We start from the raw sequence: 46,963 nt of genomic DNA, 5'->3' as shown, positions 1-46,963 counted from the left end.
AATATATATTATCATTCTTAAGGCAAGGCATGCGATACGGCTCCCCTAGCAACCCGGAAACCGAACAAATCCGTCGATTGCAGGATATCATGGCACGCCTGCGCGATCCGGCACGTGGATGCGAATGGGATCTGGCGCAGGACTTCTCAAGTATTGCCCCTTATACCATTGAAGAAGCTTACGAAGTTGCCGATGCAATCGAGCGCGGCGATATGCACGACCTGAAGGATGAGCTTGGCGATCTGTTGCTTCAGGTCATCTTTCACGCCCGCATGGCCGAGGAAGCCGGTGCGTTTGCATTCGACGATGTTGCACGATCGATTAGCGACAAGATGCAAAGCAGGCATCCGCATATCTTTGGCGACGAAGGCGGACAGATGGAAGACACGCGCTGGGAAGCACTCAAGGAAGCCGAACGTGCCGAGAGAGGCGCGACTAGCGCGCTAGACGGTGTTGCATTAGCCCTCCCGGCATTGATGCGCGCTCAAAAGTTGCAAAAACGTGCGGCACGGACGGGCTTCGACTGGCCCGATCCATCAGGCTCAGAATCAAAGATTACCGAAGAAATAGAAGAAATTAAAGCTGCGACCTCAGATCACGACAGGATCGAGGAAGCGGGCGATCTTCTGTTCGCAGTAGTCAACTACGTGCGCGCCCACGGTGTTAGCGCCGAAGATGCGTTGCGCGCTGCCAATGCGAAGTTTGAGCGCCGTTTTCGTGCGATGGAGGATATGGCGAACGGAACCTTTCCCGAGCTAGATCTAGCCGCCCAAGAACGTCTGTGGCAGGCGGTGAAGCAAGCGGAAACGTAAACGAATTCAATCGGCTATCGTTGTATACTGACCCAATTCCTTTGGATTGAGGCGGACGGTCAAACGCCGAAGCGGGCCGCGCTCTCCCTCCCCTGCATCAGCATCTTCTATGACATCGCCGTGAGCATGCAGCCACGCCATGCGGCGCCCGTCGCTTACCGGAATTGTCACTGTTACTTCCGTGGCCTTTTTTGTCAGCATTTCAGCGATTTTGGCATTGAGTGCATCGATGCCGGCGCCGCTAAGTGCAGAGATGACCGCTGCGCCTTGAGCGCTTGCCAGCTCCTGTAATTCGGCGCGCTCCTCAGAGCCGAGAAGGTCGACCTTGTTCCATACCTCCAGAATAGGAATCTCGCTTTCACCGGTGTCGGGATCGACGACATCGAGATCGGCCAGGACTTCCATCACCTGCTTTTTCTGAGCCGCGTTCGCGGGGTTCGCCATATCCCGCACATGGCAAATGATATCAGCTCCCGTCACTTCTTCGAGCGTTGCACGAAAAGCGGCGACCAGCTGGGTTGGAAGATCGGAAATAAAGCCAACCGTGTCGGAAAGGATCGCCTTTTCCACGCCGGGCAGGCTTATCGCGCGCATGGTCGGGTCGAGCGTCGCAAACAGCAGGTCCTCCGCCATGACTTCAGCGCCAGTCAGCAGGTTGAACAGCGTCGATTTCCCGGCATTGGTATATCCGACCAACGCGATAACCGGCCAAGGTGCCCTTCCCCGCCGTTCACGGTGTAAGGTGCGGGTCTTGCGGACTTGTTCAAGTTCTCGTCTGAGCCTGCTCATCCGTTGACGGATCATGCGCCGGTCGGCCTCGATCTGTGTCTCACCCGGACCGCCGAGGAAGCCAAAGCCGCCGCGCTGCCGCTCGAGATGGGTCCAGCTGCGCACGAGCCGGCTTTGCTGGTAGTCGAGATGTGCCAGCTCGACCTGTAGCCGGCCTTCGGCTGTGGCTGCCCTCTCGCCAAAGATCTCGAGGATGAGGCCGGTTCGATCGATGACCTTGCGCTTGAGCTTTTCTTCGAGATTACGCTGCTGGATCGGAGACAGCGCGCCATCGACGATGACCAGCTCGCATTCGTATTGCTCACACCACGCGGCGATGTTCTGGACCTGCCCAGACCCGAAAAGTGTGTTCGGCTGCATCTGCCTGATCGGCAGGATCTCGGAATGGCCGATCACCACGCCGATCGCGAGGGCAAGTCCCTGCGCCTCTGCTAGGCGCTCAGGCGCATCGAGGTCATAACGCAGGCTGCGGATGTCCGGACACAGCACAAGGGCCCGCGCACCGCGGGTCACCTCGTCCATCAGATCGTCATCGAAACTCAGTCGCCTGCCCCATATTCATCGCCAAAATCGGCGTCATCGTCATCACTCAGATCGACAGGACTGGCAGGCTGGATTGTCGAGACCGCATGTTTGTATGCGAGTTGCACCGCGCCGTCTCGTTCGAGCAGCATGCAGAACAGGTCATACGCCGCGAGGCGTCCCTGCAACATGACCCCGTTTACAAGGAACATCGTGACCTGAACGTTGCTCTCACTGACACGGTTTAGGAAAACATCCTGCAGCAACCGCTGCTTCTTGTTCCCCGCACGCGTCTGAAACTGCTCTGCGTCGAGCGATTGGCCTGGCATAATTGTGGAAATGGCATGCTTGTAGACAAGCTGTGACTGTCCGTCGCGGCGGAGCAGGATCGAAAAATTGTCGAACCACGTCACGATGCCCTGAAGCTTCACGCCCTTGACGAGAAACATCGTCACCGGCGTCTTGTTCTTGCGCAGCAAATTAAGGAATGCGTCCTGCAGGTTGCCCTGCCCGGCCCCGTTACCGCCTGTTTGCCTGCCACCCTGACGGGTAGGCGTGGCAGTGTCTTCAGTGCTTGATACTGGACGTGGAGAGAGAGTCCGTCCATTCGACATGTTTCATGCTCCTGTTTTATTGGCGGCCGCTTTTACGGTCCGCAGAAAAGGCAAATGCCAGCAACCCTCCTGCTTGAATGTCTTTTTTCTTATAATGGGGAATATTCCAGCGGGCGGCAACACTTCAATTTTCTGTGCCATCAAGCGGTGTAAAGAAAGCGCTATTCTTTACGCGCATTTTCCCGTCGTTCTGCCATGCCGAGCAGCTTAAGTTTGCGGTGGAGCGCAGAACGCTCCATGCCGATAAAGGTAGCGGTTTTCGAGATATTCCCCGAGAACCGCCTGATCTGGATCGTGAGGTACTCGCGCTCGAAACTTTCCCGCGCCTCGCGCAGAGGAACACCCATCATGGCCGAAAAGCCTTGCCCCGACGCAGCGAGGCGCCCGCCGGTGACCTCGGCGGGTAGCATATCGGTTTCAACCTCGGTGAGACGATCGCGCGGGGTCATGATGATGGTCCGCTCGATAACGTTGCGCAGTTGGCGGACATTGCCAGGCCAATCATAGGCCTGCAGAGCGGCCATCGCTTCTTCGGAAATCCTGGGAGGAGTCAGACCTTGATCATTCGAATACCGTGTGAAAAAGTGTTCCGCCAATGCCGGGATATCGTCGCGTCGCTCGCTCAATGAAGGAATCGCGACGGGCACGACATTGAGGCGATAGAACAGGTCTTCGCGGAAACGATTTTCCTCCATTTCAACCGCCAGATCGCGGGTCGTGGACGACACCACCCTGACATCCACTCCGATCTGGCGTGTTCCGCCGACGCGCACAAAGCTTTGCTCCGTGAGCACACGGAGAATGCGCGCCTGCGTCGAGAGGGGCATGTCCGCCACCTCATCGAGATAGAGCGTGCCCCCATCCGCCAGCTCCAGCAGCCCTGGCCGGACCTGCTTGCCGTCAGCCTCTTCCCCGAACAATTCCTGTTCGAACCTCTCGGGCGTGATCCGGGCTGAATTGACAAGCACGAACGCGGCTTCAGACCGGCCGCTCCAGGTATGGAGCAAGCGCGCTGCCACTTCCTTGCCCGCACCCGCAGGCCCTGAAATCAAAACGCGGCTGCCCGTATTGGCAACCCGTTTCAGGGTCGCACGGACTGCGTTGATCGCAGAGGAATTGCCGGTGAATTCGGCTTCGCTCCAGCTGCTGTCCCGGAGACGATTGTTCTCGCGCCGCAGCCGCTCGGTTTCGGTTGCGCGCTCGACGAGCAGCAACAGCCTTTCCGCTTCGAAAGGTTTCTCGATAAAGTCCATCGCGCCGCGGCTCACGGCTGAAACCGCGGTGTCGATATTCCCGTGACCAGAGAAGATAATGACCGGCAGATCCGGTTCCCGCGTCTTGATCGCATCGAGAAGCTCCAGCCCGTCCATCTCGCTGCCATGCAGCCAGACATCGAGCAGGACGAGACTGGGGCGGCGCTCGTCGATGGCGGCGAGCGCGCTCGTGCTTTCCGCTGCAGTGCGGCACTCGTAGCCTTCGTCTCCCAGAACTCCGGCAACAAGATCGCGGATATCGCGTTCATCGTCGACAATCAGGATTTCGAGCGCCATGCGAGGCTCCTTAGGGGTCTTGAGGCTGAGGGGGGCCGGCGACGCTTCATGCGAGCTCTCCGGCTGAAACTTGAGGATCGCGGGCGAATTGCAAAGTGACGCGCGAACCGCCTGTGTCTGTGCTGGCGAAGCTCATCTCGCCGCCATGCTCATCGACGATCTTGTTGACGATGGCCAGGCCAAGACCGGTACCTTTCTCGCGCGTGGTCATATAGGGTTCGGTCAGGCGGTCGCGGTCCTGCGGCAGGCCGATACCATTGTCCTCGACCTGAACAGCGATCATTTCGTCGTCGCCGGTAATGACGACCGATATCTGTCCAGCGTATACATCGTCAGCTTCAGCAGCGCGTGCCTCGATCGCCTCGACCGCATTCTTGAGAACGTTGGTCATCGCCTGACCCATCTGGTGCCGGTCGCAGCTGATACTCCGCTGGTCGAGCTGGCCCGCCGATACGCTGAATTCGATACCGGGATGTGCGACCTCCTGGAGAAATACCGCTTGCCGCACCAGATCGACCGCATCCTCTGCGCGGAAAACCGGTTTCGGCAGCCGCGCGAACGACGAAAATTCATCCACCATCTTGCGCAAGTCACCGACCTGGCGAACGATGGTGCTGGTCAGCTCATCAAACAGTTCTCCATCGGCCTCTTCGACCTGCTTGCGATAACGTCGCTTCAGCCGCTCGGTCGCGAGTTGGATCGGTGTAAGCGGGTTCTTGATTTCGTGTGCAATGCGGCGGGCGACATCGGACCAGGCAGCTTGCCTCTGATCGAGCAATTGCCGCGTGATATCTTCAAACGTGATCACATGCCCGCGGCTTCCCGGTGCGACTTTGACCGCAAGCGTGAGAAATTCGCTCCCCTTGGCATGGCTGACAATGGCGCGTTGCTGTCCCGCTTGAACCATCTGGCATATTTCGGGAGAGAGTGTGTCAAGCGACTGGCCAACGAGATCGTCTGCTCCTTCCTCTCCGAGCAACACCTGCGCAGATTCGTTCATGAGCATGACGTTGCTGTTTTCATCGACCGAAATGACACCAGCGCTGACCGATTCGAGCACAGCCTCCATGAACGCCCTGCGGTCGTCGATCTGGCGGTTCGCGCTCACAAGCGCTTCGGTTTGTTTCTCCAACTGCGCGGTCATCCGGTTGAACGCGCGGTTCAGGAGACCGATCTCATCGGCTCCCGTCCTGCCCTCTACCCTGAGAGCGAAGTTGCCTTGCCCGACTTTCCGCGCCGCCCCGACCAAATCGGTGAGCGGTTCTACCTGCCGGTCGGCAAATCGAAGGGCAAACCAAACTGCAATGCAAACCAACAACAGGCTCACCACGACAAGCGCCGCGTTGAACCGTAACTGCAGGGTACTCGATTCATCGGTCAGAGTTTCGTAAGCCGATGCGACCGCCTGTGCGCGCGTCCATGAATTGAACATGGTCGCCTCAGTATTTCGCGCATTGTAGAGATAGATCCCGCTATCGCGGTCGATCGCGGCGAGCGCAGCGATCCGATCCGGGCTGCCTCGCACGACCACAAATTCCCCGTCATCCAGTTGGGGCAGGACCTCTTCACTGAACTCGATCGGGCGATTGTCTGCGAGCAGTTCGTATGTCGCGGCGGTACGAAGGCTGCCGTCTGCGAGGCGCTGCAGGATAACGCTTTCGGAGATGTCCCGTGACTGCGCCTGAAACGCGTAAAAATCGGCAAAGTCCTGCTCGGTGATCGGCACCCGTTCAAGAATCACGCGCATGTCGCTCGCCATAGTGATGGTTTCATCTTGCACGTCACGCTGGTTCGCGTCGTAATAGCTTTGCGCCAGTTCGTTGGCGTTTTCCATCAATCCGCGAGATTCATCCGAATACCAAAAATCGACCCCGGTCTGGAACAGGAACGCCGCAAATCCCGACACCAACAAGGTCGGGACGGCGGCAACCATCGAGAAGAAGAAGACAAGACGTACGTGAAGCCTGGCAGTGCTGCCGGCCGCCCTTTTGAGTGCGAGCCGGCGACCGCTTAGAATGAGAAGCCCCATCGCCGGGACCAGAACCGACATCAGCAACAAGGTCACTTCCATCGGTGAGGCGAGCTCGCCCTGCTGCGCATCGCCCGAATAGGCGAAGTAATTGGCGATGATGGCCATGATCAGCGAGGCCACTGCCAGAACTTCGAACAGACGGTAAACATTGGCGCGCCGCGACGACACGACAAACTGCCTCCACCACCGGGGTAACTGTCGCGGTGATTGGGACTGGGATGGTGACGCGGTACTGGCCATCGTTGCTGAGTTACAACGCGAGTGTTGCAATTATGCAAGAGGTATTCGTTAGTTAGACCCGGATTGTGCGTTAAAGCGGTCGTGCGAAGCGATCAGGTTCGATCCCGAGTTCACCAATCCTCTTCCTCAGCGTGTTCCGATTGATGCCGAGCAATTTCGCCGCGCGAAGCTGATTGCCGCTCGTGCGACCCAGTGCATGCTCGATGAGCGGCTTTTCAAAGGCGGCGATGGCTTGCGCATAAACCGCACCCGCTGGAGGATTCTCCGCGTCGAGCCACACGTCGAGCGCTTGCGCGATTCCGCTTTCCGATCGATCCTCTCCCTGACCGATAGGGAGCTGCTCATTGCCCAAGATGTCCGAGAGACTGCTGGGATCGATCACATCATCCCTGGCCATTAGGACGAGCCGGTAGACCACGTTGCGCAACTCCCGAACATTGCCGCGCCAATTGCGCGCCCTGAGCAATTCGAGAGCGTCGCTGGATAACTGGCGGCGCGGCAGCCCTTCTTCGACCGCTTGCGACAGGAAGTGCTGGCACAGCACGTCAATGTCTTCCCTGCGGTCGCGAAGTGGCGGCAGCTCGATGGGAACGACATTGAGCCGGTAATATAGATCTTCCCGGAAGGTACCCGCGGAGATCATGGGGATGAGGTCGCGATTGGTCGCGGCAACGATGCGGACGTCGACCGCGATTTCCTGCCGCCCTCCGACCCGCCTGATCCGGCCCGATTGGAGCGCGCGGAGAAGCCTGGTCTGGGCCTCCGCCGGCATGTCACCGATTTCGTCAAGAAACAGCGTTCCGCCATTAGCCTGCTCGAACTTCCCGATGGCCTGGGCAACCGCACCAGTAAACGCGCCTTTTTCGTGGCCGAACAATTCACTTTCGATGAGATCGCCAGGAATGGCTGCGGTGTTTACAGCCACAAAGGGTCCCGACCGGCGGCTCCCGAGCTGATGGATCGCTTCGGCCACCAGCTCTTTCCCCGTCCCGCTTTCTCCAGTGACCAAGACGGTGAGATCGTTCCGCAGGACCCGCGTAATCATCCGGTATACACTCTGCATCGCCTGGCTGCGGCCGACCAGCGGCATCCCGTCGTCTTCGGGATGATCGGGCATGCTCGCGCCGCTTGCAGTCTCGCCGCATGCCTGCTGCACTGCCTGAACCAGCTCGTCGAGATCGAACGGCTTTGGAAAGTATTCAAACGCGTCACTGTCACTCGCCCTGACAGCCGTATCGAGCGTGTTCTGCGCCGAAAGCACAATCACAGGCATGTTCGGCGCGGCTTTGCGAACCCTGTCGAGGCTGGCCAATCCGTCGCCATCTTCGAGCATGACGTCGGTCAACATTACGTCGAACGGATGCCCTCGCAGCCACCCATCACGCGCGGCAATACTGGTACAATGCTCGATCCGGAAACCTTCATCCTCCAATGCGGCAGTGATGACTGTCGCGATTGCGGAGTCGTCCTCAACGAGCAGCACGTTTCCACCGCTGGCTCGACGCATCAGGACTTCCTCTCGGTGTGCGAAGCCTGCGGAAGGTGGAGGCGGAAATGGGTCCGCCCTGCCCGAACATCCCGTTCGTGGCTAACGCTGCCATTCATGTCCCTCACCAGTTTTCTGACCAGAGCAAGCCCCAAGCCCTGTCCTGACTTCTTCGAAGAGACAAACGGTTCAAACACATGATCGCGCAAAGCCTTATCGATACCGCCGCCGTTGTCCGTGACGGTAATCTCGATCGGCAATCTCACCGCCCGGCCGAGACGGATTGCGCTGAACGCTAGCCCGCTGACAAACCGGGTCTGCACTGTAATTTGTGGGGTATCCTCGGCGCCAGCAGCTGCATCGCGCGCATTCGAAATGAGGTTGATGATAACTTGCTCCAGCGCGTCGCGATTGGCCAGAACCGGGGGAAGAGAGGGATCAAACTCCTCAAGGATCTCGACCTGCCTCGCTCCGGCGGCGCGTACCGTTGCGATCGCGCTCCGGATGGCTTCGTGGGGATTGACCGGTGCTACGGGCTCGGTCTGAGTGCTGCCCAATTGTTGCATCCGGTCGATTAGCCGCGCGATCCGATCGACTTCGTCGGTGATCATCCGGGCTAGCTTCTTGTCTTTCTGGGGAAGCTTTCGCGCAACGAGCTGCCCTGCCCCGCGAATGGCCGAGAGCGGGTTCTTGATCTCGTGCGCGAGGATCGAAGGCGCGCCGATGGTCGCGCTGAGTTCTGCCTCTCTCGCGGTGTCTTCGTGGGAGACCTCCGAGATGGTAACAACCCTCCACCCAGGAAAGCCGCCAAGCGGAGAAACGGTCAGGTTAACCCGCGTTTCCGCATCTCTCGCCTCGATCCGAATGTCGCGTGCGACCAACGCCGCATCGTTAACCGAGAGCTTTTGCACCACCCGCTCTTCTAAGCCGGTGAGAACCTCCGAAACACTTCGTCCGGTCAGGCGTTTAGAGCTCTGGCCGAGGAGATTTTCCGCAGCATGATTTGCTTCTGCAATGCAGCCGTCGGGGTCGATCAGAACCATCGCAAAGATCAGTCCCCCGATTTGCGCATCAGCTGATGGCTTTTCCATCATGTGTGCGTGCACGTTTGAAATGTTCGCAGCCGGCCCATTCGCGACCTCGTCTGAAGCCACTTCAAGCGGCCCGGCGATGCAGGAACGGTTCGTAAAAGCGCGCGATCTCGCCGAGCACTTCATCGGGATCATCGATGAAATTCGCCTTGTTCCTAAACTCAGCCGAACCATGCATACCCTTGGTATACCAACCGAGATGTTTGCGAGCGATCTTGGTACCGACATCGCGCCCGTAATGATCGAGCATCCGGTTATAATGTTCGATGAGTACGCGGTATTGCTCGTCGAAACTGGGTGTGGCTATCGTCTCACCTGTGCGCCACCAGTGCATGACTTGGCCCAGCAACCAGGGTTTACCGTAGGCGCCGCGACCAATCATCAAACCGTCTGCCCCCGATTGTTCGAGCGCTTTTGCCGCGTCGTCGATCGTGCAAATATCACCGTTTACGATCACCGGGATCGAAACGGCGTCCTTTACCTTCCGGATGAAAGACCAGTCGGCGCTGCCTTTATACATCTGGTTGCGGGTGCGGCCGTGAACCGTAATCATCTTGACGCCGAGATCCTCGGCGATACGCGCCATTTCGGGGGCATTCAGGCTCGAATGATCCCAGCCCATCCGCATCTTCACCGTCACCGGCACGTCGACGGCCTTGACCGTCGCTTCCATCAGTTTCGTCGCAAGCGGAACTTCCCGCATAAGTGCAGAGCCGGCGAACTGGCCAACCACTTTGCGCACCGGGCAGCCGAAGTTGATGTCTATGATCGCGGCGCCGTTTCCCTCCTGCAGCTTGGCAGCTTCCGCCATGCTGCCGGGGTCGCAGCCGACAAGCTGCATGGATACCGGCTCTTCGATCTGGTCCCAGGCCGTTTTCTGGATGGATTGGCGTGTCTCACGGATGGCCGCTTCGCTAGCGACCATCTCGGTCACATTCAGACCGGAGCCATAGCGCCGGACAAGCGTGCGGAACGGCATATCGGTCACGCCGGTCATGGGCGCGAGCAGAACGGGCTCCGCGATCTCGACCGGGCCGATATGGATCGGCTTGATCGCCGGAGGAATGGGGAGCGCAGTCATTTCATCAGTGCCTAAATTATGGGCAGCGCATAGTGGATTGCGCATTGGGCGTCCAGACCCTAAGCGCGGGGCCGCAATGGCCAGTGAGACCCCCCTTCCCGCATTTTCCGCGATCATCGTCGCTGCTGGAAAGGGTTTGCGAGCCGGGGGCGATACACCGAAACAATTTCGCAAATGGCGGGGAAAGCCCGTTGTCATGCACTCCGTCGATGCGCTCAACGCCGCTGGATGCGGTTCGATCGTCATCGTCGCGCCGCCTGGATTGCATGCGGAGGCGCTCGCTGCGGCGGGTGAGCCGGCGAATGCGGTGACCGTAGACGGCGGCGTCACCCGGCAGGAATCGGTCCGCGCAGGACTTGAGCGAATCGGAGAGAAAAAGCCTGAGCGCGTGCTGATCCACGATGCGGCGCGACCCGATTTGCCAATGGCAGTGATCGAGCGGTTGCTTGCAGCACTCGAAACACATGCCGGAGCAATTCCCGCCCTTCCCGTAGTGGACAGCCTCGCGGTTTCAGACAGCAACAGTACAATGACGGGCAAAGCCGACCGCGAGATCTTGCGCCGGGTCCAGACCCCTCAGGCGTTCCGTTATGCCGATATCGTTGCAGCGCACCGATCATGGACGGGAGCGCTCGATGCCGGCGACGATGCGCAGGTTCTTATGGCAGGCGGGGGTTCGGTCGCTCTCGTGCAAGGTGACGAGAGGCTGAAGAAGATGACCTTTGCACAGGATTTTGCTGACGGCAGGACGGTTGCCCAATTCCGCGTTGGACAGGGTTACGATGTGCACCGCCTGCAGGCTGGTGAAGAATTGTGGCTGTGCGGGATCAAGCTCGAATATGACATGGGATTGGCCGGACACTCCGATGCCGATGTCGCGCTGCACGCCATCACCGATGCGGTGCTAGGGGCGATCGGCGCGGGCGATATCGGAACGCATTTTCCGCCGAGCGATCCGCAATGGTCGGGTGCCGCGTCGGGCCAGTTTCTCGAGCATGCCGTGAAGCTTGCCAATGATGCAGGATATACGCTTGGCAATCTGGACGTCACCATTATCTGCGAAGCGCCCAAGATCGGACCGCATCGGCCCGCAATGCGCACTGAAGTCGCACGCCTGACGGGCCTGGCAGAAGACGCCGTAAGTATAAAAGCAACCACAACCGAAAGGCTCGGCTTTACCGGGCGCGCCGAAGGTATAGCTGCGCAGGCCATAGTCGGGCTGTGCAAGCTCGGCTGAAGGGATCACCATGACCAAACAACTCCTCCCCGACGATATTGACGAGCTGGCGGCGCGCGTCGTCGCCGAAAACGAGGCCGCAGGCCGCAAGATTGCCTTGGCTGAAAGCTGCACCGGCGGGCTGGTCGCTGCCGCGATCACCGAAATAGCCGGCTCCTCATCCGTGCTCGACCGCGGCTTCGTAACCTATTCCAACGAGGCCAAGATGGAGTCGCTTGGCGTGTCGCAGGACATCATCGAAACCTTCGGTGCTGTTTCGATCGCGTGCGTCTGGGCGATGGCGACCGGGGCGTTGAGAAACTCCAACGCCGACGTCGCAGTAGCGATCAGCGGCGTTGCCGGACCGGGCGGCGGAACGCAGTTGAAGCCGGTGGGAACGGTCGTTTTCGCGCGGGCCTATCGCAATCAGGATGGCGAGCCCGAGGGCGAACTCAAACATTTCGACGGACAGGGCGATGCAGTAAATGGGCTGAGCGAGCGCGCGTCAATTCGGCGTCAGGCGACGCTCTGTGCACTCGAGCTGCTGCTGCCGTAAAGTTCGTGCGCGCGCTGTTCGAAAGCAGCGACCATTTTGCGGAAGGCCCGTTCGAAATATTGTCCGGCGAGCGCCTGGAACACGCGGTTCTTGAATTCGAAATCGACGAAAAAATCGATCTCGCACGTGCTTTCATCGACCGGACGGAAGGTCCAGATGTTGTCTAGGTCCGAAAGCGGCCCGTCGACATAGTGTACGTCGATTTCGCGAGGACGATCTTTCGAAACCCGCGATGTGAACTTTTCCCGGATCGACTTGAACCCGACGACCATGTCGGCGACCATTTCGGTTTCGCTATCCGAGCGCACACGGGTCGCGATGACCCAAGGAAGGAACTCGTTATATCGCTTAACATCTGCCACCAGATCGAACATCTGCGTGGCGCTGTAGGGCAGCCGCCGAGTTTCTCGAATACCTACCATCAGGGGTCCAGGCGATCCCTCTTGCGGTGTTTCTCTTCGCGCGCAGCCTTCATGACGGCGAAGTCGTCACCCGCATGGTAGCTTGACCGGGTGAGCGGGCTTGATGCAACCTGAAGGAAGCCTTTTGCGCGCGCGATGGAACCGTAGGCATTGAAGGCTTTCGGGGTGACGAACTCCTCAACCGCCGCGTGCTTCGGCGTGGGCTGGAGGTACTGGCCCATCGTGATGAAATCGACCTCTGCGCTGCGCATGTCATCCATCACCTGGTGTACTTCGAGCCGCTGTTCGCCAAGGCCCAGCATGATGCCGGACTTCGTGAAGATCAGAGGATTGTGCGCCTTGACCTCTTCAAGCAGGCGTAGCGACGCATAGTAGCGCGCTCCCGGCCGGATCGTAGGATAAAGACGGGGCACGGTTTCAAGGTTGTGGTTGTAAACATCGGGCCCGGCTGCGCAGATCGCCTCGACTGCGGCACGCATCTTGCCTCGGAAATCGGGTGTGAGAATTTCGATCGTCGTATCGGGGGTGTTGCGGCGCAGCGCCTCGATCACCTTTACGAATTGCCCTGCCCCGCCGTCGGGCAGATCATCACGGTCGACGCTCGTGATGACGATGTGCTTCAGCCCCATCTTGGCCGCCGCAATTGCGGTGTTTTCCGGCTCCATCGGATCGACGGCGCGGGGCATCCCGGTCTTCACATTGCAGAAGGCGCAGGCCCTCGTGCACACGTCGCCAAGGATCATCACGGTCGCGTGCTTTTGGGTCCAGCACTCACCGATATTAGGGCACGCCGCCTCTTCGCAAACAGTGTTCAGATTGAGCTCGCGCATCAATCGGCGCGTCTCGTGATACCCCTCGCTTACAGGCGCACGCACGCGGATCCAGTCCGGTTTACGTTGCCGCGGCGGACGTCCGTTTTCGGGCTTCGGCGAGTTCGCGAGATCGTTCATCCGCGATCATTTAGGCGGCCTCAGCCTTCGCCGCAAGCCGATCTGCTAGTCTGCAGGGTCTATTCGGTGGCAGTCTCGGAAATATCGATGGGAATGCGTTCCCCGGTGATGGGCTCGGCTGGGGCAAGCAGATCTTCCTCACCGTCTTCCAAAGGCCGCATCTCGATCACGAAATCGCGCTCGTCGAGCGACATTACCCCACCCTTACCATCCGCGAGCTGGGCTGCGGCAGTCAGAAGGATGCTGACCGGATCCGGATCAATCGCCTCGACGGCGTTTGAGGCCGCTCGCCGTGCGATCCGTGCATCGGATACGCTGCTCGTTACGGTGAATCGTTCGGTATGATGGCCATCCATCGCGACCGTCACCTCACCGCCTTTGGCGCGCAGGAGCGGCAAGTAGCAGGGCGTTGTACAACTTTGTCCGTAATTCGTGCTCGCGGTCGCGCCTGTCGGGGCCGTAACAATGTAAACTGTTTCAGAGGGGGCCAGGCCGTGCCCTTTCACGAATTGCTTCTGCGCGCATCCCGAAAGCGCGACACTGACGAAACTCAAAACTGCAAGCGACCGATAGTTCATGTAAAGCTCCCCTTTTCAACAGGATACAAAAGCGTCCGCTTGTTTGAACGAGAAATGAACCCCGGAAATACTCTCAATTGTTGACGAGGACCGGTAAGCTCCGTTTAAAGGCCGCGTCCGGATGCGGTCGTATCTGAGTGCGATCTACGCCGGGTTTGCTAAGGGGACAGCCTTGTTCGAAACTGCGATCCAGACTTTCACTTCGCCTGTCGTGCTGTTTTTTGTCCTTGGATTGCTTGCAGCCTTTGCCAGGTCCGATCTCGCCATCCCCGAGTCGATTGCGAAAGCGATGTCTCTTTATCTTATGGCAGCCATCGGCATTAAAGGCGGCGTCGCAGTAGCCAAGTCGGGCATCGACGCGACGGTCATGTCGGCATTGGGTGCAGGTATCCTTGCAGGATTTCTGCTGCCTTTCTTTGCCTACGCCGTCCTCAAGACTTTCGGAAAGCTCGACCGCATCAATTCGGGAGCGGTTGCTGCACACTACGGCTCCATCAGTGTCGTCACCTTCGTGACCGCGGTTGAAATCCTCACGGGCCAAGCGCGTGAGCCGGGTGGTTACATGGTTGCTGTTATGGCGGCGATGGAAGCGCCTGCAATCCTATCCGGTCTGTTGCTCGCCCGTGGGCTGGGCAGCAAGGATGAGGGAAGCCAGAGCACTGGCGAGATGTTCCATGAAGTTTTCACCAATTCTTCAATCGTCCTGCTGCTCGGCGCATTCGCCATCGGCATGATCGGCGGAGCCGAAGGCTTCGCGCCGGTCAGCCCGTTCTTCGAGGCAGGTTTCAAAGGCGTGCTGTGCATCTTCCTGCTGGATATGGGACTGATTGCGGCGCGCAGGGTGATGGATTCGCGTTCGATTACCTGGCGCCTCACCGCGATCGCGATTTTTCTGCCGCTGGTGAACGGCGTTGTCGGAACCGCACTCGGGGTAGGTATCGGCCTCGACGCCGGCTCTGCCGCTGCGCTCGGAGTGCTGTGCGCTAGCGCCAGTTATATCGCAGTGCCCGCGGCAATGCGTCTGGCGCTGCCCGAGGCCGATCCTGGCATCTATCTGACGATGTCGCTGAGCATCACTTTCCCGTTCAACGTGCTCATCAATATTGGCATAATCAGCGCGTTCGCAGCTTATCTGACAGGCAATGGAGGGATCGCGCCATGATCGAAACTGTTATTCGCAAACGGATCGAGATCCTCGCCGACACACAGCTGCAAAAGCGGGTTACTTCCGCCATTGATAAAGCCGGCATCACAGGCTGGACGATCGTGCCGGTTACGAGCGGCAAAGGCCGCGAAGGTCCATGGCGCGAGGAACGCGTTATGGGAACAGACAAAGTGCTGATCCTGACAATTGCTGCGGAAGGCAAGGCCTTGGCTCTTGCCGAAGATCTTGCTCCCATGCTTACCAAGTACGGCTTTATTCTCAGCATGTGGAACGTTGAGGTAATCCGGGGAGAGCGCTTCTAGCATCAGGCGCGCTCACCGACAGGAGGGGAAACCAGATGCCGGAATTTGCTGAGCTGCTTAAAGGTTATCGCCGCTTTCGCGAAGAGACCTATCCGCGTCAAAGAGCGCGCTTCGAAGAAACGATTGCCGAAGGACAGCATCCCAAGCTGATGATAATCGGGTGTTCGGATAGCCGTGTCGATCCGGCCCAGATTTTTGACGTCGATCCTGGCGAAATCTTCGTCGTGCGAAATGTCGCCGCGCTGGTGCCTCCCTTTGAGCAGAAGCCAGGGCTGCACGGCGTTTCTGCGGCTGTCGAATTTGCCGTACAAATGCTCGAGGTGAGGCAGATCCTGGTCATGGGCCATGGCCGCTGCGGTGGCTGCAAGGCAGCGCTGACCGGCAGTTTCCTTGAGAAAAATCCCGGCGAAGGCGGCTTTATCGCGAACTGGATCGAGTTGCTGAGTGAGGCGCGGGAGCCTGTCGCGCGCAAGCATGGGACCTCCGGCCGAAAGGCCGAGCTGGCGATGGAGTTCGCCGCGATCCGCCAGAGCCTTTCCAACCTGCGGACCTTCCCGTGGGTGCTGGAGAAGGAAGCCGTCGGCGAATTGAAACTGCGCGGCGCGCATTTCTCGATCAAGGAAGGCGTGCTGTATTCGCTTGATGAGGAAACCGGCGAGTTCCTGCCCGAAGATTGAGCGGCGATCCTGAGGCTTGGCGTGATCCAGGTGCTGCGCGCCTTGCAAACGCGAGACTAGAGCTTCATTGAGCTTCGATGTCGACAACCGAACTCAAAAACATCGCCCTTCTTATCGACGCTGACAACACGTCACCGCAGGGTATCGACCCCGTGCTGACGGTCATGGCCGAGCTGGGCCAGGTGAACATTCGCCGTGCTTATGGAAATTTTGCCAAGGACAATCTTTCTCGATGGGACAAGATCACGAACAAGTTCGGTATCCGTCCGCAGCAGCAATTCGACGTGTCGAAAGGCAAGAATGCGACCGACATGGCGATGACGATCGACGCAATCGACCTGCTTTATCAGGGCAAGGTTGACGGCTTCGGCATTATGACCTCGGACAGTGATTTCACGCCGCTCGTTACGCGCCTCAGACAGGACGGGATTCTGGTTTATGGCTTTGGCGAGAAGAAGACTCCGCCTGCCTTTCAGGCGGTCTGCACCCGGTTTCTGTACATCGACGAACTGATTGCCACGACTTCGGACGATAACGGAAAACCGAATACGAAACGCGGATCGAAAGCGGAAATGGTCGATCTCAACGATCTCGTGCTTGCCGCCTACCGCGAGGCGAAGCGCGACGATGCGGGTTATGCGAAACTCCAACAGGTCGGACAGATCGCCGGTAACCGTTCAAGCTTCGATGTCCGCAATTATGGATTCAAGAGTCTCTCTGAACTCTTTGGTTCACTTGAAAATTTCAAGCTCGAACGCCGAGATGACAACCAGGTCTATGTGAAGCGGTTACATTAACCCGCTGCCGCATTGGTGATATGAAAAAGGGGCACCGAGATTTGATCTCAATGCCCCTGATTTTTTCAAGAAGTGGCCTGGATTAGTTCGTAGCGTCGGCTACCTCGCCGATGCTGGCAGTCGCGCTCGGCGCGCTCATTTGATCGGCATACGCAATCCACAGCTGCGCAATCGGAGCGCGGAGACCTTCGACCTTTGCAAGCGTCGTGCGAGCCGCATCGTATTGACCCAGACCAACCTGAGCCATGCCAAGCCTCGTCAGCGCTTCGCCGTTGTCGACCCCCGGCATTGTCAGTGCTTTCTCATAAAACTTGGCCGCTTTGGCATATTCGCCATAGCTGTAGAACGCGTCGGCTGCGGCTGTTACCGTCCGCAACTGTGCGCCCGCCGCATCCGCGTCGGTTTCCAACGCCGGCAAATCGGCGCGATCGGTAGCGATACGGCCATTGGCTGTCGTGAGAGCGTCAGCGACGAAGATATCGTCACGGCTCACAGCGTCGGCCGAATAAGCTTCCTCGATCACATCCTTCACTTCCTTGGGAAGGCGCCGGGGATCGGCTGACTCCACGTAGTAGATATAGTCCTGCTTATCCTTGAGTGCGTCGACAGTTCGCGACAGACGCAGCAGATCGAGCATCTGCGGAGCTTCATAGGAATTCAGGTTACGTGTCAGGTTGATCGCATCGCGCCAATTGTCCGAAGACGGGAACTCTGCAATCCAAAGGGTCGCAAAATCATAGACCTGCGGAACGATCTCTTCATTGTAAGCGACAGTCAAACCGCGGCGATACCATTGTTCTGGCACGTCGAGGCCCTGACCGGCTCGTGCAGCGATCGCTTGTTCGAGGAAGCTTAGCCCCTCGACATTTTGCCCGGCTGCGAAAAAGTTCTCAGCCATGGCGATCTGCAAATCGGCGTCGGAGATGTCGGCGGTCGCGAAGTTGTTATCGATCGCGCCCTGCAGATAGGTCCGGGCTTTGCCAAAATCTTCCATCGCGTTGGAAAGCTGGTACGCGATGAAGTTATAGCGTCCTACCTGCTCTGCGGGCACCTTACCGCTCGCGAGCATCAATTCCATACCTTGAAGCTGGAGCGGGCGATCGCTCAGCTTGATGCCCGAATTGAAGATCAGGCCGCCTGCGGCGATCTTCTCGTCATTCGTGTTCGAGAGCGGAACGAGCCCCTCGAGCTGTGATTTGTACGGAGCGACATCGGCACCCTCGGCCTGAAGAGCTTCGTTCAAAGGTTGGTAGGCAGCGCGAAACTCATCTGAGTAACCGCCCCCGTCGCCTTCCTTATCTTTCTTCTTGCGCTGTGCCTGCGCTTCAGCGGGATAGACAGCGGTGGCGATAACGGCGGAGCCGGTTGCCAAGGCGATGGCCAAGGCGAGATTCGAGCTACGCTTGCGCACGTTGAAAAGTGTCATTCGAAATGTCTCCTGCGGTATTTTTTTGCCGCGCCTGTTTCACTCTACGGTTCGCGGTCAGATTAAAGCCTCATGCGCTTTGAACGTCTGCGCACAGATTTGCAATTCCGCCTAGGTGAACCGGGCTGAACGGCCTTTGAATGGTTTTCTGAAAACGGATCGAGCGCCTGCTGGTTCCGGTATTGCTATCGCTTCAACGATTATCGGCGGCAAATGTGGAAAAGATCGCTTTGTGCGCCGTTTGTTCCGCATCGCGCGTGGCGGTTTGCGATCCAAAACCCTACATTGGGTTTTAATCCAAATGACAATCAGAAACGGCCCGCACCTTGAGCGACGATAACGATATTATCGACACCCCGAATCCATCCCCGATGGGCGATTACGAACGCATCGACATCGTCGACGAGATGAAGACCAGCTACCTCGATTACGCGATGAGCGTGATCGTGGCTCGCGCCCTGCCCGATGTCCGCGACGGGCTGAAACCGGTGCACCGCCGTATTCTCTACGCCAGTCAGGAAGGCGGCTTTGTTGCCGGTCGTCCTTACCGCAAGAGTGCGAAGATCGTCGGCGACGTGATGGGTAACTATCACCCGCACGGCGATTCCGCGATTTACGATGCTCTTGCGCGGATGACGCAAGATTGGTCGCTGCGGGTGCCGCTGATCGATGGTCAGGGGAACTTCGGTTCGATGGACCCGGATCCGCCCGCGTCCATGCGTTATACCGAAGCCCGTCTTGCCCGCGTCGCGAACACGCTGCTGGAGGATCTCGACAAAGATACGGTCGATTTCGCCGAAAACTACGATAATAGCAGGCAGGAGCCGACGGTTCTCCCGGCGCGCTTCCCTAATCTGCTGGTCAATGGCGCAGGCGGCATTGCGGTCGGCATGGCGACCAATGTACCCCCGCATAATCTTGGCGAGGTGATCGATGGCTGTCTCGCATTTATCGAAGATCCTGCGATCACCACCGAACAATTGTTCGAGATTATCCCGGGTCCAGATTTCCCGACCGCCCCGCTGATCCTGGGGTCGAGCGGTGCGAAAGCCGCCTATACCACCGGGCGCGGATCGATCCTGATGCGGTGCCGTCACAAGATCGAGGAGAAGCGCGGAGATCGCCAGTCGATCGTCTTGACCTCTATCCCGTTCCAAGTGGGCAAGTCCGGCCTCGTCGAAAAGATCGCCGATGCCGCCAAGGAAAAGCGGATCGAAGGCATTTCGGACATCCGCGACGAAAGCTCGCGCGAGGGCGTACGCGTCGTCGTGGATCTGAAACGCGATGCTTCGCCCGAAGTCGTGCTCAACCAGATATGGCGCTACACCCCGGCACAATCGAGCTTCCCGGCAAACATGCTCGCCATTCGAGGTGGTCGCCCGGAGACGCTTTCGCTGCGCGATATTATTCAAAGCTTTATCGCATTCCGCGAAGAGGTCATCACGCGCCGGACCAAGTTCGAGCTGAACAAGGCGCGCGAACGGGCGCATCTCTTGCTCGGTCTGGTGGTTGCAGTATCCAATCTCGACGAAGTAGTCGCGATGATCCGTGGTGCATCCAATCCGGCCGAAGCCCGCGCCAAGCTGCTCGCGAAGCAATGGCCGATAGGCAATATCGCGCAATATATCAGGCTGGTCGAAGCCATCGAGCCTAATGCCGAGGAAGCCGGCGGGACCTACACCTTGTCCGAACGGCAGGTGAAGGCCATCCTTGAACTGCGTCTCCACCGGCTCACCGCGCTCGGGCGCGACGAGATCGGTGATGAGCTGAAAGAGCTCGCAGTGGAAATCGAGGAATTGCTCTCGATCCTAGGGGACCGCGTGAAGCTGTATGGGCTGATGCGCGGCGAGCTTGAGGAAATCAAGGCCACCTATGCAACGCCGCGTGTGTCGGAGATCGCACCTGCGTGGGACGGCCTGGAAGATGAAGACCTGATTGAACGGGACGACATGGTCGTCACCGTGACCCTCGATGGGTATATCAAGCGGACGCCGCTCTCGACGTTTCGCGCGCAGAATCGCGGCGGAAAAGGCCGTGCTGGCATGTCGACGAAGGACGCCGATGCAATTTCGGAAATGTTCGTCACCTCGACGCACAATCCGGTACTGTTCTTCTCGACGGCAGGTAAGGTCTACCGGATCAAAGTCTGGAAGCTGCCAGAAGGTGGCCCGACCACCCGCGGACGGCCAATCGTCAACATGCTGCCCGCGCTCGATGATGGCGAGACAATTCGAACCGTCCTTCCTCTGCCCGAAGATGAGGACGAATGGGGCGCGCTCTCGGTCGTGTTCGCCACGGCGAAAGGCAACACCCGTCGCAACAGCATGGACTCCTTCACGAACATCCCGTCGAATGGCAAGTTCGCGATGAAGTTCGACGACGACAGCGACGATCAGCTCATTGGTGTTCGTCTTGTCGCGGCTGGCGACGATGTGCTGCTCGCATCGCGTCAGGGCAAGGCGATCCGTTTCGCAGCCGAAGACGTGCGAGAGTTCACATCTCGCACATCGACAGGCGTCCGCGGTATGAAGCTGGCCGAGGGAGATGAAGTCGTCTCGCTATCCACTCTCGGCGCGACCGGCACCACGCCGGACGAACGTGAGCAATATCTCAAATTCGCGCCGTGGAAGGGCGAGAAGGAAGGCGAGCCAGACCTCGCCCCCGAGCGATACGAAACGCTCAAGGAGAAGGAACAGTTCATCCTCACCGTCTGCTCGAACGGGTACGGCAAGGTTTCCAGCGCATACGAATATCGCCGCATCGGACGCGGTGGTCAGGGTCTTATCAACATCGACAACATCGCCCGCAACGGACCGGTCGTCGCGAGCTTTCCGGTCACGACTGGCGATCAATTGATGCTCGTGACCGATCAGGCCAAGCTGATCCGTATCGGTCTTGAGAGCCTACGCGTAATCGGACGCAACTCCGCAGGCGTGCGCTTGTTCGATGTCGGCAAGGGCGAAACCATCGTTAGTGCGGTGAAGATCGACGAAACCGAAGAGCCCGAGAATGAGGCCGAAGAGTTGATCGCCGAGGAAATGGTCGAGCGGCGCGGTGGCGGCGATGAAACCACGCCCGACACGACCGCGCATTCGGACAAGAACATTGATGGTGAACAGGAAGAGTAAATTCCGGCGCAGAGCTTCCCGTTGCTACCTCGCGGGGAGCTCGCCGCGCAATGTCTGTACCACCCCCGTCGCGATCATCAGCTGGCCGGCATAATAGAGCGGCCAGACCAACATGTCTGGCAAGACGCCAAGATCGAGAGATCCCAATCGGCTGAAGATGAGCCAGTCGCTGATGACGAACAAGACAGCGCCCAGCCCCACCCGATAGCGAGGGAAACGGCTCATCCACGCGGCTGCCGCCATCGCGCCAAGTCCTGCGGCATACACCGCGATCATCGCATCGCCGCTGAGTGCATATGAAATTGCGGGCACCCCTACGAAAAGGCTCAGCGCGAGCAGTTTCTGGCTTGGGGTGGTCTTTTTCCGGCGATTGCGCAGGTAAAGGACGATCGCGGTCAGATGCGAAGCAAAGAAAAGCACCCCGCCCGCCTCGAACGACAGCTCCAGCACGGTGTCAGCTGCGGCGGATAAAGCGAGCGCCAGTACCAGAATCCCGCCATCGAGGCCCTTTGTCCGTTTGAATGCATAGGCCGCGAGCAGCCCAACCCCTGCACCCTTCAACAGAAACAGCCACAATTCGCCGATCGAGTTGTTCCAGAGGAAGTAGTAGGCGCACGCAGCGACCACACTGGCGAGCAGCCAGGGCCGGTGTTCGATCAATGCACGTTTGGACATCCCACTTCCCTCATTGCCTGATGACTTGCCCAATTTGGCTTGCGGTGCGGCTACCACGCAATTACCTCGCGCTCCATGAGCAACTCCAAAACTACCCACGATGTTCACATCATCGGTGGCGGTCTCGCAGGATCCGAAGCTGCCTGGCAGCTTGCACGTCGCGGTGTGAAGGTTCGCCTTTCCGAGATGCGGGGCAGTGGAGAGATGACGCCTGCTCATCAAACGGATGGCCTGGCTGAACTCGTCTGCTCGAATTCGTTTCGTTCTGATGACGACACAAAGAATGCGGTCGGACTGCTCCATCACGAAATGCGCGAGCTCGACAGCATCGTAATGCGCGCCGGCGAAACCGCCCGCGTCCCCGCTGGCAGCGCGATGGCGGTTGACCGGGACGTCTTCAGCGCTGAGGTCGAAAAAACACTGTCGGAACATCCCAACATCACCGTCGTACGCGAGAGAGTTGATGCCTTACCCGGTGCAGGTCTGACCATCGTCGCAACCGGTCCTCTGACGGCACAGGCGCTCGCTCAAAGCATTGTCGGCGCGACGGGCGAAGAGCGGCTCGCCTTTTTCGATGCCATTGCACCCATCATTCATCGCGACAGCATCGACATGTCGAAATGCTGGATCCAGTCGCGTTGGAACAAGCGTACCGAAGCGTCAAACGAGGACGGCGACTACATCAATTGCCCGATGACGAAAGAGCAGTACCTTGCATTTCACCAAGGTCTGATCGACGCCGAGAAGACCGATTTCAAGGAATGGGAAAAGGACACGCCCTATTTCGACGGATGCATGCCGATCGAAGTCATGGCATTGCGCGGCGTCGAAACCCTGCGCTATGGCCCGATGAAAGGTGTCGGGCTCGATAATCCGTACGACACGAATGAGGAACACCCACAGGGCCGCTGGCCGTATGCGGTCGTGCAGCTTCGCCAGGATAACAAGCTTGGTACGCTGTGGAACATGGTCGGGTTTCAGACCAAGATGAAGTATGGCGCGCAGGTCGAACTTTTCCGCACAATACCGGGTCTGGAGAATGCCGAATTTGCGCGCTTGGGCGGCCTGCACCGGAACACTTTCCTCAACTCGCCGCAGGTGCTCGACCGCCAGCTTCGCTTGAAAGCCGCGCCGCATATCCGTTTTGCCGGACAGGTCACCGGTTGCGAGGGATACGTGGAAAGCGCGGCTATCGGGCTTGTTGCCGGAATCATGGCCGCTGATCAGCTGGCAGGGCGAGATTGGAAGCCCCTGCCCGCCACGACCGCTCTCGGCGCTTTGCTGAGCCACATTACCGGCGATGCGGACGCCGCGACGTTCCAGCCGATGAACGTCAATTTTGGATTGTTCCCGCCTCTTCATGACGTGAAGAAAAAAGAGCGCAAGGAGGCGTACACCTCGCGCGCAAAAGACGACCTGAAGATTTGGCTCGCTGGGTCGGCCGAGACGGTTCCGGCCTGATCTCAACAGCGGCAGCCAGGCCGTTTCGGTTTCGGTTTTGGCGCGCTGGCAGCGAACTCTCCCTGGGATAGTTCCGCATCGCCATCCGTATCCATTTCATCGAAGCGGGTGACGGTGGTCACGGCCCACTCCTCAAAAGTCAGCAGATTGTTGCCGTCGGTATCGAGTTTACGGAACCCGTCAGACCTGCTGGAAAGCATCTCATTGCGGGTAATCTTGCGATCACGATTGCGGTCGTAGCGGAAGAAACGCTTTTCTTCGCGGGTCAGCTCGCTGGCTTCGGGCGGCGAAGGGCCCTCCATCTTGCCGGGATCGGTGATCGGCAGGATTTCGGGCGATGGCCCGAGTTCTTCGGCAATCGGCGGAGGCGGCGCGTTCGCTTCGACCTTGGCCGTCCCTTGCCACCAGAATAACCCGACCCCTGCAAATATCAGTCCGAGAAAAACACCAAGTATCGTCTGGCGCACAAACCCCTCCGCTCTTTCGATTATCGAGTGATAACACGGAATTACGAGCCGAAGATACCCGCTCTGAGCGCGGTGAGCGAAGCGCCTCTTCCCTCCATCAGCGGCCGCCCGCCTGACTTTAGAGCGCGCATAGCGAGCGCATCCAGCACCGCCAGCCCCCGAAGGTTACGCGGCAATCCACCGCCGCGTCGGGTATCCAGGGCGGTTTTGACGATTTCAGCCCGTTCTGCCTCGTCGGACACTTGGCTGGCGGCGTCGGCTAACGCCCAGCGGATACCGGCCCGCTCCACAACATCACGATCTTCTCGGGATGGACTGTCGATGACGCTCAAAAACGCGCGCGATCGTCCCCGGGCATATTTCGACAACTGATCGCCTGTGAGCATATCTGCCACGATCAGCACCTCCCAGCCGTCGATCACATCGGTGAGCGCTGGCTCATTGCCTAAGTAATGTTCGCCAATGGCATCGAGCACTGCATCGCCTGCTGGCCGTTCCGAGGCCGGTTTCGCGAGCATATCGCGCCACCACGCCAGCCGCATCTGTCCGAGCATCGGCTCGGTCGTTCCAGATGCAATTCGCGCGAGCCGTTGATCCAAGGCGAAATAGGTATGCATCGCGGCCCGCACAGCGGCAGGCGTATATGCCAATGCGAGTCTTAACTCGTCAGGTAGAGGTTCATCCATATCCGCCATGGTGGCACCGCTCAGGCAACGAATTGCAGCCATCTGTCAACACGGATCGATGCGGGTAATGCGTTCGATAACTAAAAAAACCGACCATTAACCCATCGCTAACCATGTGGCTCAACGGACTGAATACCACGCCTGCTCTATTGCGATGCGATGCATCGAGGTTTGCATTGATTTTACGAGGTTTCGTATGGGCAAGTTCCGCAACTTTCTTACCAGACTGCGCGATAATCGCAGCGGCAATGCGCTGATCATGGTCGCGACCGGAATGCCGGTTCTGATCGGCAGCGCTGGCTTCGCGATCGATACGGCGCAGTGGTATATGTGGAAGCGAGAGCTGCAATATGCGGTCGATCAGGCGGCCTATGCCGGCGCTTTCGCGCGCTCAAACCCCGACGTCGCAAACACATATCAATCGCGGGCGCAGCAGGAATACGACGCAAACGTCGACAAAGTCGATAGTTTCGACACGGTGCCCCAGATTAGGTTAGCTGACTATGCCGGCGGCACGGACAATAGTGTAGTTGTTACTTCGACGGCTTCGAAGCGGCTTCCATTCAGCAGCTTCATCACCAATGGCACAGTCGCGACGATTCGCGTAACCGCCCAGGCCAGTTTCGCAGCTGGCGGCCAATACAATGCCTGCGTTATCTCGCTCAGGGAGGATGGCACCGGCACAGCGATCGGCGGCAGCGCGACGGTTAACGCACAGTGCGGGCTCGCCGCGCTTTCCTGCGACGATAACGCAATTGTTATCGACGGGTCAGCCACGGTGAACACGGATTCCATCGCTGCTTGCGGCACGATTGATGCGGCAAATAACGAGGCCGTATCAACCGAGGGCGTCCAAGGCCTGTTCGACGCTTACAAAGAACTTACTCCGCCGGATGATCCCACGCCGCAAACGTACAAGTGCAGTGGTAAGGGAAAGAACAAGCAGGCTTCATTGCAGCCAGGCACCTATTCAGACTTGACGGTGCAGTGCCGCACAACCCTCGCTACCGGTGTGTATGTTATCGACGGGGGCACGCTGGATCTCGCCGCGAATTACGATGTCACGGGTACTCGAGTGATGTTCGTTCTCAAGAACGGAGCGACCATCAAGCTCGGCGGTAACGGCAACGGAAATTCCATCAATCTCACGCCGATGCAGTCGGGTGATTTTGCGGGTACTCCGTACGCTTCGCAGGCGGATGAGCTGTCAGACATTCTCGTCTTTGAACATCGAGACAACAATGCGAGCCAGGTTCATCAGTTCAACGGGAACTCGAACTCTTTGATCGAAGGTTTGATCTACCTCCCAGATGGAGATCTGCGGGTTAACGGCACGGCTGACGTCGCTGCCCAATGCCTGCAGATTTCCGCTTACACCATCGATGTTCGCGGGGGTGCGTTTCTTGAAACCCTGTGCCCCGTTGAGGACGCGACTGAAGTCGGCAACACCACGGCCGACGTAAGATTGGTGGCATGATCATGATCGCACGCATCGCAAATATCGCTCGCGACGTCCGGGGTTCGATGGCAATCGAGACGGCATTTGTTGCGCCAATGCTCGTGATGATGACCCTCGGCATATTCGAGGTCGGAACCGTTGTCGCTCGCCAGCATGAGCTGCAGTCGGCTGCGAACGAAGCGGAAATCATCGTATTGGCAACCAACAGAGGCGCTACGGTCGAACTGTCGGAGATCGAGAACATCCTGAAGAATTCAGTTGGTGTTACGGGCGAATCGCTGACTGTCGAACGGGAATTCCGCTGCGGGATGGCCAATGGCAAAATCAAGGTCAGATCCAATTGCCCCGCAAGCGGCGTCACTTCGGAATATATCCTCGTGTCCCTGACCGACACTTACACTCCAACATGGACTTCGTTTGGTATCGGACAGCCTATCACCTTCTCCGTAGACCGTTCGGTGCAGATATCATGATCGGGAACATCAGAGCGAATTTCCGGGCGCGGTTGCGCAGAATCAAGTGCGACAGCGCCGGAGCTACGGCTGTCGAATTCGGGCTTCTTGCACCGATATTTTTTCTGATGCTGCTCGGGGTGATCCAGACCGGCGTGTATCTGCAGAATTATAACGCGGTCCAGTCGCTTGCTTCCGATGGCGCGCGATATGTCATGATTGAATATCAAAAGAACAACGCACTGACAGATGAACAAATCCGGTCTGTGCTTTTGGGTGAGGCTGTGAATGCGCCTTACCTTCTTGATACGGATAGGCTGAACATCACGGTCGATCGTACGGGTACGAGCCGCCTGTCAGGTGCGACCGAAATCGACATTACGCTCGATTATACTCTGAACGATTTCGTACCTATCGACATGCCGGGCACGACAATCAATTACTCGCGCCCGGTATGGGTCGTCCCGCCTCCCGCAACGGGAACCTAACACAAAGTCTTGTAAAAGTGGGCCGCGGCATCGCGTTACGCGGCCCACTTTACAATTGTTGGGGTACTCAGTCGGCGTAACAAACCTTTTTCGCCGCCGCGACGATGCGCGGAGCATCGATTAGCGCCAGCTTTTCAAGATTGGCCGCATAGGGCAGCGGCACGTCTTCGTTGCAGACCCGCAAGACCGGCGCATCGAGATCATCAAAGCCTTCCTCCATGCAGATGGCGATAATTTCGCTCGCTATTGAGCAAGTCGGCCAGCCCTCCTCGGCAATGACCAAACGATTGGTTTTTGCCAGACTGGTTAGCACTGCCTGCTTGTCTAGTGGACGAAGGGTGCGCAGGTCGATCACTTCTGCGTCGATACCCTCGCCCGCCAATGTCTCCGCCGCTTCGAGTGCGAAGCCGACGCCGATCGAATAGCTTACAATGGTCACGTCGCTGCCTTCGCGCATTGTCCTAGCCTTGCCGATAGGCAGGACGTGATCCTCGAGATCGGGTACGTCGAAGCTCTTGCCATAAACGAGCTCGTTTTCGAGGAAGACGACCGGATCTTCAGACCGGATGGCTGCTTTCATCAGGCCTTTCGCATCGGCGCTGTCATAAGGCGCGATGACGATCAGGCCTGGGACGCTGGCATACCAAGGACCGTAATTCTGACTATGCTGAGCGCCGACGCGGCTCGCCGCTCCGTTGGGTCCGCGGAACACGACCGGGCAGCGCATCTGGCCGCCACTCATGTAGTTCGTCTTGGCCGCAGAGTTCACTATATGGTCGATCGCCTGCATCGCGAAATTGAACGTCATGAATTCCACGATCGGGCGAAGGCCGCCCATCGCAGCGCCCGTCCCGACCCCAGCAAATCCATATTCGGTAATCGGCGTGTCGATTACGCGCTTGGGCCCGAATTCATCGAGCAGACCTTGCGTGACCTTGTAGGCGCCCTGATACTCGGCAACTTCCTCTCCCATCACGAAGACCCGGCCATCGCGCCGCATCTCCTCAGCCATGCCGTCGCGCAAAGCTTCGCGCACCGTGGTGCTAGTGAAGCTGGTGCCTTCCGGAATGTCGGGATCGGATTCTGGTCCGCTCTTAGGCTTTTCCGGAGCGCTCGCGCCGCCGGGCTCGTCGCGGCCTTCGTCCTTCCCTTCACCCGGGACGGGATCGGCAGCAGGCGGAGTTGGTGCGGGACTGGCGGATGCATCGCCTTCCCCTTCGAGATGCGCGATGACCGTGCCAACCGCGACATCCTCGGTCCCCTCATTGATGAGAATCTTGGAAAGCACGCCCTCGTCGATGGCCTCGAATTCCATCGTGGCCTTGTCGGTTTCAATCTCGGCAATGATGTCGCCAGGCTCGATCGGGTCGCCTTCAGACTTGAGCCACTTGGCAAGCGTGCCCTGCTCCATAGTCGGTGACAGTGCCGGCATCTTGAGTTCAATAGCCATCGATCAATACTCCTCCACCAGGACATCGGTGTAGAGTTCATCGGCAGCGGGTTCGGGCGAATTCTCTGCAAAATCAGCGGATTCAGCCACGATCTTGCGAATATCCTTATCGATCGCTTTCAATTCTTCCTCGGTCTTGCCAGTCGCGATCAGAGCCTTCTTCAGCCGCTCGATCGGGTCGTGATGATCGCGTTGGTCCTGCACCTCTTCGCGAGTGCGATATTTGGCGGGATCGGACATTGAGTGGCCGCGGTAACGATATGTGTTGAGCTCCATCAACACGGGGCCTTTGCCCTCACGAACATGCTTGAACGCAACTTCGGCAGCGGCACGCACTTCAAGTACGTCCATACCATTCACGTCCATACCTGGAATGCGGAAAGCCGTGCCTCTGCGGTGAAAGCGCGTTTCAGCTGAAGAGCGCTTCGTCGCGGTGCCCATCGCATACTGGTTGTCTTCGACCACAAACACGATCGGCAGGTTCCAGAGGGCCGCCATGTTGAACGTCTCGTAGACCTGGCCCTGGTTAGCCGCGCCGTCTCCGAAATATGCGAGACACAGCCCGCCATCCTCGTTGTACTGATGCGCAAGCGCGAGCCCGCCGCCGAGCGCGACCTGCGCACCGACAATGCCGTGGCCGCCGTAAAATTTGTGCTCGGTGCTGAACATGTGCATCGAGCCGCCCTTACCCTTCGAAATTCCGGCTTCGCGGCCCGTCAGCTCGGCCATGATGACCTTCGGATCGATGCCGTAGGCGAGCATGTGCCCATGATCGCGGTAACCCGTGATCACGCTGTCCTTGTCACCGTCGAGCGCGCTTTGCAGTCCGATAGCGACCGCTTCTTGACCGATATACAGGTGGCAAAAGCCGCCGATCAGGCCGAGGCCGTAGAGCTGGCCTGCCTTCTCCTCGAACCGTCGGATCAGCAACATCTGCCGATAGAACTCCATCATCTGATCGGTGTCAGCATCGAAGCTTTTGTTCGCATCGAATTCCTCCTGCAAGGAATGCAGAGCGAAATCGGGATCGTCCGATGCAAGGGCCGCGTTCGCCTGTTTTTTCGCTGCGGGCTTTTTCGCTGCGGGCTTTTTCGCTGCGGATTTTGCGGGCGATTTCTTGGATGCAGGCTGTTTCGCCAAGGTGTATTATCCTCTCGTAAACGGACGCGCCAAAGGGGGAGGAGAGCGCGCTGGAATTCCCAATGCCCCTATAGTCAGGACTATCGGCGAGACGCAACGTAAAGCGCGGCTTTTCAGAATGTCAGTACAGAATAAGGGAAACGACAAGCAGCCGATGCGGCGGCTTTATTCGTCCTCGACCGTGATCATTACCTCATCGGCATGCAGCACGCCCAGATTTTTGCGCACGAGCTCGCTCGCCAGATCAGGATCGGCTGACTCGGGATTGAGCAGGTTCACCCGGTTGCGCAGCGCGTCGCGCTTTTCCGTAAGTTCTACAACCTGGGCGCTTCGCTGTTCGAGCGCCTGAACATTCTCGCTCCAGGCAAGCAGACCGGTCGGCCCGGCAATCGCAAATCCGGTCAGGGCAAGCAGCGCCATGAGCGCAAGGCCCTGCCGCAACTGTTCCCGTGGTGGTCTGCGCATTTCCCGTTCCCCAATACAAACCGCACAGAATCATAGTTAACCCGTCGCATCAAGTCGAAACGTGATGTGCCGGTGGATTTTCTTGCTGTGTTGCTGCTTCGGAACGATCCCCACCTGTTTCACGTTGATGCGGGAAAAGCGAGGGAACCACGAAAATCATGCTCAGCACGCTAATGGATCAGTTGAACGAGATGGGCACCGAATTGGTGCGCACTCTGCCGAGCATCGGCATCGCAATCATCATAATTATCGTCACCGCAATCGTTGCAGGCTTCACGGTCAAGATCGCGGACGGATTGATCGGCAAGACCGACCTGCGTCCCTCGCTGCGAAATCTTATTGAAACCCTTGTGAAGCTGGGAACATGGATCATCGGGTTGCTGATTGCGGCAATCGTGGTCTTCCCCGGACTGACGGTCGGAAGCCTTATCGCAGGGCTCGGCATCGGAGCTGTCGCGATCGGCTTCGCCTTTCAGGATATTTTCGAAAACTTCCTTGCCGGAGTTCTCATCATGATTCGTGAGAAAATGCGGATCGGCGACGTGATCGAGTGCGAAGGAATGATCGGCAAGGTCGAGCATATCACGCTACGCGAAACGCATATCCGCGCGCTCTCCGGCGAATTGACCGTCGTACCCAATTCCATCCTGTTCAAGAATCCGGTCGAGATCCTCACCGACAAGGATCAGCGCCGACACGATGTCGTGATTGGCGTTTCGTACGACACTGACCTCGACGAGGCCTCGGAAGTCATTCGCAAGGCCGTATCCGCGGTGGATGAAGTCGATACCGAGAAAGGCCTCGATATCTTTGCGCAGGAATTCAACTCCTCCTCGGTCGATTTCCTTGTGCGCTGGTGGTCGGGCTCCACACCTCGCAATGGCTGGGAGAGCAAGGACAAGGTCGTGCGCGCAATCAAGCGCGGGCTGGACGATGCCGGCATCGAAATCCCCTTCCCGTACGTCACGCACACCTTCAAGGAGCGCGTGCCCATGGGCCAGGATCCGGGCGAGCCCAGCACGGGCGGCTGATTCCGGAAAAGCCAATGCGAACGGACGGTGGCCGATAGGTTTTTTCGTGCTACTCAACTCCCGAGAAGGAGATGAGAATCATGAAAGTCCTGTCTTATGACCCCGCCCGCTTCGCTGCGATCCCCGATTACGATTTCGCTGAGAACTGGACCGACATCGACCTTGGCAATGGGCATTCGGGCCGGATGCATTACATCGACGAAGGGCCCGAGGACGCCCCTCCGGTCCTCCTTTTCCATGGCGAACCGAGCTGGAGCTTTCTTTACCGAAAGATGATCCCCGTTCTGCTGGACGCAGGATTTCGCTGCCTCGCGCCGGATCTCATCGGCTTTGGCAAGAGCGACAAGCCCGATGATATCGGGTTCTACAGTTATGACCGTCACATCAGCTGGCTGAAACAATGGCGTGATGCTGTGGTGCCTCAGCCTGCCGCTCTGTTCTGCCAGGATTGGGGCGGGTTGCTTGGCCTGCGCATGGTGGGCGAGGAGCCAGACAAATTCACCTGCGTCGTGGCCAGCAACACCTTTCTGCCGACCGGCGGCACGCCCTCACCTGCATTCCTCGCCTGGCGACACTTCGCCAAAACCTCGCCTGAATTCCAGATCGGCGAACTGCTCCAGCGCGCCACAGCGACCGAGCGATCGCCGGAAGAAATTGCTGCTTATGATGCGCCGTTTCCCGATGAGCCGAGCAAAGCGGGTGCTCGTGCGTTCCCTGCCCTCGTCCCGGTCGAAGACGGCATGGACGGCATCGAGCAGAACAAGGCCGCTTGGGAAGGGCTGTCGGGCTTCGACAAGCCGTTTCTGACGCTGTTCGGTGAGGATGATCCCGTCACAGGGGGCCTGGCCCAGCCACTCATCGACCGGATCAAGGGCGCCGAGGGAATGCCGCACGCAATGCTCTCGACCTGCGGCCATTTCTGTCAGGAAGACCGGCCAAAGGAATTAGCGCAGGGCGTGATCGATACGGCGCGAAAGGCCGGCTTCCTCGTTTGAGCGAAGCCGCCGCCACGACCACCGCGCCGATTTATCTCAGCCGGGCGCAGGAATATGCGCTGACGGTGACCGTCGCTGTGGTTACGGCCAACGCATATTACATCCATCCGATCATCGGCGAGGTTGCACGCGATTTCGGCGTCAGCGAAGCGCAGATCGGGATTGTCCCCGCGCTCAATCAATTGGCGCTCGCAGTGGGAATCCTGCTGCTATTGCCGCTCGGCGATCGTTATTCGAACAAGCGACTGTGTATCGCCTTTGTCGCTTTGCAGGCCCTTTTCATGCTCGGGATGGCGCTGGCAAACGGTTTCGCGGCGTTCACGCTTGCCTCCACTTTGCTCGGTTTCGTGACCATCGCGCCGTACCTGATCCCTGCTTTCGCTTCGAAAAGGGTTGCGCCTGAACGGCTGGGCCAGGTGACCGCCTTGCTGACCGCCGGAGTGATCTTCGGCATTCTCGTCGCGCGTGTCGGTGCCGGCGTAGTTGCGGAACAATTCGGATGGAGGACGGTCTATTGGTGCGCCTTCGCGCTCATTGCAGGGGTCACACTGTTTCTACCTGTGACGCTGCGCACCGATGCGACTGCGAGCAAGCAGCCACGTTCGAATTATCTGGAGCTTATCCGCTCGGTATTCATCCTGGCGGCGCACCACCGTGACATGATGTTGTCCGGACTGATCCAGGGTCTGAATTTCGCAGCTTTTACCGCGACGTGGCTCGCCCTTGCCCTTTACCTCACAGGCCCGGAATTGGGTTACGGCGTGGACACGGTTGGCTATCTGGCGGGAATTGCTGCGCTCAGCATCTTCTCGACGCCCCGGCTCGGCAAATGGGCTGATAGGGTGGGTGCGCGGCGAGCGCGGGTGATTTGCGCAATTGTACAATTGACCGGCGTCTCGTTGTTCTACCCGCTCGGGCTCAACGTCTGGACGCTTTTGCTGCCGCTCGTCATCGTGAACCTCGTCGGCCCGACAATCGATGTAACCGGCAGGATGACATTCCTGTCGCTCGAGCCCGAAATCCGCACGCGACTCACGACGAGTTATATCGTGATGATGTTCATCGGCGGCGCCTTGGGAAGCATCCTTGGAACGTCCGTCTACGACCTCGCCGGATGGGCAGGCACTTGCATGCTATTGCTGGCAATATCGGGACTGATTGTAATCCTGTCCGTTATTGCGGAGCGGCTGTGGCAGAGCTCTCCTGCTCAAGCTGTCCAGTCTTAATCCAGGAATAATGGTGACCCCGGCGTGATTCGAACACGCGGCCCCCAGATTAGGAATCTGGTGCTCTATCCGGCTGAGCTACGGGGTCGCCGAGACGCCAATAGCACCGGCAAGTTTCAAATCAATTGAGTTTGTCAGGCGGAGCGACAGGGAATGGTAGCGGTGCGACGGGTACGCCCTCTTCGGCCAGAGCTTTCGCCTCTTCAAGCGTTGCCTGACCGTGGATCGGGGTTTCGTCGCGCTCTCCGTAGTGCATTTCGCGGGATTGCTCGGCGAATTTCTCACCCACAAACGTGCTGTTTTTCAGCGCCTTCTCCTGCGCTTTTGCCAAGACCTCCATGGCTTTCTTAACTTCTGCGGGCATCGGCGAGTTCGACACCGGTTTCGGTTCCCCCTGCCTGACGGGTAGCTGTTCGACCGGGCGCGCATTACTTTTGGCCGGTACGGCAGGCGCCATCGGTGCCTTTCCAATAGTCTCGCTGCCGCATTCCGGGCAATTGACCAACCCGCTGGCTTGCTGGTCCTCGTAATCGGAGGACGAACCGAACCATCCTTCGAAGCGATGGCCGAGGTCACAGTGGAGGTCGTAGACGATCATGATGGGCCCTAGTTGGGTATTTCGCGCTTGTTGGCAAGGCTGGGAAGTTGCAGGCGAACCTCCTCGATCCGACCCAGATCGATATCGCAAAACGCCAGGCCTGGCTGCTGACCGCCCATGTCGAGCAGCACTTCGCCCCAAGGATCGACCACGAGGCTGTGACCGAAGGTCTTGCGGCCATCGTCATGCTCTCCCACTTGCGCGGCTGCGATGACGAAGGCGCTCGCTTCGATTGCGCGGGCGCGCAACAAGACGTGCCAATGCGCCGCGCCAGTCGGCCGCGTGAAAGCGGCGGGAACTGCAATGCTATCGCACTTCACCTTGCCCAAGGCTTCGAATAGTGCCGGAAACCTCAGGTCGTAGCAGATCGTGAAACCTAGCCTGCCAAGGGGCGTGTCGGCTTCGGACCGCACGAACACGCCCGGTGCGTAGGCGGCACTCTCACGCCAGCTTTCACCGGTCGACAGCTCGACGTCGAACATGTGCATCTTGTCGTAAAGAACCGGATCGCGGCCGTTTGCGAAGAAATAGTGCGAGCGGTTCACCCACCTACCATTGGGCAGAGCGACGGGCATCGAGCCAAGAGCGAGATCGGTCTGCCCGCGGGTCGCCAATACAGCAAGGCGGCGCTGATATCCCGAATAAGTCTCGCTGGAGATTGTTTCAGCAGCTCGTTGCCGGTCGCGATCGAGGAGCAACGACATTTCCGGGGTGAACAGGACGTCCGCCCCGCCCGCCTGCGCCTCGGCCATGGCCTGATCGATCACCTCGAAATTCGCCTCGGGATCGATCCCCGAAGTCATCTGCAGGACGGCAATTTTAGGCACGCGCCCTCTTATCCCGCCAGCAATGCGTCGAGTTTTCCTTCGCGCTCCAGAGCAGCAAGATCATCCGAGCCACCGATATGAGTGTCGCCGATGAATATCTGAGGCACAGTCGTTGCCCCCGGCGCCCGTTCCCGCATCTCGTCGCGCTTCGGCCCGCCCATCGTGATATCGTATTCGTTGAACTCCACTCCCTTCGATGAAAGCAGGCGTTTCGCCCGCACGCAGAAGGGGCAGGTAAACTTGCTGTAGATATCGATTTTCGGTGTGCTCATCGGGTGCTTAAAACCTCTTGAAAGGTGTGCTGGCAAACCCAAATAGAGGTTGTCGCGGCGTTTCGCCAGTCTTGGGAGACAGCAACCGCGACAAACCCGCAGGCGCTGCAGCACGCAGGTCTGCAAACATGTTCAGATTGCTCAAAAAAGAGGATTTGTAGATTATGTCACGTCTTGATTTTACTCCCTACCGCCGCAGCACCGTTGGCTTCGATCGCCTGTTCGATCTGCTTGAAAGCCAGGCGCGCACGAATTCGGGCGACAATTATCCGCCTTTCAACATCGCGCGCAGCGGCGAAGACAATTACCGCATCACATTGGCAGTGGCCGGTTTCCGTCCGCAGGATATCGACATCACCGCGCAGCAAAACCTGCTCGTCGTTCAGGGCAAGAAGCGCGACGACGTAGATGAAGGCGGCGAGCTGCTTCACGTTGGCATCGCGAACCGCGGTTTCGAGCGCCGTTTCGAATTAGCCGATTTCGTTCGTGTCGAAAGCGCCGACCTTGCTGACGGACTTCTGACCATCGATCTGGTGCGCGAAGTGCCTGATGCAATGAAGCCGAAAAAGATCGCCGTGAATGGTGCGACCACCCTCACCGCCGTACCGGACAGTTCCGGCGAGACGGACGAAAAGGTAAAAGGCGCTGCCTGATAGGTTGCAGTCCGGCCTCGTCCGACACACGAACTTTAGACAAAAATATGGGGGCGGATCGCAATGATCCGCCCCCGCGACCGTCAGGCCGCCTCGTCACGATGCTCACCGTCCGGGTCGCAGAAGACGGTCAACTTCGGTTCGAGCTCAATCTCGTGGTGACAGATCGATCCTGTGGCTGGTGATCGCCCCTGATACGATATCTGCCGGCCCCTAGCTTGGCAGTTAAACCAGGCGGAAAGCCCGAGTAATTTTCTTGTGATGACCCTTTTATGACCGCACGGGTAGTGCGCATTTGCACCTGCGTGCAAGCGTAAACTTACACGCTTGTAAGAACGCGACAGAAGGAATAAGCCTCGGAAAACCGTCAGTTTTCCCGGTAAATGAAAATTTACGTTTTGAAACAGTACCTTGTCAAAGTCGTGCTTTGATTTGGCGCGATAAATCGAGATTAAACCAATCTGGAATGAGCGAGTGCCGCTTCGATGAAACCCGCAAACAGCGGGTGCGGATCGAACGGTCGGGACTTCAATTCCGGATGAAACTGCACGCCAACAAACCATGGGTGGTCGGGGCGCTCGACAATCTCGGGCAGCAAACCGTCCGGAGACATCCCGGAAAAGACGAGACCCTGTTGCTGAAGCGGATCGATATATTTCGAGTTCACCTCGTACCGGTGTCGATGGCGTTCCGAAATCTCGCTGGATCCGCCATAAATCTGCGCGACGTGGCTGTTGGCGCTGAGATTGGCGTCATAGGCGCCCAGACGCATTGTGCCGCCAAGATCGCCACCCTCTTCGCGCTGCTCCAGTCCCTCATCGCTCATCCACTCGGTGATGATCCCCACCACCGGTTCATGAGTCTCGCCAAATTCCGTCGATGAGGCATCCTCGAAACCGGCCGACCGCGCCCCTTCAATGCAGGCCATCTGCATGCCCAGACAGATGCCGAAGAAAGGGACCTTGCGTTCCCTGGCGAAACGAACGCTGGCAATCTTTCCTTCGCTGCCACGCTCTCCGAATCCGCCTGGGACGAGAATACCGTGCAGCGGTTCAAGCTCGGCGATGATTTCGCTCTCGTCGCCTTCGAACAATTCGGCGTCGATCCACTTGATGTTCACTTTCGCACGATTGGCGAGTCCACCATGGACGAGCGCTTCATTGAGACTCTTATACGCATCGGGAAGGCCGACATATTTGCCGACCACGCCGATCGTAACTTCGCCTTCGGGATTGAAGTACCTGTCGGTTACGTCGTTCCACGCAGAAAGATCGGGATCCGGGGCATCGGTGATCCCGAAACCGCGCAGCACTTCTGCGTCCAGGCCCTCTTCATGATATTGGAGCGGGACCGAATAGATCGACGGCGCGTCGAGAGCGGGGATCACGGCTTCTTTGCGGACATTACAGAAATTCGCGATCTTCTGGCGTTCGCCATCGGGAATTGGGTGCTCGGCTCGGCAAAGGAGTACGTCGGGCTTGATCCCGAGGCTCGCAAGTTCGCGCACCGAATGCTGTGTCGGCTTGGTCTTAAGCTCTCCCGCAGCAGCGATATACGGTACCAGGGTCACGTGCACGCTAAGCGTTTGCATCGGTTCGAGCTCGTTGCGGAGCTGCCGAATCGCTTCCATGAATGGCAGCGATTCGATGTCGCCCACGGTTCCACCGATTTCGCACAGGATGAAATCGTGATCGTCCTGGTCGGCGAGTGCGAATTCCTTGATAGCGTCGGTGACGTGCGGGATGACCTGCACGGTAGCGCCAAGATAATCGCCGCGACGTTCCTTGGCGATTATGTCGCGATAGACGCGGCCAGAGGTAATGTTGTCGCTCTGGCGCGCGGAAACGCCCGTAAACCGTTCGTAATGCCCCAGGTCGAGATCCGTTTCGGCGCCGTCATCTGTGACGTAGACTTCGCCGTGCTGATACGGGCTCATCGTGCCCGGGTCGACATTGAGATAGGGGTCGAATTTCCGGATACGGACCTTGTACCCACGCGCTTGAAGGAGGGCAGCCAGACTAGCTGCCATGAGACCTTTGCCGAGCGAGGAAACCACGCCGCCGGTTATAAATATGTACCGCGCCATGGGAGCCGAGCCTTAAGCGTTGGTTTGGATTCGAGGCAAGCAAATAACGGCGCGCAAATGTCGCCATCCACAGCAATCGGACAAATATGCCCGCCTCGCCGTGCGGATTATCTACTCTGCGAGGGGATCGTCTTGAGCAGGCACCGGCTCTTCATTGGCAGGAGCGTCGCCGCCGCTTGGCTCACCCAGTAGATCCGGAACACCCGAACCGCCCACATCGCGGTCGAGCGTGGTGCTGATTGCGCTGTTGCTGGTTTCATTTACGGCAACCGCCGCAAGCGCAATCGAGAGTGCCACGAATGCAACTGCCAGCCATTTCGTCGCCCGCGTGAGGAAATCCGCTGCTCCGCGCGCACCAAGCGCGCCATTGGGATTGCCGCCAATCCCGAGTCCGCCCCCTTCGCTGCGCTGCATGAGCACGACGCCGACCAATGCGGCGGCCACGATGGCTTGGAGGACTGTGAGGAATAGGAACATGGAACTCGATCTCGATAGTATGTGTGCGCGCTATTTAAGGCGCTCATGAGCCAGCGGCAAGGGCAAGGCTTGAGCCTTACGCGTCCACAGTCTCTGCTGCGGCAAGGGCGATGCTCATGAAGCTATCCGCCGTAAGGCTCGCCCCTCCAACAAGCGCCCCGCCCACTTCGGCCGTGCCGAGGATTTCAGACGCATTTTCCGGTTTGACAGAACCGCCATAGAGGATGCGTATTTCCGCACCATTCTCGGCACCGTACAGGTCGACCAGAAGCGCGCGGATTGCAGCATGCATTTCCGCGATGTCGGCGACAGTGGCAGTATTACCGGTGCCGATCGCCCAGATCGGTTCGTATGCGATGGTGATACGTTCCTGGAGATCCTCCAGATCTTTCACGCTGTCCGGAAGCGATGCCTTGAGCTGCTTCGTCACAAAATCGATCGCAGTGCCTGCCTCGCGCGTTTTCGCGCTTTCACCGCAGCACAGGATGACCCGCAGACCTGCCGCCAAAGCGGCTTCTGCCTTGGCATTCACCAATTTGTTGCTCTCGCCGTGATTCTCACGCCGTTCGCTATGGCCGAGGATCACGAACTTCGCGCCGGCATCGGCAACCATTCCGGCGGAAATGTCACCGGTGTGAGCGCCGTCTTCCTCGTAATGGCAATCCTGAGCGCCGACCCCGATCTGCTCTGCCTCCCGGTGGACCGGGTGGATCAAGGTGTATGGCGGAGCAATCGCAACTTCGACTTTCATGTGCCGCTGCGCTGCGCGGTCGATCGCGCGCGCTTCCGACAGCATTGCGCGCATGCCGTGCATTTTCCAGTTACCGACGATGTAGGGCCTCTGAGGCATTCAATAATCCTAATGAACTTCAATTCGGTACGAATCCGAAGCCCTCATTTAGGGTCGAGGGGCCGCGTCCGCTACCCGAGTAAAGAGATACAGTCAAAACGTCTGCGAACCTGTTGCCGGGAGGTCGCATGGCCGATAAAGCGCTCTGCCAGAAGTGCAACCGCACACCAGATCAGATCGGTGCCGGCAGGCGCTGCATAACGTCGGGATTTGAAGACAGCACATGATTTCGTTCTTTCGCAATTTCTTCCAATCGAAAATCGGCCTGCCGATCTTTATCGGGTTTCTCGTTCTTGTAGCCCTGGCGTTTGCTGCTGCCGACATTACGGGCGCGACATTTGGCGGCGTTTCAGGTGGTGACCGGGTCGCCGTCGTCGGCGACGACCGGATCACGACGTCGGAATTGGTCAGCACATCCAATTCTGCAGTCCAGAACATCCGGCGTGAGAATCCCACCATCACCATGCCTGAGTTCGTGGAACAGGGCGGCCTCGATGAGGTGTTTAGCCAGTTGATCGATCGCTATGCCATCGGCGGCTATGCCGAACGCCACGGCCTGCGCGCGGGCGACAATCTGGTGAACAGCGAAATTCTCAAGATTTCCGCGTTTCGCGGAGCAACAGGTGAATTCGATCAGCAGGTGTATCAAGCTGCCTTGCGCAATCAAGGACTGACAGATGCGGTGGTGCGGCGCGATCTCGCCGATGGCCTGCTCGCGCAGCAATTGCTTGAACCGGCGCTCGCCGCACCGCAGATGCCCGCCAAAGCCGCGAAGCAATATGCCGCGTTGCTACTCGAGCGTCGTCGCGGCGGAATAGCATTTGTCCCAAGCTTCGCGTTCGCACCTGACGAAGAGCCCACCGACGCGCAGCTCGAAACGTTCTATAGCGAGAATCGTGCACGCTTTACTTTACCGCAACGCCGCACGATCAGATACGCGCAGTTTGGCCCCGAGAATCTCGATATCGATGTCGCGCCGAGCGCCGAGGAAATTCGCAATTTCTACGAGGCGAACGCCCAGCGCTATGCCGCGAGCGAAACCCGCGATGTTTCGTCGTTTCTGGTGCCCACCGAAGATGCGGCACGGTCGCTTGTCGGACGCATTCGCGGTGGCCTTTCGCTAGAAGCCGCCGCGCGGGAAGCCGGGTTCAGCGTCTCGAGCATCACCGGGCAAACACGCGATCAGCTCACATCCGCTTTCAGCGCGGGCGTGGCTCAAAACGTTTTCGCGGCTAACGAAGGACAAATCGCGGAACCCGCGCAGAGTAGCCTCGGCTGGTACGTCGCGCGCGTCGATAACGTGACCCGGACTGAAGCCCGTACGCTCGCCCAGGCGACGCCCGAAATCACCGAAGAGATTACCGTCCAGAAACGCGCCGCGGCGCTTGCCGACCTGAGTGCGCGGATCGAGGAAGAAGTCGATGGCGGGACCGCTCTGGTCGATGTCGCCGAGGCTTACGGGCTCGAAGTGAATACGACGCCTCCAGTGCTCGCCGATGGGCGAATCTTCGGCCAGCAAACGGGATCGCTCAATCCGGCGCTAGCGCGCACGGTCGAAACCGCGTTCCAGATGGATGAAAGCGAACCTCAGCTCGCGGAGATCGTGCCCGGTTCGCAGTTCGTCATCTTCGACGTGGCAGAGATAATTGAAGCAGCCGCCCCACCGCTATCGGAAAACCGCGACGAGGTCAGGATCGCTTGGGGCTTTGCTGAGGGCGCAAAGGCCGCGCGCGAAGCCGCCGACCGGGTGCTTGAACAAGTGCGCGGCGACACTTCACTGGAAGCAGCTGTTTCAGCGGAAGACGCCCGGCTGCCACCGGTAGAGCAAATCGACCTTGAACGCCGCCAGCTGTTCGCTCAGCGAGACCAGAACCCGCCGCCGCCGCTGGTCCTGATGTTCAGCATGGCCGAGGGATCGACCAAGCTGTACGAGGCACCGAACGATATCGGTTGGTACATTGTCAATCTTGCGGACATCGTGACCGAAGATCTACCCGAAGACAGCCCATTGCTGGCGCAGACACGGCAGCAGCTCGCGACCGCTCTCGAGGATGAATATACACAGCAGCTGACCAAAGCTATTCGCGCGGAACTGGGCGTTGAGCAGAACGAAGACGCGCTCGAAGCGGTCCGCCGGCAATTGGTCGGCGAGACCAACTGAACGCGGCGGTATCATGTATAACCTCCATCTCGCGTGACTTCCGCCGCCGCAAACTCCGTCTCGCTCGAGAATGCAGCGCCTGCTGCCGAGGCTCTTACCGCGGGTAAGCCTTCACTGGTCTGGCGGCGCATGATTGCCGACAGTGATACGCCTGTCGGCGCCGCACGCCGCCTCATCGAGCCGGGGCGCGGCGATTTCCTGCTGGAGTCCGTTGAAGGCGGCGAAGTTCGCGGGCGTTACAGTCTGCTTGGCCTCGATCCCGACCTGGTCTTTCGCGCAAGCGAGGGCGAGGCGGCCATCAATCGCAAATGGCGCGCGGATCGGGATGCCTTCGAAGCGTGCGACGCCGACGCGCTCACCGAGCTGCGCGGGCTGGCTGGCCGGTGCCGGATCGACGTCCCTGACGCGTTGCCCCCTGCCCTCGCCTGCCTGGTCGGGTATTTTGGATACGAGACGATCGGGCTGGTCGAGGCTTTACCACGGGCGGAAGCAAGTGAGCTGGCCTTGCCCGACATGCTATTCGTGCGCCCGACGATCATCCTAGTGTTCGACGGGCTGACAGACGAGCTGTTCTGCATCGCGCCGATCTGGGAGGCAGCCGATCCCGCCAAGACGATCGAGCAGGCGGGCGAGCGGATCGACGAAACCATGCGAGCGCTCACCCGCCCTCGTCCACCGGAACCGCGCCTGCCGGATAGCGACGTCACTGCCGAGCTTGTGCCGGTGATGGCGGAAGCCGATTACAAAGCGATGGTGGCGCGCGCCAAGGACTACATCGTCGCCGGTGACATTTTCCAGGTCGTTTTGGCGCAGCGCTTTACCTGCCCATTCGAATTGCCCCCGCTTGAGTTGTACCGCGCTCTGCGGCGGGTCAATCCATCGCCGTTTCTTTACTTTCTCGACCTGCCCGGATTCTCGATTGTGGGGTCCAGTCCTGAGATCCTCGTGAGGGTGCGCGATGATGAGGTCACGATCAGGCCCATTGCTGGCACTCGCCCGCGAGGCGCGAATCCCGCGGAAGACCGCGAGAATGAGCGAAGCCTGCTCGCCGATCCCAAGGAACGCGCAGAACATTTGATGCTGCTCGACCTTGGGCGCAATGATGTCGGCCGGGTTGCTACGCAGGGCAGCGTAGAGGTGACTGACAGCTTTACGATCGAGCGTTACAGCCATGTCATGCACATCGTAAGCAATGTGATAGGTACGCTCTCCGATGAGAAGGACGCTCTCGATGCGCTTTTTGCTGGCTTCCCGGCGGGGACGGTCTCGGGCGCGCCAAAGATCCGCGCGTGCGAAATCATTGCGGAGCTAGAACCTGAAACGCGCGGCGCATATGCGGGCGGCGTCGGATACTTTGCGCCTGACGGGTCGGTGGACAGCTGTATCGTCCTGCGCACCGCGGTCGTCAAAGACGGCATGATGCACGTACAGGCTGGCGCAGGTATCGTCGCCGACAGCGATCCTGATTACGAATATGCCGAGTGCCGGGCAAAAGCGGGCGCGCTGATTGCCGCCGCAAACGAAGCGCTGCGCGTCGCGCGTGAGCCCGGTTTCGGACAATGATTGGCACAAGGGCAAAGGTTATGAGGGCATCTCTCGGATCACGTTTCATTTCGGCGTTTGCCGCTTTGTGCGCGCTGGTGATGGTGTCCTCGCAAGCCGCGGCCGAGGATTGGATCGCGCTTGCCGACGAGCACTTGATCGAGCTGGAGGATTTTACCTTCGACACAGGCGAAACACTTCCGTCGATCGCGATGCATGCTCTCACCCTTGGAACGCCGCGCCGGAATGCCGACGGCGAGATCGAAAACGCGGTCATGCTGCTGCACGGAACGGGAGGGCAGGCGAGCTCCCTACTTCGTCCCCAGTTCGCCGACGCGATGTTCGGTCCCGGCCAACCGCTCGATATCGAGAAATTTTTCGTGATCTCGCCGAGCAATCTCGGTCACGGCAAAAGCAGCAAGCCGAGCGACGGCCTGCGAACCGCGTTTCCGCGCTACGATTATGATGACATGGTACGAGCGCAGTACCGCATGCTGACCGAGGGGTTCGACGTCAGGGGGCTGGAGATGATCCTCGGCACGTCGATGGGTTGCATGCACTCTTTCGTCTGGGGTCCGACCCATCCCGGCTTCGTGGATAGATTCGTTGCCCTCGCCTGTAATGCAGTGGAGATCGCGGGGCGTAACCGGTTGATGCGGCAGATGGTCATCGATGGTTTCAGGAACGATCCCGCCTATGATCGCGGAAATTACGACAACGCCGGCGACCTTCTGCAAGGTCAGGCGATCCGCCGCGATGTGCTGACGCTGGCGGGCAGCAATCCCTACCGCCAGGCTGCGGAATTGCCGACCCGGGAAGACGCCGAAAGATTCTATGCCGCGCGCGTCGCCGCCTTCGCCGAGAATCCGATCGATCCCAACGATACGATCTATCAATTCGACGCGTCGCGGTATTACAACCCAGCCTCGCGCCTGAGCGAGATTTCGGCTCCGGTTCTATGGATCAACTCGGCCGACGATTTCATCAATCCGCCGGGATTGGGCAATCCAGCGGCGCTTGCTTCGCTGATGCCGAATACCCGGTTCGTGCTAATCCCGCCGAGTGCAGAAACTTACGGTCACGGCACGCATAGCCATCCCGCGTTATGGATGGACGAACTCCTGCGATTCCTGGATGAAAACCCATGAGACGTCCCGCAACCCTGACAATCTGCTGTCTTGCTCTGGCTGCCTGCGACCAGAGACCCGAGGGCGAGCCCGTCATGCGCGCGCAGCTCGATCCGGATGGCGGCGTGACGGAGATCGTGGCCGAAGTCGACGATCGACCTGCTCTGCCTCCACAGCAGGCTGCCTCTGCCTGCGCGCTGGTCACGTTCGAAACCGTACCGCTGACGCACTGTGTGGCTGAACCCGGCGAACATCGCATTTCGACGGCGCTCGCCCCGTCGAGCGGTGAAGATTTCGGCCGGCTGGAAAGTTTCGCGCGTACTATTGCCCCAGAGACCGTGGAGTTCGCCATGAACGGCGGAATGTACGGCGATGATTTGAGAGCCATAGGGTACTTCGTGCGTGACAGCGAACGACTTTCCGAACTTAACCGCGCGGATGGCTCAGGCAATTTTCACATGAAGCCCAACGGCGTATTCTTCGGCAGCGAGGGCGCTTGGCAAGTGCTGGATACGGATACATTCTTCCGCACGGTTGGCGATCGCCCTCAATTCGGCACACAATCCGGCCCGATGCTCGTCATAGAGGGAGAACTGCACCCCGAATTCCAGGAGAACGGCCCCTCGCGCGCAATCCGCAACGGCGTCGGCGTCGATGCCGAAGGCAATGCGCATTTCGTCATTTCCGAAGAGCCGATCAGCTTTGGCCAATTCGCGCGGTTTTTCCGCGATCGTCTGGAAACACCGAACGCTCTCTATCTCGATGGCAACGTCTCCTCTCTCTGGAACCCGGCAACGGGACGCATGGATGGCGGACGGGTCGGCCCACTACTAGTAGTGGAGAAAAAGTAATGCCTGCGAGCAACATGCAAGATTACGAGCGCTCCCTCTACCCGGAAATCGAGCCATATGAGACCGGCATGCTCGATGTGGGCGAAGGGCATTCGCTCTATTACGAAAGATGCGGCACACCGGGCGCCAAGCCTGCAGTCTTTCTTCACGGCGGGCCCGGCGGAGGCATGGCCCCTTCACATCGCCGACAATGGGATCCCGAGCTTTACGACGTCTTGCTGTTCGACCAGCGCGGCTGCGGCAAGTCGCTTCCCTTCGCGGAAATCGAGAACAACGACACAGCGCGGATCGTTGCCGATATCGAGCGGCTGCGCGAAATGTGCGGACACGATGCTTGGCAGGTTTTCGGAGGAAGCTGGGGTGCCACACTCGCGCTCGCCTATTCGCAGGCTCACCCGCAACGTACGACCGAACTCGTATTGCGCGGCGTCTTCCTCGCCCGGCAAAGAGAGCGCAACTGGCTGTACGGATACGGCGCGAGTGAAATCATGGCCGAGCAATGGGATGCTTTTTCCGGTCACGTTCCCGAGAACGAGAGAGACGATCTCGTCACCGCCTATTACAAGCGGTTGACCAGCGATGATGAACCGACGCGGCTGGCGGCAGCGAAGGAATGGTCGTTGTGGGAAGGCAGTGTCGCAACCCTGCTTCCGAACGAAGCTTTGATGGATGAATTTGCCGACCCCTCCAAGGCGGTGCCGTTCGCGCGGATCTGCGCCAAGTTTTTCCTAGAGGACTTCTTCCTGGACGAGTCGCAATTGCTCACCAATGCGCACCGGCTGTCCGGGATTCCCGGTATCATTGTGCAGGGTCGGCACGATATCTGCACGCCTCCGGGTGCGGCATGGGCGCTCAAGAAAGCATGGCCCGAGGTCGAGCTGTGGATCGTCCACGATGCCGGACACAGTGCCAGCGAACCCGGCATAATCGACGGGCTCGTCCGCGCGACTGACGAACTTGCAGGAAAGCCGGTATGATCTTGGTCATCGACAATTACGACAGCTTCACCTTCAATCTGGTCCACTACCTGATGGAGCTCGGCGCGAAGGTCCGTGTCGAGCGCAATGATGCGCTCACCGCAAGCGAAGCGTTGGCGACGGGCGCAAGCGGCTTTCTCATTTCGCCCGGACCCTGCACACCGAACGAGGCAGGCATCAGCCTCGACCTGGTGGCAGCGTGCGCCGATGCGGGTAAGCCGCTGCTAGGCGTGTGCCTTGGGCATCAATCCATCGGCCAGCACTTTGGCGGACATGTGGTTCGCGGAGGCCTCATGCATGGCAAGACCTCGCCAGTGACGCATGATGGCAGTGGCGTGTTTGCAGGCCTGCCCTCCCCTTTCACTGCGACGCGTTACCACAGTCTCGAAGTGGTCGACGTGGCAGGTGCGCTGGTCGCGAACGCGCATGCCGATACACCCGGTTCGCATGCCGCCAGCGTCATGGGTTTCCGCCATGAGGAGCTTCCCATCCACGGCGTGCAATTCCATCCCGAAAGCATCGCGACCGAGCACGGCCACGCCCTGCTCGCCAACTTCATGAAAGCGTGCGGGATTGACGCGCGCATGCCGGTAAGGCTCGCATCATGAATTCGCTGCCCGATGTATCGACCCCGCTCAGCGAGACCGATGCGGAAACCGCGTTCGGCAGCCTTTTGGACGGCGCGCCGAGCGAGGATGAAATCGAGCGTTTTCTGATCGCTCTGTCAGAGCGAGGCGAAACTTCCGACGAAATTGCCGGCGCAGCGCGCGCACTGCGAGCGCGCTTGCTCCCGATTGACGCACCCGCTGACGCGATCGATGTCTGCGGCACCGGCGGCGACGGGCACCATACGCTCAACGTTTCGACCGCCGTCAGCCTGGTGGTCGCGGCCTGCGGGGTTCCGGTTGCGAAGCACGGCAACCGTGCCGCGTCATCGAAAGCGGGCGCTGCCGACACGCTGGAGGCGCTCGGCCTCGATATGGATGCGGCGGGCCGGACAGCCGAGAAAACGCTTGCGGAAATCGGTATCTGCTTTCTCTTCGCCAAGAACCACCATCCCGCAATGGGCCGGATTCAACCGATCCGTAAAAGGATCGGCAAGCGCACCATCTT

The 46,963-nt window shown here is 58.9% G+C and carries 46 protein-coding genes and 1 tRNA gene (1 of these 47 cut by a window edge); 23 read left to right on the top strand and 24 right to left on the bottom strand.

The features are described from left to right. Window positions 1–29 precede the first annotated feature (29 nt). A complete protein-coding gene (mazG, locus tag KCG45_RS12730; RefSeq protein WP_218317690.1) occupies window positions 30–812 on the top strand; it encodes a nucleoside triphosphate pyrophosphohydrolase in 783 nt (260 codons plus the stop codon). Window positions 813–818: 6 nt separating this feature from the next. On the opposite strand, the gene hflX is transcribed toward mazG, so the two are convergent. From hflX to dusB, 7 genes are all read right to left on the bottom strand, one after another. Beyond that, window positions 819–2,123, bottom strand: a complete 1,305-nt coding sequence (gene hflX, locus KCG45_RS12725) for a GTPase HflX (protein ID WP_218317565.1) — start codon at window positions 2,121–2,123, stop codon at window positions 819–821. Window positions 2,124–2,140: 17 nt separating this feature from the next. Then, window positions 2,141–2,737: an RNA chaperone Hfq gene (gene hfq / locus KCG45_RS12720; protein WP_218317564.1), complete on the bottom strand. Its 597-nt coding sequence runs from the start codon at window positions 2,735–2,737 to the stop codon at window positions 2,141–2,143. A 161-nt stretch (window positions 2,738–2,898) separates the two neighbouring features. Continuing rightward, window positions 2,899–4,287 carry a nitrogen assimilation response regulator NtrX gene (ntrX, locus tag KCG45_RS12715; protein ID WP_218317563.1) on the bottom strand — a complete coding sequence of 463 codons (1,389 nt, stop codon included), beginning with the start codon at window positions 4,285–4,287 and terminating at the stop codon, window positions 2,899–2,901. 46 nt (window positions 4,288–4,333) lie between these two features. Further along, a complete protein-coding gene (locus KCG45_RS12710; protein WP_218317562.1) occupies window positions 4,334–6,559 on the bottom strand; it encodes a sensor histidine kinase in 2,226 nt (741 codons plus the stop codon). Between the two features lie 70 nt (window positions 6,560–6,629). Then, window positions 6,630–8,066 (bottom strand): sigma-54-dependent transcriptional regulator, encoded by a 1,437-nt coding sequence (locus KCG45_RS12705; RefSeq protein WP_218317561.1) that lies wholly within the window; start codon window positions 8,064–8,066, stop codon window positions 6,630–6,632. Next, window positions 8,066–9,139, bottom strand: coding sequence for a two-component system sensor histidine kinase NtrB (locus KCG45_RS12700; RefSeq protein ID WP_218317560.1), 1,074 nt, complete (start codon window positions 9,137–9,139; stop codon window positions 8,066–8,068). Before KCG45_RS12700 ends, KCG45_RS12705 begins: the two co-directional genes overlap by 1 nt. Before the next feature lie 61 nt (window positions 9,140–9,200). Beyond that, the gene (gene dusB, locus KCG45_RS12695; protein WP_218317559.1) at window positions 9,201–10,217 is read right to left on the bottom strand and encodes a tRNA dihydrouridine synthase DusB; all 1,017 of its coding nucleotides are present in this window, start codon (window positions 10,215–10,217) and stop codon (window positions 9,201–9,203) included. A 76-nt stretch (window positions 10,218–10,293) separates the two neighbouring features. Between dusB and KCG45_RS12690 the strand changes: the two genes are divergently transcribed. After that, window positions 10,294–11,454 carry a bifunctional 2-C-methyl-D-erythritol 4-phosphate cytidylyltransferase/2-C-methyl-D-erythritol 2,4-cyclodiphosphate synthase gene (locus tag KCG45_RS12690; protein ID WP_218317558.1) on the top strand — a complete coding sequence of 387 codons (1,161 nt, stop codon included), beginning with the start codon at window positions 10,294–10,296 and terminating at the stop codon, window positions 11,452–11,454. 10 nt (window positions 11,455–11,464) lie between these two features. Further along, a complete protein-coding gene (locus KCG45_RS12685) occupies window positions 11,465–11,989 on the top strand; it encodes a CinA family protein (protein WP_218317557.1) in 525 nt (174 codons plus the stop codon). Here KCG45_RS12685 and KCG45_RS12680 read toward each other — a convergent pair. The 3 genes from KCG45_RS12680 to KCG45_RS12670 are packed head-to-tail and all read right to left on the bottom strand — an operon-like array spanning window position 11,950 to window position 13,939. Continuing rightward, a complete protein-coding gene (locus tag KCG45_RS12680; protein ID WP_218317556.1) occupies window positions 11,950–12,411 on the bottom strand; it encodes a type II toxin-antitoxin system RatA family toxin in 462 nt (153 codons plus the stop codon). The genes KCG45_RS12685 and KCG45_RS12680 overlap by 40 nt on opposite strands. Then, window positions 12,411–13,361: a lipoyl synthase gene (lipA, locus tag KCG45_RS12675; protein ID WP_218317555.1), complete on the bottom strand. Its 951-nt coding sequence runs from the start codon at window positions 13,359–13,361 to the stop codon at window positions 12,411–12,413. Before lipA ends, KCG45_RS12680 begins: the two co-directional genes overlap by 1 nt. Window positions 13,362–13,420: 59 nt before the next feature. Beyond that, window positions 13,421–13,939, bottom strand: coding sequence for a hypothetical protein (locus KCG45_RS12670; protein WP_218317554.1), 519 nt, complete (start codon window positions 13,937–13,939; stop codon window positions 13,421–13,423). 121 nt (window positions 13,940–14,060) lie between these two features. On the opposite strand from KCG45_RS12670, the gene KCG45_RS12665 reads away from it, so the two are divergent. From KCG45_RS12665 to KCG45_RS12650, 4 genes are all read left to right on the top strand, one after another. Further along, a complete protein-coding gene (locus KCG45_RS12665) occupies window positions 14,061–15,101 on the top strand; it encodes a sodium-dependent bicarbonate transport family permease (RefSeq protein WP_255548170.1) in 1,041 nt (346 codons plus the stop codon). Continuing rightward, entirely contained in the window at window positions 15,098–15,406 is a 309-nt protein-coding gene (locus KCG45_RS12660; RefSeq protein WP_218317553.1) for a P-II family nitrogen regulator, read from the top strand. The genes KCG45_RS12665 and KCG45_RS12660 overlap by 4 nt, the downstream gene beginning before the upstream one ends. Window positions 15,407–15,441: 35 nt before the next feature. Next, window positions 15,442–16,083 (top strand): carbonic anhydrase, encoded by a 642-nt coding sequence (locus tag KCG45_RS12655; RefSeq protein ID WP_218317552.1) that lies wholly within the window; start codon window positions 15,442–15,444, stop codon window positions 16,081–16,083. A 77-nt stretch (window positions 16,084–16,160) separates the two neighbouring features. Next, window positions 16,161–16,880 (top strand): NYN domain-containing protein, encoded by a 720-nt coding sequence (locus tag KCG45_RS12650; protein ID WP_218317551.1) that lies wholly within the window; start codon window positions 16,161–16,163, stop codon window positions 16,878–16,880. Between the two features lie 82 nt (window positions 16,881–16,962). On the opposite strand, the gene KCG45_RS12645 is transcribed toward KCG45_RS12650, so the two are convergent. Continuing rightward, window positions 16,963–18,306, bottom strand: coding sequence for a tetratricopeptide repeat protein (locus KCG45_RS12645; protein WP_218317550.1), 1,344 nt, complete (start codon window positions 18,304–18,306; stop codon window positions 16,963–16,965). 371 nt (window positions 18,307–18,677) lie between these two features. Here KCG45_RS12645 and gyrA point away from each other — a divergent pair, with 371 nt between their 5' ends. Then, window positions 18,678–21,434 (top strand): DNA gyrase subunit A, encoded by a 2,757-nt coding sequence (gene gyrA / locus KCG45_RS12640; RefSeq protein WP_439648928.1) that lies wholly within the window; start codon window positions 18,678–18,680, stop codon window positions 21,432–21,434. A gap of 24 nt (window positions 21,435–21,458) precedes the next feature. Here the strand turns inward: gyrA and KCG45_RS12635 are convergent, their stop codons facing one another. Further along, window positions 21,459–22,109 (bottom strand): lysoplasmalogenase family protein, encoded by a 651-nt coding sequence (locus KCG45_RS12635; RefSeq protein ID WP_218317548.1) that lies wholly within the window; start codon window positions 22,107–22,109, stop codon window positions 21,459–21,461. A 75-nt stretch (window positions 22,110–22,184) separates the two neighbouring features. Between KCG45_RS12635 and trmFO the strand changes: the two genes are divergently transcribed. Continuing rightward, on the top strand, window positions 22,185–23,570 hold the full coding sequence (gene trmFO / locus KCG45_RS12630) for a methylenetetrahydrofolate--tRNA-(uracil(54)-C(5))-methyltransferase (FADH(2)-oxidizing) TrmFO (protein WP_218317547.1): 1,386 nt from the start codon (window positions 22,185–22,187) through the stop codon (window positions 23,568–23,570). Window positions 23,571–23,572: 2 nt separating this feature from the next. Here the strand turns inward: trmFO and KCG45_RS12625 are convergent, their stop codons facing one another. Then, a complete protein-coding gene (locus KCG45_RS12625; RefSeq protein ID WP_218317546.1) occupies window positions 23,573–24,037 on the bottom strand; it encodes an EF-hand domain-containing protein in 465 nt (154 codons plus the stop codon). A gap of 41 nt (window positions 24,038–24,078) precedes the next feature. Further along, window positions 24,079–24,723, bottom strand: a complete 645-nt coding sequence (locus tag KCG45_RS12620) for a squalene/phytoene synthase family protein (RefSeq protein ID WP_218317545.1) — start codon at window positions 24,721–24,723, stop codon at window positions 24,079–24,081. Between the two features lie 196 nt (window positions 24,724–24,919). Between KCG45_RS12620 and KCG45_RS12615 the strand changes: the two genes are divergently transcribed. Genes KCG45_RS12615 through KCG45_RS12605 form a run of 3 tightly spaced genes read left to right on the top strand, consistent with a single transcriptional unit; the run spans window position 24,920 to window position 27,122 of the window. After that, entirely contained in the window at window positions 24,920–26,200 is a 1,281-nt protein-coding gene (locus KCG45_RS12615; protein ID WP_218317544.1) for a pilus assembly protein TadG-related protein, read from the top strand. Beyond that, window positions 26,197–26,655, top strand: a complete 459-nt coding sequence (locus KCG45_RS12610) for a TadE/TadG family type IV pilus assembly protein (RefSeq protein WP_218317543.1) — start codon at window positions 26,197–26,199, stop codon at window positions 26,653–26,655. Before KCG45_RS12615 ends, KCG45_RS12610 begins: the two co-directional genes overlap by 4 nt. After that, window positions 26,652–27,122: a TadE/TadG family type IV pilus assembly protein gene (locus KCG45_RS12605; protein WP_218317542.1), complete on the top strand. Its 471-nt coding sequence runs from the start codon at window positions 26,652–26,654 to the stop codon at window positions 27,120–27,122. The genes KCG45_RS12610 and KCG45_RS12605 overlap by 4 nt, the downstream gene beginning before the upstream one ends. Window positions 27,123–27,189: 67 nt before the next feature. Here the strand turns inward: KCG45_RS12605 and KCG45_RS12600 are convergent, their stop codons facing one another. The 3 genes from KCG45_RS12600 to KCG45_RS12590 form a co-directional block, all read right to left on the bottom strand. Further along, window positions 27,190–28,572, bottom strand: coding sequence for a pyruvate dehydrogenase complex E1 component subunit beta (locus KCG45_RS12600; protein WP_218317541.1), 1,383 nt, complete (start codon window positions 28,570–28,572; stop codon window positions 27,190–27,192). Window positions 28,573–28,575: 3 nt separating this feature from the next. Next, complete coding sequence (pdhA, locus tag KCG45_RS12595; protein WP_218317540.1) at window positions 28,576–29,712, bottom strand: pyruvate dehydrogenase (acetyl-transferring) E1 component subunit alpha; 1,137 nt, start codon at window positions 29,710–29,712, stop codon at window positions 28,576–28,578. A 165-nt stretch (window positions 29,713–29,877) separates the two neighbouring features. Beyond that, window positions 29,878–30,177 carry an FtsB family cell division protein gene (locus KCG45_RS12590; RefSeq protein ID WP_218317539.1) on the bottom strand — a complete coding sequence of 100 codons (300 nt, stop codon included), beginning with the start codon at window positions 30,175–30,177 and terminating at the stop codon, window positions 29,878–29,880. Window positions 30,178–30,335: 158 nt separating this feature from the next. Here KCG45_RS12590 and KCG45_RS12585 point away from each other — a divergent pair, with 158 nt between their 5' ends. The 3 genes from KCG45_RS12585 (at window position 30,336) to KCG45_RS12575 (ending at window position 33,429) form a co-directional block, all read left to right on the top strand. After that, window positions 30,336–31,208: a mechanosensitive ion channel family protein gene (locus tag KCG45_RS12585; RefSeq protein ID WP_255548168.1), complete on the top strand. Its 873-nt coding sequence runs from the start codon at window positions 30,336–30,338 to the stop codon at window positions 31,206–31,208. Between the two features lie 80 nt (window positions 31,209–31,288). Then, window positions 31,289–32,203 carry a haloalkane dehalogenase gene (locus KCG45_RS12580; RefSeq protein WP_218317538.1) on the top strand — a complete coding sequence of 305 codons (915 nt, stop codon included), beginning with the start codon at window positions 31,289–31,291 and terminating at the stop codon, window positions 32,201–32,203. Further along, window positions 32,200–33,429: an MFS transporter gene (locus KCG45_RS12575; RefSeq protein ID WP_255548167.1), complete on the top strand. Its 1,230-nt coding sequence runs from the start codon at window positions 32,200–32,202 to the stop codon at window positions 33,427–33,429. Before KCG45_RS12580 ends, KCG45_RS12575 begins: the two co-directional genes overlap by 4 nt. An 11-nt stretch (window positions 33,430–33,440) precedes the next feature. Here the strand turns inward: KCG45_RS12575 and KCG45_RS12570 are convergent. From KCG45_RS12570 to grxC, 4 genes are all read right to left on the bottom strand, one after another. Next, window positions 33,441–33,517: transfer RNA gene (locus tag KCG45_RS12570), tRNA-Arg, on the bottom strand. Between the two features lie 33 nt (window positions 33,518–33,550). Then, complete coding sequence (locus KCG45_RS12565) at window positions 33,551–34,027, bottom strand: DUF1178 family protein (protein WP_218317537.1); 477 nt, start codon at window positions 34,025–34,027, stop codon at window positions 33,551–33,553. 8 nt (window positions 34,028–34,035) lie between these two features. Further along, complete coding sequence (locus KCG45_RS12560; protein WP_218317536.1) at window positions 34,036–34,854, bottom strand: carbon-nitrogen hydrolase family protein; 819 nt, start codon at window positions 34,852–34,854, stop codon at window positions 34,036–34,038. An 8-nt stretch (window positions 34,855–34,862) separates the two neighbouring features. After that, complete coding sequence (gene grxC / locus KCG45_RS12555; protein WP_218317535.1) at window positions 34,863–35,126, bottom strand: glutaredoxin 3; 264 nt, start codon at window positions 35,124–35,126, stop codon at window positions 34,863–34,865. A 164-nt stretch (window positions 35,127–35,290) separates the two neighbouring features. Between grxC and KCG45_RS12550 the strand changes: the two genes are divergently transcribed. After that, on the top strand, window positions 35,291–35,779 hold the full coding sequence (locus KCG45_RS12550) for an Hsp20 family protein (protein WP_218317534.1): 489 nt from the start codon (window positions 35,291–35,293) through the stop codon (window positions 35,777–35,779). A gap of 451 nt (window positions 35,780–36,230) precedes the next feature. Here KCG45_RS12550 and pyrG read toward each other — a convergent pair whose 3' ends face one another. The 3 genes from pyrG to tpiA all read right to left on the bottom strand — a co-directional run bounded on the left by pyrG (window position 36,231) and on the right by tpiA (window position 39,192). Continuing rightward, complete coding sequence (pyrG, locus tag KCG45_RS12545) at window positions 36,231–37,865, bottom strand: CTP synthase (protein WP_218317533.1); 1,635 nt, start codon at window positions 37,863–37,865, stop codon at window positions 36,231–36,233. Window positions 37,866–37,976: 111 nt separating this feature from the next. Then, window positions 37,977–38,342: a preprotein translocase subunit SecG gene (gene secG / locus KCG45_RS12540; protein WP_218317532.1), complete on the bottom strand. Its 366-nt coding sequence runs from the start codon at window positions 38,340–38,342 to the stop codon at window positions 37,977–37,979. A 76-nt stretch (window positions 38,343–38,418) separates the two neighbouring features. Further along, complete coding sequence (tpiA, locus tag KCG45_RS12535; protein WP_218317531.1) at window positions 38,419–39,192, bottom strand: triose-phosphate isomerase; 774 nt, start codon at window positions 39,190–39,192, stop codon at window positions 38,419–38,421. Between the two features lie 223 nt (window positions 39,193–39,415). Here tpiA and KCG45_RS12530 point away from each other — a divergent pair, with 223 nt between their 5' ends. The 7 genes from KCG45_RS12530 to trpD form a co-directional block, all read left to right on the top strand. Then, window positions 39,416–41,353: a peptidylprolyl isomerase gene (locus KCG45_RS12530; RefSeq protein ID WP_218317530.1), complete on the top strand. Its 1,938-nt coding sequence runs from the start codon at window positions 39,416–39,418 to the stop codon at window positions 41,351–41,353. Between the two features lie 129 nt (window positions 41,354–41,482). After that, window positions 41,483–42,916 (top strand): anthranilate synthase component I, encoded by a 1,434-nt coding sequence (gene trpE, locus KCG45_RS12525; RefSeq protein ID WP_218317686.1) that lies wholly within the window; start codon window positions 41,483–41,485, stop codon window positions 42,914–42,916. 20 nt (window positions 42,917–42,936) lie between these two features. Then, a complete protein-coding gene (locus KCG45_RS12520) occupies window positions 42,937–44,043 on the top strand; it encodes an alpha/beta fold hydrolase (RefSeq protein ID WP_218317529.1) in 1,107 nt (368 codons plus the stop codon). Further along, window positions 44,040–44,873, top strand: coding sequence for a phosphodiester glycosidase family protein (locus KCG45_RS12515; protein WP_218317528.1), 834 nt, complete (start codon window positions 44,040–44,042; stop codon window positions 44,871–44,873). Before KCG45_RS12520 ends, KCG45_RS12515 begins: the two co-directional genes overlap by 4 nt. After that, a complete protein-coding gene (gene pip, locus KCG45_RS12510; RefSeq protein ID WP_255548166.1) occupies window positions 44,873–45,850 on the top strand; it encodes a prolyl aminopeptidase in 978 nt (325 codons plus the stop codon). The genes KCG45_RS12515 and pip overlap by 1 nt, the downstream gene beginning before the upstream one ends. Continuing rightward, window positions 45,847–46,458, top strand: a complete 612-nt coding sequence (locus tag KCG45_RS12505) for an anthranilate synthase component II (protein WP_218317527.1) — start codon at window positions 45,847–45,849, stop codon at window positions 46,456–46,458. Before pip ends, KCG45_RS12505 begins: the two co-directional genes overlap by 4 nt. After that, window positions 46,455–46,963, top strand: partial view of an anthranilate phosphoribosyltransferase gene (gene trpD, locus KCG45_RS12500; RefSeq protein ID WP_218317526.1) — the 5' portion only. Its footprint extends 484 nt past the window's final position; only the first 509 of its 993 coding nucleotides appear in the window; it begins with the start codon at window positions 46,455–46,457; the stop codon falls past the right edge of the window. Before KCG45_RS12505 ends, trpD begins: the two co-directional genes overlap by 4 nt.

The organism is Erythrobacter ani, assembly GCF_019204025.1.
GTDB classification, from domain to species: Bacteria; Pseudomonadota; Alphaproteobacteria; order Sphingomonadales; family Sphingomonadaceae; genus Erythrobacter; species Erythrobacter ani.
This window is presented reverse-complemented; position numbering and strand designations above follow the sequence as displayed.

Coding starts and splice junctions, on each gene's coding strand:
- mazG (WP_218317690.1), top strand. CDS start 30: ATGCGATACGGCTCCCCTAGCAACCCGGAAACCGAACAAATCCGTCGA.
- hflX (WP_218317565.1), bottom strand. CDS start 2,123: ATGGACGAGGTGACCCGCGGTGCGCGGGCCCTTGTGCTGTGTCCGGAC.
- hfq (WP_218317564.1), bottom strand. CDS start 2,737: ATGTCGAATGGACGGACTCTCTCTCCACGTCCAGTATCAAGCACTGAA.
- ntrX (WP_218317563.1), bottom strand. CDS start 4,287: ATGGCGCTCGAAATCCTGATTGTCGACGATGAACGCGATATCCGCGAT.
- KCG45_RS12710 (WP_218317562.1), bottom strand. CDS start 6,559: ATGGCCAGTACCGCGTCACCATCCCAGTCCCAATCACCGCGACAGTTA.
- KCG45_RS12705 (WP_218317561.1), bottom strand. CDS start 8,066: ATGCGTCGAGCCAGCGGTGGAAACGTGCTGCTCGTTGAGGACGACTCC.
- KCG45_RS12700 (WP_218317560.1), bottom strand. CDS start 9,139: ATGATGGAAAAGCCATCAGCTGATGCGCAAATCGGGGGACTGATCTTT.
- dusB (WP_218317559.1), bottom strand. CDS start 10,217: ATGACTGCGCTCCCCATTCCTCCGGCGATCAAGCCGATCCATATCGGC.
- KCG45_RS12690 (WP_218317558.1), top strand. CDS start 10,294: ATGGCCAGTGAGACCCCCCTTCCCGCATTTTCCGCGATCATCGTCGCT.
- KCG45_RS12685 (WP_218317557.1), top strand. CDS start 11,465: ATGACCAAACAACTCCTCCCCGACGATATTGACGAGCTGGCGGCGCGC.
- KCG45_RS12680 (WP_218317556.1), bottom strand. CDS start 12,411: ATGGTAGGTATTCGAGAAACTCGGCGGCTGCCCTACAGCGCCACGCAG.
- lipA (WP_218317555.1), bottom strand. CDS start 13,361: ATGAACGATCTCGCGAACTCGCCGAAGCCCGAAAACGGACGTCCGCCG.
- KCG45_RS12670 (WP_218317554.1), bottom strand. CDS start 13,939: ATGAACTATCGGTCGCTTGCAGTTTTGAGTTTCGTCAGTGTCGCGCTT.
- KCG45_RS12665 (WP_255548170.1), top strand. CDS start 14,061: ATGCGGTCGTATCTGAGTGCGATCTACGCCGGGTTTGCTAAGGGGACA.
- KCG45_RS12660 (WP_218317553.1), top strand. CDS start 15,098: ATGATCGAAACTGTTATTCGCAAACGGATCGAGATCCTCGCCGACACA.
- KCG45_RS12655 (WP_218317552.1), top strand. CDS start 15,442: ATGCCGGAATTTGCTGAGCTGCTTAAAGGTTATCGCCGCTTTCGCGAA.
- KCG45_RS12650 (WP_218317551.1), top strand. CDS start 16,161: ATGTCGACAACCGAACTCAAAAACATCGCCCTTCTTATCGACGCTGAC.
- KCG45_RS12645 (WP_218317550.1), bottom strand. CDS start 18,306: ATGACACTTTTCAACGTGCGCAAGCGTAGCTCGAATCTCGCCTTGGCC.
- gyrA (WP_439648928.1), top strand. CDS start 18,678: ATGGGCGATTACGAACGCATCGACATCGTCGACGAGATGAAGACCAGC.
- KCG45_RS12635 (WP_218317548.1), bottom strand. CDS start 22,109: ATGTCCAAACGTGCATTGATCGAACACCGGCCCTGGCTGCTCGCCAGT.
- trmFO (WP_218317547.1), top strand. CDS start 22,185: ATGAGCAACTCCAAAACTACCCACGATGTTCACATCATCGGTGGCGGT.
- KCG45_RS12620 (WP_218317545.1), bottom strand. CDS start 24,723: ATGGATGAACCTCTACCTGACGAGTTAAGACTCGCATTGGCATATACG.
- KCG45_RS12615 (WP_218317544.1), top strand. CDS start 24,920: ATGGGCAAGTTCCGCAACTTTCTTACCAGACTGCGCGATAATCGCAGC.
- KCG45_RS12610 (WP_218317543.1), top strand. CDS start 26,197: ATGATCATGATCGCACGCATCGCAAATATCGCTCGCGACGTCCGGGGT.
- KCG45_RS12605 (WP_218317542.1), top strand. CDS start 26,652: ATGATCGGGAACATCAGAGCGAATTTCCGGGCGCGGTTGCGCAGAATC.
- KCG45_RS12600 (WP_218317541.1), bottom strand. CDS start 28,572: ATGGCTATTGAACTCAAGATGCCGGCACTGTCACCGACTATGGAGCAG.
- KCG45_RS12590 (WP_218317539.1), bottom strand. CDS start 30,177: ATGCGCAGACCACCACGGGAACAGTTGCGGCAGGGCCTTGCGCTCATG.
- KCG45_RS12585 (WP_255548168.1), top strand. CDS start 30,336: ATGCTCAGCACGCTAATGGATCAGTTGAACGAGATGGGCACCGAATTG.
- KCG45_RS12580 (WP_218317538.1), top strand. CDS start 31,289: ATGAAAGTCCTGTCTTATGACCCCGCCCGCTTCGCTGCGATCCCCGAT.
- KCG45_RS12565 (WP_218317537.1), bottom strand. CDS start 34,027: ATGATCGTCTACGACCTCCACTGTGACCTCGGCCATCGCTTCGAAGGA.
- grxC (WP_218317535.1), bottom strand. CDS start 35,126: ATGAGCACACCGAAAATCGATATCTACAGCAAGTTTACCTGCCCCTTC.
- KCG45_RS12550 (WP_218317534.1), top strand. CDS start 35,291: ATGTCACGTCTTGATTTTACTCCCTACCGCCGCAGCACCGTTGGCTTC.
- pyrG (WP_218317533.1), bottom strand. CDS start 37,865: ATGGCGCGGTACATATTTATAACCGGCGGCGTGGTTTCCTCGCTCGGC.
- secG (WP_218317532.1), bottom strand. CDS start 38,342: ATGTTCCTATTCCTCACAGTCCTCCAAGCCATCGTGGCCGCCGCATTG.
- tpiA (WP_218317531.1), bottom strand. CDS start 39,192: ATGCCTCAGAGGCCCTACATCGTCGGTAACTGGAAAATGCACGGCATG.
- KCG45_RS12530 (WP_218317530.1), top strand. CDS start 39,416: ATGATTTCGTTCTTTCGCAATTTCTTCCAATCGAAAATCGGCCTGCCG.
- trpE (WP_218317686.1), top strand. CDS start 41,483: ATGATTGCCGACAGTGATACGCCTGTCGGCGCCGCACGCCGCCTCATC.
- KCG45_RS12520 (WP_218317529.1), top strand. CDS start 42,937: ATGAGGGCATCTCTCGGATCACGTTTCATTTCGGCGTTTGCCGCTTTG.
- KCG45_RS12515 (WP_218317528.1), top strand. CDS start 44,040: ATGAGACGTCCCGCAACCCTGACAATCTGCTGTCTTGCTCTGGCTGCC.
- pip (WP_255548166.1), top strand. CDS start 44,873: ATGCCTGCGAGCAACATGCAAGATTACGAGCGCTCCCTCTACCCGGAA.
- KCG45_RS12505 (WP_218317527.1), top strand. CDS start 45,847: ATGATCTTGGTCATCGACAATTACGACAGCTTCACCTTCAATCTGGTC.